The following is a 57,671-nucleotide window of genomic DNA, read 5'->3' on the forward strand; positions in this document are numbered from 1 at the left end:
CTGCGGAGCCCACGCTGAAGCTCTTCAGCCAAGGGGGCCACCTCGTCGTGTAGAGGAGGTGGTGTGCTAGCCGCGGCCTCCACCGTGGCCGGGCCGAGTTGAAGGCCGGTGCGTAAGCCGCGGGCGATGGCCTCCAAGAAGCCGGGCAGTTGAGCGTCGAGAATCCGATCGCGGCGGTGGCGGTTGGCTCTCAGCGCAATGAGGGCACCGGCTGCAAAGCCAGCCGCGCCGACGGGCACGCCCACAGGACCGGCCTGAACTGCGCCAAACCCGGCGCCGCATGCAACCACCACCCCCAATCCCTGCCACATCTGCGCCGAAGTCAGGTTCAGATCGGCCTGGATGGCCATGTATTGAACACGGCTGGCGAGTGCCGCCAATGCGGATTTGGCTTCGATCATCGGTCGACCCAACCGGGGTCGGGTTCCACGGCGTCGGGAAGTCGAGGCATCACCGCAGGCAGGCTGTGCAACCGGTACTCGTCAGCGATCTGACGCAACCCGGGACGGCTCCCGTCGCCGCCGGAGTCAGAGCGGTCGATCACCGCCACCGAGGTAATGCGCCGCAGGCCGCCGGGCCGGCGGGAAACATGGACCACCATGTCCACCGCGGCGATGATTTGCTCGCGTACTGCGGCCAGAGGCACCGCGCCGCCGTCCAGCAGCACCATGGTCTCCAGACGGCTCATAGCGTCGGCCGGGCTATTGGCATGGCATGTGGACAACGAGCCCTCATGTCCGGTGTTCATGGCCTGGAGCATGTCCAGGGTCTCCGCCCCTCGAACCTCGCCGACGATGATGCGGTCGGGCCGCATCCGCAGGGCATTGCGCACCAGTTGGCGGATCGTGACCGAGGCCACCCCGTCTCTGTCGGCCGGCCGGGCTTCAAGACGCACCACGTGGTCGCTGGCCAAGGCAAGCTCAGCGGCGTCCTCCACCGTCACCACCCGCTCGCCGTCGGCGATTGAAGCGGCCAGCGCATTTAGCAGAGTGGTCTTGCCGGCTCCGGCGCCGCCCGACACCACCAGATTGCAGCGGGCAGCTACTGCCCAGCGCAGAGCAGCCACCACCCCCTCAGAGGCGAACTCCTCGAGAGGAACAGGGCGGATGGAGAACCGGCGGATGGTCACGTAGGGTCCGTCAACCGCCACTGGTGGCACAACTGCGTTGAGGCGGGAGCCGTCATCGAGACGGGCATCCACCATCGGGGAGCTGCGGTCGATGCGGCGTCCCAGCGGCGCCACCGCCTGCTCGATGAGCAATTCAATGGTCTCTGCGTCCAAGATCGTCCCGGTGGCCTCCAAACGACCGCCGCGCTCGATCCATACCGGACCGGGGCCGTTCACCATGATCTCCGACACCGATGGATCGCGTAAGAACGGCTCAATCGCCTCTCGTCCTCCCCCGCTGCCACTCCAACCCACGATTCAGCTACCTCAGATTCCCTCGGACAGCCGTCCGAGGGCCCTGATCGCGCCTTTGGGCACCCGAGTCCTAAGCATGCCGGCGTCCACCGCCCGGGCGATCTCCGGGTCCACGGCGACGGTGGCCAGCACCGGCGCGCCGATGGCCCGCTCACAGTCAGACCGAGTCAGCGCCCGGCCAGCCTCAGCCACCAGCACCACCCCGCTGGGCCGAACCGGCAGCGACACAGTTCGACGCAAGGCCAGGTAGCACGCCCGGGTTACCAGCACCGACCGGTCGGCTTCGGCAGCCAGTCGCCAGCGCAGCTCATCGTCGCCTGAACCGCTGCCAGACTGCTCGGCTGGATGGCGCAGAGTCCCCGCGTCCACCACTACGGTGGCGTCGGTTGTCAGCCATCCCACAAGCTCGTCGGCTCGTCGAGAGCTCAACAGACCCTGCCCACGAGGGAGCAGCGAGAGGCTCGGCGTCAACTCCTCAAACACCCGTTCAAGCGAACATGGAGCGAGATCGCTGCGGAGCCACTCGCCCAATCCAGATGAAATCTCAGCACATCCGAACACCGCGGGAAGGTCGCCGCAGAGGTCGACGAGCAGAACAGGCCGATCGCGGCCTTGAGCGGCATGTAGGCTAACGAGAGCCGCGATCACAGTTGTGCCAGAACCCCCCTTGGTTGACCAACAGGTCACCAGCATGGAAACCTCCGCGACTTGATCGCTTCGGCAAGCAGAGGGGAACTCAGAACAATCTATGTTGAAAATGACTGATAATCAACAAAGATTTTCTGGCGGGCCCGATATTGGTCGTCTGCTCCGGCCGTTCGCTGGTCTCGTGGTGCCCGCAGCCGCGGTGATCGCCGCTCTCGCAGTAGGCGCCATTCTCCTCGGGGTATTTGGGGCCAACCCGTTTACCGGCTATCGGGCCTTGTTCACCGGGGCGTTCGGAGGCCCAGACGAGCTAGCCGCCACTGCCCTCAAATCAATTCCGCTCATGCTGGTCGGCGTAGGCATTTGTATCGCGTTCCGCACCGGCGTCATAAACATCGGAGGCGAAGGGCAGATCATCATGGGGGCCATAATGGCCACTCTGGTGGCCCTGGCCTTGCCCGATGTCCCCCGCCCCATCCTGGTACCGCTGGTGATGATCGCCGGAGGCGTCGGAGGGGGGATATGGGGAGCGATCCCCGGAGCACTGAAGGCCTACAGCGGGGTCAACGAGATCCTCAGCACCATCATGATGAACATCATCGCCGGGTTCTTCATGAGCTTCTTGTTGGAAGACTGGCTCATCGAACCCGGTGCCATCAGGATTCAGCAGACCAAACGACTGAGCCACAACGCCGATTTGCCCATCTTGCCAGGAGGCACACGTCTGCACCTGGGCATCGTGGTCGCGCTGGTCGTGGCCATTCTGGGATACCTGCTCTTGTTCCGCAGCAGTCTGGGCATGCGTTTGCGGGCGGTGGGCCATAATCCTCATGCGTCCCGTTCGGCGGGCATGAAAGTCGAACTGAGCATCACCCAGGCGTTGGCCTTCAGCGGCGCCTGCGCCGGGATCGCCGGTGCGGTGCTGGTGTTCGGCAGCGAATCCCACCGACTCATCGGCGAGGGTGGTCCGCTGGCATTCACGCAGAGCGCGGGGTTCAACGGAATCGTTACCGCCTTGTTTGGAGGGCTGCACCCGCTGTTCACCGTGCTGTCGTCCTATCTGTTCGGGGGAATGCTGGCCGGAGGCATCTCCCTGCAACGGGTGGTGCAGGTTCCCCAAGCCCTGGTGATCGCCCTCAATGGCGTGGTGGTGGTTTTCGTGGTGGGCAGCCTCAAACTGCGAGCCCGGGTGCAGCAATGGGCTGAAGGAGATATCCAGATGGAGGACCGGGCATGAACGATTTCTTCACAGTCTCCATCATCATCGCCACTTTGGCTTCAGGAATCCGCTTGGCCGTGCCCTTCTTGCTGGCCGCGCTGGGAGAGGCCGTGGGCCAACGGGCCGGTGTGCTCAACCTGGGGGTGGAAGGGGTCATGCTCATCGGCGCATTCGCCGCCTACTACACCGCCCTGGAAACTGGCAGCGCTGCCTTTGGGCTGTTCATGGGGCTCGTTGTGGGAATGGTGATGGGCCTCGTCTACGCCTTGATCACCGTGGTGATGCACGCCGAACAGGGCATCAGCGGAATCGGGATCTATCTGTTCGGCTTGGGCTTTACCGACTTGTTGTTCCAGAAGCAGGTGGGCACCCCAAGGCCCATCGGTGGATTGCAGGCCAAGCCCTTTGACTGGCTGGCCGAGGACACCGGCCGGGCAGGCGAATTGCTGTTCAGCCACACCGTGCTGACGTATGTGGCCTTCTTGCTGGTTCCGATCGTGTATTGGCTCATCACCCGGACCACTTTCGGACTCAACATGCGGGCCGTCGGGGAGAACCCCCAAGCGGCCGACACCCTGGGCGTGAGCGTGAACGGAATCCGGACGGCGGCCATCGTCATCGGCAACACCATGGCCGGACTAGCGGGTGCCGCATTGGCCTTGGAGATCGGGATATTCCAGCAGAACCTCACCGCGGGCCGGGGGTTCATCGCCATCGCTCTGGTGTATTTCGGCGCGTGGCGTCCGGTGGGAGTGATGACCGGTTCCCTGTTGTTCGGCATCGTGTCGGCCACCGTGCTTCAGCTTCAGGTTCAAGACGTCATCTCTGGATCGGTGTCGTCGATCGCCAACATGGCCCCTGCGGTTTTGACGGTGATCGTGCTGGTGGTGGTGAGCCGGCGCATCGGCCAGCCCGCGGCCCTCACCCGGCCGTTCACCCGTGACGGTTGATCCCAATTCTGCAAATGACAGCGCCATGACGCGCTTATCGGAGACCAAGAACAAGTTCTTGGCTACTGTGTATGAATCATCACGGGACGCCGATTTGGCTAGGTGTCCCAGGGCGGGGTGTTGTGAGTTCCAGAATTGAGCTGACCAACGTTTACAAAATCTTTGGGGCTCGCCCGAAGGGGCGGGCTCTGAAGATGGCTCAGTCCGGTGTCATGAAAGATGATGTCCAAGCGGCTACTGACCATGTGGTCGGCTTGCACGATGTGAGCTTCTCGGTACAAGACGGCGAGATCTTTGTGATCATGGGGTTGTCGGGGTCGGGCAAGTCCACCGCCATCCGGACGGTCAACCGGCTCCATGACATCACCGCCGGAACAGTGAAGGTGGACGGCATTGATGTAGGCACGTTCAACAAACGAGAACTGGAGCATTTTCGCCGGGAGAAGATGAGCATGGTGTTCCAGCACTTTGCCCTCTTCCCCCACCGCACCGTGGTTGACAACGTGGCCTACGGCCTCAAAGTCAACGGCGTAGACACCAATGATCGCCGACGCCGAGCCCTCGAAGCCCTGGAGCTAGTGGGCTTGGAGCGGTACTACCTCTCGTTCCCCCGCGAGCTGTCGGGCGGAATGCAGCAACGGGTTGGTTTGGCCCGGGCGTTGGCCGCCGACCTGGACATCCTCCTTATGGACGAGGCGTTCAGCGCCCTTGATCCCCTTATCCGCCGCCAGATGCAAGACGAGCTGCTGGCTATGCAGGGAGACATGCTGCACAAAACCATCCTGTTCATCACCCACGACCTCAATGAGGCCCTGCGGGTGGGCGACCGAGTGTGCATCATGAAGGACGGCGGTGTGGTGCAGATCGGCACGCCCGAAGAGATTCTTCGGGATCCGGCCACTGCTTACGTAGCAGAGTTTGTGAAGGATGTTGACCAGGGCCGGGTGTTGCAGGTGGAAAGCGTGATGACCCCGCCTTCTCCCTTCACCCTGGGCACCACGGTCGGCGAAGCCATAGCCGCTTTAAGCGAGAAGAGCAGCGCGTTTTGCATTGATGGCGAAGGCCGCCCAGTAGGGGTGGTCACCCGTGATCTGCTGGCTGCATCGCATCAGGCACCGGTGGAGTCGGTGATGAATACCGAGTTCGGAGTCACCACCCGTTCCGCCCCTCTGGTTGATGCCTACGAACTGTGCGCCAGCGGTGACTTGGTCGCAGTTGTCGACGACAAGGGTGCCCTAGAAGGCAGAATCCACGCACTGGATCTGCTCGCTGAACTGGGCGAGATCGAGTCCAAAGCAGAGCAGGTCAAAGCCGCCGATCCCTTGAGTGGAGAGGCCCTGCTGTGAGCGTGATAGCCGAGAACTGGCTTAACACAGGTTGGCGGGACAATGACTGGTTGAACGAATGGGAAATCCCCTTCGGCCGCTGGGTTGAGGAGAGCATCGACTGGCTCAATGTAGAGGGCGAGTCGGTCTTCAATGTGATCAAGTGGCCCTTTGAGAACCTCCTTGATCTGATCACCAACGACATCCTGCTAAACATCCCCTGGCCGTTCATGCTACTGGTTTTCGTGGCATTGGGATTCTTGGTTCGGGATGTGAAGGTCGGGTGTGGCGCCGCGGCCGGCATCCTTTTGTGCGGAGTGTTGGGGCCGGACTATTGGCGCTTCACCATGCAAACCATCGGAATCATCCTGGTAGCCGTCATTGTCTGCGTAGCCGTAGGCCTGCCCTTCGGAGTGCTATGCGCCCGCAGTGATCGAGTCTGGAATATCACCAGACCCCTCTTGGACGGCATGCAGCTGGTCCATGCCTTCACGTACTTGATCGCCATCATCTTCTTCTTCGGCACCGGGCCGGTGGGCGGCACCATATCCACCATGATCTTCGCCTTGCCTCCCATGATCCGCCTGACCAATCTGGGCATCCGTCAAGTGCCAAGCGATGTGGTAGAGGCCGCAAGGGCCTACGGGGCGTCCAACTTCCGCGTGCTCACCGATGTGCAGCTTCCCCTGGCCCGTCCGGCCATCATGACTGGGGTCAACCAGGTGTTGTTGCTGGCTTTGTCGTTCGTCGGCATCATCGCGGTTATTGCCGGTGGCGGGCTCGGCCAGTTGGTGCTGCGAGGAATCAACACCGCCGATCCCGCACTGGGGGCGGCATCTGGATTGGCCCTGTATTTGGTGGGTGTAGTCATGGACCGGCTGAGCCAGCCCGACCCATCTGACGACCGAACGCTGTTCCGCAAGATGGGAGCAGCCATCCGCGGCCGCTACACCGTGCCCGCTACACCCTCCGCCGAACCGGTTGCTGCTCCTGAGTCGCCGCCGGCATCCCCTACGCCTCGCCCTCGGCTGCACACCGCAATGGCGATTGCCGGAGGCATTGGATTGGTCGGGGGAATACTGGCAATTTGGAGTGCCTTTTCTACTTGGGTGGATGGTGCTGGCCGCCTCAGCAGCTACGCGCGACCCGATGACCAGTTGATGGACGGCAGCTTCAGCGGCGTTGACGCCACCGGGGGAAGCTGGTTCGGGATCATCCTGCTCATCATCGGTGTAATGGTGGTACTGCTGTCGCTGCTGGTACTGCTCCAAATTCGAGACCGTTGGTCTTCCTGGTTGGACGCTCCTTCAGGCTTGGTGTTCGCCGGTGTGTCCGTCATTGGGATGATGATCTTTTACTTGTCCATTGCCCCTCACGACCTGGCACCCTCCACCAGCCACGGCACCGGGGTGTACCTGGCACTTGTCAGCGGGGTAGTCCTGTTGGTTGGTGGTTTGTTGGCATGGCGAAATACCCGCTCCACCCCGGTGCCCCTTCGTACGGCAATGGTTCGAGTGTTTCTGGGAACTTTTGCCGTGGGCTTGCTGATCATCGGCTCCTTCTCCAACTGGGTCAACGACGAACGGCCTGACGCATTCACTCCCGAGCAGCAGAAGCTGATCGATGAAGAGCGGGCCAACCCCTCTGAAGGCGGGGTGAGTGCATCACTGATCGCCCAGGTCATCGGCGAAGCCCGAGAGGAGCCCAATCGCTATGACGGCTTCGATGACCAGGGTCCGTCTCTCGGGTGGGGCCTATTGACTATCGCCATTGCCCTAGCCGCAGTCGTTGTTCTTGCTGCCGCGGTGCCGCGAGCCAATGCGCTGTGGGATGCCCTCACATTGGGAGTGGGCACTGCCGTCCTGCTCGGAGTGGCTGCGTGGGTGGTGAGCTTCCTGCGGGTGTCGGTAAACGGCATCTTCACCGGTGCGGGAGCACTGCCGGTCTTGATGGCCTGCGGATTGGTGATTGGCACCACCATAGGGCGCATGCGCCAGCGGAGCCTGGATGAGCGCGAGGCGGCCGATGCCGCTGACGCCCCAACTTTGACCAAATAGCTAGAGATAGAAATCGCGAAGGGACCTCGACGGGTGGGAATCGCGTAGACGGCCCTTTCGAATATGGGCTGTTTGCATCTCGCCAAGTAAGACAGGGGGCTGTGCTGGCGCGTCATTGGGCGGTTTTCTGGGTGTGCATGGGGGCGGTGTTCCTGGTCACCATGGACGCCACCCTGCAGCCGCTGGCCCTGGTGAGCATCGAGGAGGGCTTTGGCACCAGCCGAACCGCAACCGCCTGGGTGCTCAGTGCCTACTCCATCTCATTGGCCACCTTCGTGGTTGCCGCCGGCCGCCTCGCCGACCGCTCGGGCCGCAAACAGGCCTTCCTTCTCGGTTTGGCCCTGTTCGTCCTTGGCGCGGTGGGCGGTTGGCTGGCTCCGGAACTCTGGGTTCTAGTGTTGTGCCGGGCTGTGCAGGGGGCCGGATCGGCATTCGTGATGCCGGCGTCCATCGGCCTGATCTTGGCGGTATGGCCAGAAGACGATCAGACCAGGGCCATAACCAACTGGACGGCCGTCGGCGGCATTGCCGGGGCCTTGGCTCCGCTGGTGGGCGGGGGGCTGATCGATATCTGGGGCTGGCGGGCCGCCTACGTGTTGAGCGTAATCATCGGAGCGCCGTCTTTTCTGGCCGCTCGGACTTTGTTGACCGACACCGAACGCAAAGTCACGTCGCGATTTCCCGATCTTGTCGGCGCATTCATGGTTGCGGGCAGCCTCGGCCTCTTGACCTTGAGCCTGGTGCAAGGTCGGACATGGGGATGGAGCGACCCTCGCATCATCGTGGCGTTCGCGCTGGCCGTTGTGCTGATCCCGCTGATCCGGCAGCGGATTCTGGGCCACCCTGCGCCCATAGTGGAACCCCGCTTGCTGAAGCTGCGAACCTATCGCCGGGCGCTGTTCATTGCCACCGCGATTCCCAGCTTCCTGTTCCCCTACTTCGTGATGATGATCCAGTACCTCGAACAGGTATGGGACTATCGGCCTCTCAAGGCGGGCCTTGCCTTGTTGCCATTTCCCGCGGTCGCCACTCTGGCCAGCGTGGTTGCGGGCCATCTGAGCCGTCGCTTCGACGAGCGCACTATCACCATCGCCGCCATGACCATGACGACACTTGCGGTGGTGTGGCTTCGGTTAGTTCCCGGTTCCGACCCCGCCTATTGGCAGGAATACTTCTTGCCCATCATCTTGGGCGGCATCGGCGGATGGGGGATGGGCCTGCCCATGATCAATGCCATCGGGGCCCGAGACCTCGACAACGAGACTTACAGCTTGGGTATGGGGGTGTTGTCCACCGCCCGTCAAGTAGGTGCTTTGACCGGGTTGGCCATTGTCTTCGGCCTGCTGGGCAACGTGTCCGACGCCGAATTGGCCAACCGCTTCAACCAGGTCTGGACCGTGCTGATTGTCCTTTCAGCGTTAGGGGTAGCCGCCGCCCTCTCCCTGCCCCGCCGCTCGATTCTCTAGCGGACTAGTTGGGAGCAGGCGTCGGGGCTTCCGAGACCTCTACACAGGGGGAAGCATTCGGGCGAGGCCCTAGTGGCCCGTCTGCGAATCCGCGTATGCGCTGGTGCTAAGTCCATGTATTCGTTGGCGCGACAAGGCGCCGTTAGCACCAGAGTGTGGATATGGGGGCGGCGATCATCACGGTGGGCACGTCCTGCATGAGTTGTTGCAACAGCGGATCCAGCATCCGAGGAAGGTATTGATCCATGAACCTACTGTACCGCTCTCACGCGGCTAGGAGTCCCGCTTTCACGCGGCTGATGGGGATGCAAGAACCGGACTGCGAAATCTGGAAAGCTGAATGCAGCCGAGAGGAGACGGTCATGGATTATCCAGCTTCGTTTGAGTTCAACGCCCCGGAGAAGGTGGCTCGCTGGAGAGTCATAGGGAATGGCATCTTGTTGATTCCCCACCTCATCGTGCTCTCCGCTCTTTGGTTCTTCTCGTTGATTGTCGACGTCTTTTCCTGGTTTGCCATCGTGTTCACGGGAAAGCTGCCGGTTGGATTGGCCGGCGTGAACTGTATGCTGCTCCGCTACAGCGCGAGGGTGGCCACGTTTCAGAACTTCATGCGTGGGTCCTATCCGCCGTTTGACTTTGACTCCTCTGCACAAGACAACGGCCAAGACCCGGAGGTGATAGTGAACTTCGCGCCCGAATACGAAGGGCGCAGCCGGTTGAGCGTGTTCTTTCGCTTTATCCTGCTCATTCCGATCGTGATTATGGGAATGATCTGGGGCATTCTGGCTTGGCTCGTTTCTATTGTCGGCTTCTTCGCCGTGCTGATCCTCGGCCGTTGGCCTAAGGGGCTGCTTAATTTCATCGTCGGCGTAAACCGCTTCAGTATCCGGACAAACGCCTATGGATCCCTGCTCACCGACAAGTTCCCTCCGCTGGGACTGAGTTGATCCCTTAGAACGCCTCCAACGAGCCGAGTACGGTGTCGGCGTGATGCAGTACCAACTGGTGTCGGCCGACTCCCATGTGAACGAGCCGCCTGATTTGTGGACCGACCGGGTGCCCTCTCGCTTCAAAGACCGGGCCCCTCGCATGGAAAGCTTCGAGCAAGGGGATGCCTGGGTTCTGGAAGGGGCCCACGATCCCATCAATTTCGGCGGCAACTGCTCCGCCGGCCTCCCGGCTGAGCAACGGTCGGGCTGGATTCGGTGGAACGAGGTAAGGGACGGCGGCTACGACCCCGCCGCCCGTCTCGAAGAGCAAGGCCAAGACGGCGTCGACCTGGAGATCCTGTATCCCACCCCCCGGATCGGAAATCAACTGGTGTGGCACCGCAACGATACGGATTTCCACGTCGCCTGCATCCAGGCCTACAACGACTGGCTGGCCGAGTTCTGCGCCCACAACCCCAACAGGTTGTGGGGCGTGGCCATCCTTCCTAATGTTGGATCGTTGCCCGCAGTGGACGAGTTGCGACGGGTTGCCGCTCTGCCGGGCATCAGGGGAGTGATGCTGGGGCGCTGGCCGAGCGGCGACGAAGTGCTGTCCAGCGAAGACGACCCCGTGTTTGCTGCTGCCGCCGAGGCCGGGCTGCCGCTGTCAATCCACGTGGGTTTTGCCACCCACGCCCAGGGCGATGTGACCAAGATGAAGCTCACCGGCTCCATGCGCTTCTTCGACATGCCGGTGCGCATCACCCAGCTCATCGAGGGCGGCGTGTTCGACCGCTTTCCCAGCCTCCAATTCATGGCCGTGGAAACCGACAGCTCATGGTTTCCCTACCTGCGAGAGCAAATGGACGACCGCTTCCGCCGAGCCAACCCGGTCACCCGGGCCCCGATCCAGCGTTCACCCGGCGATTATTTTGAGACAAACATCGCATCCACGTTCATCACCGACCACTACGGCGTCATCAATCGCCACCACATCGGCGTCACCCAGATGATGTGGTCCAGCGACTTTCCCCACGGTGGATCAGACTGGCCGGACTCTCGCCACACCATCAACAGCCACTTCGAAGGGGTGCCCGACGACGAGCGGTACGCCATCTTGGCCGGCAATGCCCTGCGCATCTACAACCAAGGAGCAAGCTCATGAGGGTGGGCGACATCACCGCTCCCGAACACGCGGCAAACGGCAAGCCGCTCGACGGCATCCGGGTGCTGGCCATCGAGCAGATGCAGTCGCTGCCCTACGCCACCCAGCTCTTGGCCCGCATGGGCGCCGAGGTTGTCAAGATCGAGCACCCGGTGCGGGGTGACCTGGGCCGGGGCTCGACTCCCGGCGTTGTCGATCCCGATGGCCGGCCGGTGGGCGGCACCTATCTGCGGAACAACCTCAACAAGCGCTCGGTGGGGATGGACCTGAAGAACCCCACCGCCATCGACCTCATTCGCCAGATGGTCCCCAAGTTCGATGTGCTGGCCGAGAACCTCAAACCGGGCACGCTGGCCAAGATCGGCTTGGGCTATGACGACCTGGCCAGGGTGCATCCCGGTCTCATCTATCTATCGGTGTCGGGGTTCGGGAACCTGGGCGAATCGCCGTATGGCCACTGGCCGGCCTATGCCCCCATCGCCGAGGCCATGGGCGGCCTGTACGCCATCAACCGGGCCGAGGGCGAGAATGTAAAGGTGTCGCCGGTGGGGGCGCTGGGAGACACCGGCTCGGGCCTCTACGCCGTGATCGGCGTGCTCATGGCCCTGCGCCAGCGGGAGCGCCACGGCCACGGCCAGCACGTGGACATCGCCATGTTCGACGCCATGGTGGCCTTCGGCGACCTGGTGCCCAACTATTGGTCGCTGGGCGCCGATCCCCGTATTCCCACCGCGATCATCAACGACGGCTTTCCCATCGAATCGGGCGAGCTGGTGATGCAGATCGGCCGGGAGCACCAGTTCGAGCGCCTCTGCCATCTCATCGGCCGCCCTGAATGGCTGGAAGACGAGCGGTTCTCAAGCCGCGACGGGTGGCGAGACCATCTGGATGAGATTCGGGCCGCGGTCCGCTCCTGGGCGGGGGCCCGCAGCACCGTAGAAGCCGCCAACGATTTGGCTGCTGCCGGGTTGGCCGCGGCCCCGGTGTTCGAGGCCCCCGACGTGATCGACGATCCCCATGTGGCCGCGCGCCACATGATGGTGGAGATCCCCCGCCCCGACGCCGACACCCCGGTGCTGACCCCCGGAAATCCGGTGAAGATGTCGGCGGTCAGCGAAGGCCCCGACACCCGCCCGCCGTGGCTGGGCGAGCACACCGACGAGGTTCTGGCCGCCGAGCTGGGCTTGAGCGCAGGGGCGCTGGCCGAGCTGCGGTCCGACGGCGCCATCGGTTGATGGCCTCGTCGCCGCTTCGCTTTGACGGGCGCACCGCCATAGTCACCGGCGCGGGCCAGGGTTTGGGCCGGGACTACGCCCTCTTGCTCGCCGAACGGGGAGCACGGGTTGTGGTGAACGACATTGCGGCCCAAGCGGCCGACGGTGTGGTTGACGAGATCACCGCGGCCGGCGGCACCGCGGTTGCCGACCACCACAGCGTGACCACTCCCGAAGGCGGTGTCGCCCTCGCTGAGCAGGCCCAAGAAGCACTAGGCCCTGTTCACATCGTGATCAACAACGCGGGGGTGAACCGGGCAGCCGAGTTCAGTGCGATGACGCCGGAGTCCGGCTCGGAGCTGTTCGGAGAGATGATCGCCATCCATCTGCTGGGACCGTGCCACGTACTGTGGCCGCTATGGCCCGCCATGGTGGAGCAGGGCTACGGCCGGGTGGTGAACATCGCTTCGGGTGCGGTGTGGGGACTGCGGGGCCAAGCCGCTTACGCCGCCTGCAAGGCGGGGGTGATGGGTTTGACCCGAACGCTGGCCCGAGAGGGCCGCTACCACGGTGTGCAGGTCAACTGTGCTCTCCCCTGGGCGGTAACCGATCAGAGCCCCGACCGCTCCGGCGAAGAGTTCGGCCCCATCATCGACACCCACATAACCCCCGAAAACGTCGCCCCAGCGGTGATCTGGCTGGCCCACGAAGAATGTCCATCGACTGGCGAGTCCTTCACCGTCGACGGCCCCCGAATGGCCCGCCTGGGCTGGGTCGCCAGCCAAGGCCACACCGACCTAGCCCCCACCCCCGAGTCCTACCGCGACCACTGGGATGAAGTCATCGACCTAACCAACTTCACCGTCCCCAAATCCACCAACGACCATATGCGCAATACGGTGATGCCAGCGTTCGCACCCCCTAGTCCATCGACAGCGGAACCGATTCGACGCCAGTAACCCATGGCCGGCCGGCAGCGGCGAGCGGCTCCCACTTACTTGCAGCCCCGGCAGGGTCGATTTGCCCGAGTTCCTCGGGGGTCGGGCCGATTCGATCAACCAGCGGTGCCAGCGCCTCGGTGTCGAAGCCGTAGAACTCCGCCGCGTTGAGTCCGAGAATGGCCGCAGTGTCGTCGGCGGGAATGTCCCAGAACGCCTCGGCCAGCGATTTGCGGGTGTGCGGCCAGGTGCCCTCGGGGTGGGGGAAGTCGTTGCCCCACATGATGTTGCCCACGCCGATCTCGAAGCGCCGGGCCAGCTCCCGCCGCCGAGTGTTCGACGCCCCGATGGCGCAGTTGCGGTCGAAGTAGTCGCTGGGGCTCAAGCTGAGGTGGCCGTAGGCATCGGCTGAGAGCTTCTGGGCCCCGCCGTGCTCCCGGGAGTAGGTGGCGTCCATGGTCCACAGCATGTCGGCAGCCCAGAAACAGCCGCACTCGGTGACCGCGTAGCGCAAACCGGGATACCGCTCGAACGCGCCGGAATACAGCAGGAACCACAGTGGCCGGGTAGTCCACCACCGCACCTCAGCCACGTACATGCCGATGAATCCGGGACCGGTGCCGTATTCCGCCCGGGGAGCGGCTCCCGAGTGGGTGTGAACCGGCATCTCCAGGTCTTGGCAAGCCGCCCAGATGGGGTCGTAGCGCCTCTCGTGGTAGCCCGGGCCTTCGTTCCACATAGAGGCGATGAGAATCCCGCCTCGCAGCCCCGACTCCCGTGCTCGAATGATCTCGGCCACCGCCGCCTCCACATCAGCGATGATCGGCACCACCGCCACCCCGGCTCGCCGCTCACGACTGTCATTGCACAGTTCGGCAAGCCATCGGTTATGAGCCCGGGCTCCGGCCATCAAAAGCTCGGAGTCTTGAGCAAACGACATGCCCAACCCAGCCCCGAACGGTGCCGAGGCACCTCCGGTAACCGCGTCGGCGTCAGGAAAAATCACTTCTCCGGCGACGCCGTCACCATCCAACTCCGCATCCCGCCGGGCCGCATTCCAGCCTCCTCGCAGGCCCTCTTCGTTTTCGCCGAACCATTCCTCTTCGAACTCGGCGTTGCCCATGATGTTGCCCTGGTTGCGAAACGCCTCCCGCTGCACCAAGAAGTCGTCGAAGGCATCGTGGTACTTAGATTCCAGATACCCCCGGTACTCCAAATTCGGCAACCCCGCATGGCAATCCGAGGAAATAACCAAATAGCGATCAGTCATGTCGGCCTCCTTGAGCGAACACTAGCCAAAGAAGCCAAAACCTGGGTCGGGCAGGCGGGATTTGAACCCACGACCTCTTCGTCCCGAACGAAGCGCGCTACCAAGCTGCGCCACTGCCCGTAAACCCAAACAATACCAATGGGGTGGGTAAACAACATAGGCGGTTTGGTGGGTGGCCGGGCTCTGGGCGCCCGCCGCCCGCAGGTCACGAGGACGGCGGGCTGAGCCCGGACAGGACCCGCCAAATCGTCGGGGGATGGTTAATCCAAAATAGCCAGTACCGCCCGCTGCAAACCAACCGCATCCAACGGCTTAACAATCCACCCATCAGACCTAGCCTGCTTCGCCAGGTAAACATCAGCCTCACGGTCCAACAACATCAGAACACGAGTATCAGGCGCCCGCCCCATCTCCGCCTCCATGCGCAAGTCGAGACAAGTCGCCATCCCCCCCATGTTGCCGATCTGAAGGTCGCAGATCACCACATCCGGCTGCTGCTCCCGCACCGCGCCCAACACATCCACTCCTGCTGTCACTCTGCTGATCTCAGATAATTCGCTCCCCAACGCGGCATCAACGGCGTTGTAAACGGAGTCGCTGTCGGTGGCCAAGAGCACATGAGTCACGCTTCGATGGTATCCAAATCAATATCGCCACAGCGTGCTGGGGAAATGTGGTTGGCCGATGGCATGGGAGCTGTCTCGCGTTAGCATCATGGTCGGTCACAGGGGAGGCGCATTGCTTGAGATCGAAGTCGAAGAACTAGACACCCACACAGTGCTCCGCCCCCGCGGCGAGATTGATGCCTACACCGTGGCCCAATTCCGGGAGCGCATTGGCGACCTGGCCCTCGCGCCCCGGCTGCTTATCGACTTGGGATCGGTTCCGTTCATGGACTCGGCTGGTTTAGGGGCGCTGATCGGCGGTATCCGACGAATCCGCGATTCTGATGGCGAGGTCGTGGTGGCCTGTGGGGAGGGAGCGCTGGCCCGACTGCTGCACACCACTGGTTTCGACCGGATCGTTCCGGTGGCCCAAACCTCAGAAGAAGCATTGGCCTCGCTGTTGACCCCCGACTCTCCAGAGGCGCTTTAACCCCACTGTGCGAACGCCTCGATTGAAGCTGGCGGCAGCCTGCCTCGTCGGAGGCAGCGTTCTGGCCGCCCTCGGCTTGGCCGGGGTGGGATCGGCCGCAGCCGACTCCCATGATTCTGATGCTGGCGTGGCCGTGGTGGTAGAGGTCACCGGACTGCTTGATCCGGTCATGGCCGAGCTCATCGAGAGCTCGGTGGCCGATGCGGCCGACGCGGGTGCCCGATTACTGGTGTTTCGCGTAGACAGCAGCCGTTCTGTCGTGTCTGACGACCGCTTGGCCGAGTTGGCCGACGCCATAGCCGGATCGCCGATTCCCATTGCGATTTGGGTCGGCCCGAATGGGGCTTCTCTGGAAGGTAAAGTAGCCCAGCTCTTCGCCACCGCCGATGAGGTGGGCATCGCACCCGGCACCCGGGTGGGCGACCTCGGCCCTACGCTTCCGATGCTGGCCGACCACCCGGTGGCCTGGAACAACCAGGATCTGATCCGCCACGAGGTGCTCGGATGGCGACAGCTCATCTGGGAAGGAGTAATCGCCTGCGATCCCCTCACACTCGACGATTTTGGCGACCGCTTCGCAGAGGCTGGCATCCCCTTCGATCCAAAGACTATTCGGGTTCCCCCCGATGAAGAGCAGTGCGTTGCCCCACTGATCGGCGATTTTCTGGTGGATCTAGATCATCTTGGCTTTGTGTCCAGCCTCGAAAACATTGACGCCCAACCGCGCTTGAAGCCGATTACCCAGGTTCAATTCCGAGGCCTGTCGCTCGCCCATCAGCTGTTCCACACCGTGGCCAGCCCGCCGGTGGCCTATCTGCTGCTGACAATCGGCATGGGCCTGATGCTGTTCGAGTTCTTCACTGCGGGTATCGGGGTGGCTGGCGTGGTGGGGGCCTTGCTGTTCATACTGTCCGGCTACGGGTTCGCGGTGCTACCCCACAACACTTGGGCGCTGGTGCTGCTGGCTGCTTCGATGGTGGCGTTCGGCATTGATGTCCAAACTTCGGTCCCCCGTTTTTGGACCGGTGCCGGGATGCTCATGTTTGCCGCGGGCACCTGGTGGCTCTACGACGGGGTGTCCATGTCGTGGATTCCCATGGTGGTGATGACTGGGGCAGTGGCGGTGGCCATGTTCTCGGGGATGCCGTCGATGGTTCGCACCCGCTTTTCAACGCCGACGATCGGCCGGGATTGGATGATCGGTGAGATCGGCGAGGTGGTGGACGATGTATCCCCCGACGGCGTTGTCCGGATCCGGGATGCGCTGTGGCGGGCCCGGGTCAATCGGGCGACGCCGGTGACCGCCGGCGACCAGATCCGTGTGGTGGAAATCGACGGCTTGTGGTTGGAGGTCGAGCCCCTCGAGGGCGCGGCCCGCGACTATCGAGAGCCTCGCCGATAGGGGGATGAGCAGGCCAAAATCCAAGATCGCAGCCAAAACCTGGCTGCGTATGCTCAATTCTCATCTTGTGTTCGGGCATCTTCGCCTATAAGGTCCGATCCAAGGGGGTAACAAGTGAGCGCTGTCACCAGTGAGAAAGTTTGGCAAATAAAGGCTGCATGTCGAGGGCCACAGGCGTCGGTCTTCTTCCCTCCTCCGTCTTTTGAGCGCAAAGAAGAGAAGCTGGAGCGGGAGAGCCGGGCCAAGGCGATTTGCGAGGAATGCAGCGTCATCGGCGAGTGCCGCGATTATGCCCTGAAAATTCGCGAGCAGCACGGCATTTGGGGCGGCCTCAACGAACTGGAGCGTCGAGAGATCCTCAGTCGGCACCGTAACTGATCACCGGGGCATCAAACGCTGGGCAAGCGGGGCCCGGCTATGCGCACATCTTCCCGACGACGGGTGACGCCGTTGCCGTCAAGCCAGGCCAGCAGCGGGAGTGCGTACTTGCGGGTGGTTCTCAATCGCTCACGTACTTCGGCCACGGTGACGCCGCGGGGCTGAACCGCCAACATCTCGGCCAGCACCGAACCGGCTGCCTCCAGGGCCGACGCCGCGAAGAACACGCCGTCCTGCTCCACGACGAAACCCCGCTTCACCAACTCCCGCACCTCGGTGCGGTTCACGCCCAGTGCCTCAGGATCAGGCGGGGTGAACGGCGCCGCTTCCAGCGCCGCGGTGTACCGGTGATTCTGGAATGGGTCCGACTGACCGACTGGCCGGACTCGGCCACCCTCGACAACCACATCCTCTATCAGGTTGAGAACCACCCGGTCCCGTTCGCTCAGCCCGGCTACATCCAGCCCCAGAGGCCCAGCATCGTCCACCGCATCCCGCAGCCGGGTCCGGGTGTCGGCGAGCACGGTCGGGCTCACCACCCATCGGCCTACATCGGGCGTCCGCTGTTGCCCGGTGAGCAGGGCCAGCCGTTCGACTTCCACCCATCCCCGCTCGGCCACCACCCGGTCGACAGACAAGTCGGGTCGGGCTTTGGAGGCGGGGAGCACCGGGTCGACGTCGAGGACGGTCCCACCCCCAATGGTCTCAGCCCGGCCGCTCTCCCGCAAGACGAACCGGTCGCCGGGCAGCAACGGCAGCCGGTGGGGAAGGTGAAGCCGCACCAGCCCGGTCTCGCCCGGTGACAGCGATTCAAGTCCAAGAATGCGCATCCTGGCGGGCAGCTCGCATGCCCCCAGATAAACGGCATGCGCGCCACGGCGGGACACGTCATGGTCCAGCGTGCTCAGCACCGTCAAGGAAGCATCGCACCGGTTGGTCAGATACCACTGCCCAGCTCGTACGAGCACGTCGCCTCGGGCCACTTCTTGATGGCTGACTCCCGACAAATTGACCGCCACTCGGTTACCGGGCCCGATCTTGGTCCGCTGGCTGTGATGGCTCTGCAAGGCACGTACCCGGACTGTGGTGCCCTTGGGCCGCAACTCCAGCTCATCGTCCACCCGGATTTGCCCGCCACCCAATGTGCCGGTCACCACCGTACCTGCCCCCCGCGCAGCGAAGGCCCGATCAACCCACAGCCTCGGCCGGCGCTGGTCGGCGGCCGGCGGAGTCCGGTCGGCCAGATCGTCCAGCCCGGCTCGCAGCTCATCGAGGCCCAGCCCGTCCACCACGTCGGTTTCCACCACCGGCGCACCAGTCAAGAACGTGCCCTCGACCCGCTCTTCCACCTCTAGGCGGGCCAACTCCGCTATGTCGGGATCGCACAAACCCACCTTGGTGAGTGCAATCAGCCCGTGTGACACCCCCAGTAACACCAGAATGCGAAGATGCTCCTCCGACTGCGGCATCCATCCTTCGTTGGCCGCCACCACGAACAAACAAGCATCCACCGCGCCGACTCCGGCCAGCATGTTGCGTATGAACCTCTCATGACCGGGTACGTCGATGATCGAAATCGACCGGCCCGAGGGGAGCTGAGCTGAGCCGAAGCCCAAATCGATGGTCAGACCTCGGGCCTTCTCTTCGGCAAATCGGTCGGGGTCAACCCCGGTCAGCGCCTCAACCAGCGTTGATTTTCCGTGGTCCACATGACCAGCGGTGGAGATAGTGATGCTCACCCAAGAGCCTTCAGGGCGGCGATCACATGGCGGTCATCACCGGGAGCCACCGTTCGCAGGTCGAGCCACGTTCGGTTGTCGCTCACACGGGCGATGATCGGGGGTGACCCGGCGCGCAGGGAGCCCGTCTGATCACCGTCCAGCACCACGCCGCACGAATCGATCTCTGTACCGGGAAGTGTGCCGCCGCCGGGCACCGACGCCATGTGTGCTACATCTCCAACGCCCGACTCCGCCACCGCCGATTGTGCCCGGTCTTCCAGGTCGGCAGTGGCTAGCGAAGCCATCCTCCAGAACTCGATGGCCTCCCCGTCTCGCCGCAAGTAGGCCAGCGTCACCTGTTGAAGGGCATTCAGCACCAGACTGCCCGGTCTTAGTGCCCGGGCCAGGGGATGGCGGCCGCACCGCTGCACCAGATCGGCCCTACCGGCGATGATCCCCGCTTGGGGACCGCCGAACAGCTTGTCGCCCGAGAACGTCACCAGCGCCGCGCCGTCGGCCAAACTCTGACGGGCGGCGGGTTCGCCGGCCAGCCATGCTGGGGGGCCGTGAGCCAGCCACGGGCAGGCGGCGTCGACCAGTCCCGACCCGATGTCGGCCACCACCGGGACGTCGAGGGAGGCCATCTCAGCTACGGTCACGTGCTCTGTGAACCCCACGATGCGGTAGTTCGACTGGTGGACCTTGAGAGCGAGGGCGGTGTCGTTGGCCGGGTTCTCCGCGGCCGATGCAAAATCGGCCAAACGAGTGCGGTTGGTGGTGCCCACCTCCACCAGGATCGCCCCAGACTGCTCCATCACCTCTGGCACCCGGAATCCGCCGCCGATCTCCACCAGCTCACCCCGGGATACCGCCGCTCCCCGCCCGGTGGACAAAGCTGCCAGTACCAGCAGAACGGCCGAAGCCCCGTTGTTCACCACGATGGCGTCTTCGGCGTCGCACAGCCGGGCCAACAGAGCCGCGGCGTGGGCGTGGCGTGATCCTCGGCGGCCTGAGGACAGGTCCAATTCCAGGTTGGAGTAGGCCGCGTCGGCGGAGACGGCCAGCGGGGCCCGCCCCAGGTTGGTGTGAAGCAGAACCCCGGTGGCGTTCACCACCGGGTGAAGCAGCGACCGGGCCGCGGCGTGGGCGTGGCTGCGGGCCCGCTTTTCGACGACCTCGAGGTCGCCGTCGGCGATGGCCTTTCGGGCCGCATCCACCAGCAGCGGGTGGGGCAGTCCCGTGTCGGCCAACGACCGGGCCAGGGCATCAACCGAAGGAGGCCTCACGGCTCTCAGCGTATGGCCCGACTGTGGTGCCGTCATTCTCCGTTGGCGAGATCGGTATCGTGAACGGTTCCCGGTCCGGGTTCTCCAGGGCCGAAATAGGCCACGCGGTGTCGGAAGCGGCGGATCAGGACCGGGCGGATCGCCATGCGGGTGGGTGGGAACAAGAGCAGCAGGCCGAAGGCATCGGTCACAAACCCGGGGGTGAGCATGAGGGCCCCAGCCAGCAGCACCAGGGCCCCGTCCACCAGCTCCCGGCCGGGCATCTGACCCTCGTGGAGCTTGCCTCTGACCCGCCAGAGCACCGCCAGCCCTTGAGCCCTCACCATCCATGCGCCGACCACGCTCACCAGGATCAACAGGCCGATTGTCTCCAACGTCCCAATGCTCCGGGCGGTCTCCACGATCACGAACAGCTCTATGAGCGGCACCGCGATGAACAGGAGCACCAGCCAGACCAGCACGCTAGACCCTATCCTGAAGCGATGTCGAGGCTGGCCAGGGCTTGCTCGGCGGCCTCGAAAATCCGAGCAGTGCAACCGGCCATATCGACAGGGGGAATTTCTTCCAGCAATCGGTCAGCGATGGCCTTAAACGCATCGGCCGCCGGGCCGGGGGCATCCTCCAATACCACGGGCGTGCCCTCATCGCCGCCCGGGGCGACCGAGGCGTCGATGGGCACCTGGCCCAACAGGGGCACTTTCAGCTGATCGGCCAGTTCCTGCCCACCCCCGCGGCCGAAGATGGCGTACGACTCCCCGTCTGGCGCCACGAACGCGCTCATGTTCTCGATCACCCCGGCGATCCGGAGATAGTTGCTCCGGCCCATCGAGGCCACCCGGGTGGCCACTTTCTGGGCACTGCGGGCCGGTGTGGTCACCACCACCATCTCGGCCTGGGGGAGCATCTTGGCGATGCCCATCTGCACATCGCCGGTGCCCGGCGGCATGTCGATGAGCAGATAGTCGACCCGCCCCCAGCGCACATCTTCCAAGAAATGCTGGACGGCCCGGTTCAACATGAGCCCCCGCCACATCAGCGCGGTCTCCTCCCGGTCCACCAAGAACCCCATCGACACCACTTCCAGGGTGCCGTCGCCCACCTGCTTTTCATTGGGGACGATCTTCTTCTCGTTCTCTGCCCCGGACAGCCGCCCCTCGATTCCCAGCATTCTGGGCACCGAGTAACCCCAGATATCGGCGTCCATGACCCCTACCCGCATGCCCCGCCGGGCCAGTTCCGCGGCCAGGTTCACCGTCACGGTGGATTTGCCCACTCCGCCCTTGCCCGAAGCCACCATCACCACCTTGGTCGTGGGGGACACCGCGGTGTCGGGGGCGTTCTGGGCCACATTGAAGCGGGCTTTGGCCATGGTGGCGGCTTTTTCCTCCTGGGTCAGCTCGCTCCAGTGGATCTTGACCTTCTCTACACCCGGGAGATCGCCTACTCGGGTGCGAACCTCCCGCTGGATCTGGGCTCGCAGCGGGCACCCCGAGGTGGTGAGGGCCACCGTCACCTCGACCAAGCCGTCGGTATTGACCACCGCGTCTCGCGCCATGCCCAGATCGACGATGTCGCTGCCCAGCTCGGGGTCGATCACCCCGCGGAGCACGCCCATAACGTCGTCAACCGTCGGCAGGGCCGCAGCTAGTCCTTCACTCACGATGGTCATGCTATCGGGTATGTATACCGACCAAGTCTGCGGGTAGACTGGCACTGGTTCACAGCACCGAGTAGGGAGAGGCTTGTGATCACACTCACTGACGCGGCAACTAGCAAAGTCGGATCCTTGGTCCAACAAGAGCAGGCCGACGACGAGGATCTGGCCCTGCGGGTGGCGGTACGGCCCGGCGGCTGTTCCGGATTCAGCTACGAGATGTACTTCGACGCCGACTTCGGTGCCGAGGACCAAGAGGTTCTCTTCGGTGACGTCAAAGTGGTGGTCGACTCATCCAGCGCGGCTCTGCTTGAGGGCGCGGTTCTCGACTACAAAGACGGACTGACCGATGCGGGTTTCTCCATCACCAATCCCAACGCCCAGCGCACCTGCGGTTGCGGCCAGAGCTTCAGCTAACCCCCTTCGCCGCACATGGCGGCCGCATTGGAATTCACCGTAGACGGTCGTCGAATCGAGGTGCCCGACGACGGTGCCTCGCTCATGGAGGTATTGCGCGACCGCCTCGGCATTAGCACCGTGAAAGATGGATGCAGCCCGCAAGGCCAATGCGGCTGCTGCACCGTGTGGGTGGATGGGAAGCCTCGCGTGTCATGTGTGACTCCCGCTCGCCGGGTTGCCGGTCGGGCGATCACAACGTTGGCCGGCTTGCCTCCCGAAGCCCGCATTGGGTGGGGGGAGGCATTTTGTGCGGCCGGTGCCAGCCAGTGCGGGTTTTGCACCCCAGGCATCATCATGCGCCTAGCGGGCCTCGATGCACGCTCGAGTGGGGATCGCCCCTGGTCAGGCGAAGACCGGCACACATCGGGCGCAGTCACCGCGCTGGCGGCCCATTTGTGCCGCTGCACCGGTTGGCAGACCATCTTGGAGGCATGGGACAACTTTGGCACCACTGCCCCTGAACGTGATTGGGCAACGGCAGCTCGGCGAGCGGAGCTCGAAGGAGGCGTACCCCAAGTTGTCGGGTCGACCGTGGCCTTGGGGGAGGGAGGTTTCGCCGACGACACCGCTCCCCAAGGGGCGTTGGTGGCGCTGTCAGATGGTCGGGGCGGCTGGGTGCTGGGGGAGACCTTGGCCGAGGCTCGGGCCGCGGCCGGGAAAGTGCAGGGCCGGCGAACCCCAGACGAGCTTCCCAAGCCCCTGAAGTTTCCCGAGGGCGATTGGGCGGTACGCCTCCGCACCTCATGGGTGGAGCCGGCCTATCTGGAGACCGACGCCTCATGGTGTTCTCCGGGCGGCGAACCGGCCAGCCCGCTAGCCAACGGAGGTGCTTTCGGGGCCAAGGCGGCATCGCCGCTGCCGAGGATCGCCCGCCAGCTGGCTGACGAACACGGCCGCCCAGTCCGAGTGCTGTGGTCGCGTGAAGACGCCGTGCGCCATGGTCCCAAGCGCCCGCCGGTGGCCATCGGCATCACCGATGACGGCCGAGGAGTGGCTCGGGTGGTCCGCACACCTGGGGTGTCCGATGTCATCGCCTCGGTCGCACCCGGCCTCAAAGTGGAGGAGGTGGATGTAGACGGTCCGTCGACATCGATCGCCATTCGCGGCGCAGGGTGGGTTGAGTCTGTCGTGGCATTGAGCGCGCTGGGCGACGGGTCCGGCGAGATAGTTGCCCCCGGCGGAGGATCAGCCTGGGCCGAGTGGCGCCAGGGCAGCTTTCGGATTCGGGTGCGCGGCGGGGATCCGTTGGATGAGATCGTGCTGCGCTCTTACTGCATAGGCGCGGCTCACATGGCCTATAGCTGGGTCACTGCCGAAGCATTGACAGTGGGCCCCAACGGCGAGGTGCACGACCTCACCATCCGCTCCTTTGGCATTGTGCCGGCGTCGCGGATGCCTCCGGTGGAGGTGGAGATCGACTCGTCCGATGGCCCACCAGTCAAATGCTCCGACGCCGTGTTTGCCGCGGTGGCCGCGGCCACCTGGCGAGCAGCCGGTTTTCCACCCGACTGGCCCACCGGCTCCGTCAATTTCTATTTGACTTCGCCGTAGAGCAGCCGGTCAGTCACCTCACGGACCGCCTCGGTGATCTCCTGGTAGTCAGCTTCCAAGTCCTTGGTGCTTGGATAGCCGAGCCGCCGGGCCAGCAGCAGCTCTTCGTGTTCGTCGTTGGGGAACACGTCTGAGGAGAGCCCGGAGAGGTGGTAGCGGGCGTTGCGGAACCGTTGGCAGAAGCGGTAGCCCACATCCAAGGTGGCCCGGTCGCCGATGTCCAGCAGGTTGTGCTCCGACAAACCGGATAGCGCCGGCAACGTGCGGTTGTCCCTAACCGAAGTTCGTCCGAACCCGTGCTGGAGTTGCATGAGCTGCACCGTGAACTCGATGTCGCTCAGCCCGCCCGCGCCGAGCTTCACGTCACGGGCCTTGCTGCCGGTGCCCAGCCGCTCAGCTTCTATGCGTCGCTTCATGGTGCGGATCTCGTCGATTTCGGCTTCGCTAAAATCGGGCTGGTAGCACCACTGGTCAGCCAGTTGAAGAAACCGCTGCCCGAGTTCAGGGTCCCCGGCCACAAAGCGACGCTTCAACAGGGATTGGCGCTCCCACAGCTGACCCCGCTCGGCGTAGTACCGCTGGTACCCCTCAAGCGATCGGGCAAGCTGCCCATTCTCCCCCTCAGGGCGCAATCGGGCGTCGATTTCCCAGGCTCGGCCTTCAGCGGTTTGGGCCCCGATCTCCTGAAGCAGGCCCCGGGCGGTGCGATTGGCTGCTCTGGCGTCATCAGAATTCGCGCCCTCGTACACGAAGATCACATCCAGATCAGAGGCATAGGAGAGATCAAGACCCCCATAGCGCCCCATCCCGATCACGGCAAAGGGCATCTCCGGGGCCAGCGAATCGACAGCAGCGGCCACCGCGGCATCAGCAATGATGGTCAACTCCTGGGGAATCTCAATGATCGAGGCCAGGCCCAAGATGTCCCGGGCCGCCACCCTCAGCTGTTCGCGCCGGACAAACCGCCGCAGCTCAGCCATCTGGAGGTCGTGGTCGCCGGCGGCTGAATGCATCGCTTCGATGGCCTCCGCCATCAAGGCTTCGACAGTTCGAGGAATGGCCAGCTCGTCGGGGCTCATCAGCGAGCAGGCGAACTCTGGATGGTTGCGCATCCATCCCGCGGCCACCCGGCTGGAACCCAGCAGGCGGGCGATGTCGCTGATGGCGATGGGGGAGTCTCGCAGCACCGGGAGGATGGTGCCGATCCGGTAGGAGCCGTCCAGCAGCCATGCCAGGCGGACCAGTCCCAAATCAGGATCAGGGGTGGTGGCCAGCGCCTCCACCATGATCACCAGAACCTGCTGCATCACGTTGGCCCGCCGGCCCAAGTTCTCGGTCAGGCGTTCGATGGTTGCCACCGCTCGGTCGGTGTCGGCGAAGCCCAGCTGTCCCAGGTGGGCGGGAAGCAGTTCGCTGACCAATCCGGTGTCGTGCATCTGATCCAGGGTCTGGCGGTAGAAAATCCGCTGGTGGATCTCCCGAACCGACGATTGATGGCGGGTATGGGAGGCCTGGAATGCTTCCAGGTCCTCGAACCCAGATGCCCGGGCGGCCCACTCTCGGTCGGCGTCGGCGGTGGGCAGCTCGTGGGTCTGGCGCTCATCCCGAAGCTGCATACGGTGCTCCACCGTGCGCAGGTGGATGTAGGCCGTGGTGAAGTGGAGTGCGTCGGCCTGGTCGATGTACTCGCCCCAGCTGAGCTGGCGCAGGGCAGTGAGGGTATTGGGGGAGCGGATGGTGGCATCGGAACGGCCGTGAACTAGCTGCAAGAGCTGCACGGTGAACTCGATGTCTCGCAGACCGCCCGGTCCCTTCTTGAGCTCCCGGTCGCCCTTCAGCTTGGCAGACTCCTCCACCCGCAGTTTCAAGGCTCGGAGATGGGGCACCGTGTCCGCTTCCATGTTCTCGCCCCACACCCCCGGTTTGATGGCGTCGAAGAAGGCATTGGCCACATCGGGGTCCCCCGCCGAAAGCCGGGTCTTTATGTAGGCCTGCCGCTCCCAGGGCACTGCCCACCGGTCGAAGTAGGTTCCAAACGCTTCTGGGGTGCGGCTCAGCGCCCCGGCCCCTCCCTCGGGCCGCAGCTCGATGTCGACCCGGTATACCTGGCCCTCCGAGGAGAAGGCGGTGAGGATCTCCAACACCTTTCGAGCCCGGCGGGCCGCGGCCGCCGAATCGCCTTCGTGCGCGAACACAATATCCACGTCGCTGGCGTAGTTCAGCTCGTTGCCCCCTAGCTTGCCCATGCCGATAATGGCCAGAGGCGGACCTTCATCGGCGATCTCCAAGGCTCGGACGAAACAGGCGTCGGCCAACAGCGACAGCTCCCGGCCCACGGTGGGCAAGTCAGCCTCACCCAGCAGGTCTCGCAGGGCAATGCGCAGAAGCTGGCGCCGCTTCCATCGCCGCAGACCGTCCAGGGCGTCATCATCATCGGGAGCGACTAGCGAGATCTTCTCGGTGGCGAAGTCGGCGGGCGGATCGAGCACCCCCAGCAGGCTGGGGTCGCGGCGCACCGCCTTACTCATGCTGCGAGAGGCCCCCGCCAGCATGGCTGCCGCTCGGGCCCGGCGCTCATCGGTGATGCCGAGGTCGTCGATGAGGGATCGGGCATCTTCCGGCCACGGCGAGGCGGCGATCAGGAAGTCAATGTCCTGGTTTTGGTGACCGCGGTCTTCAGCTTCCATATGATCCCATGATATGAGCACTCCGGTAGGTCCGTATTCCCCCATCGTTCGTGCCGGAGATTTTCTCATCTGCTCCGGCCAGATCGGGATCGCCGACGGAGCGCTGGTGCCTGGCGGACTCATCGCCCAATTCCGCCAAGCAGTGGCCAACGCCGAAGCTGTCTTGGCCACCGAGGGGGCAACCCTGGCCGATGTGGTCAAGGCCACCGTTTTTTTGATCCACATGGACGATTTCGGCGCCATGAACAACGCCTACGTCGAATGCTTCGGCGACTCCCGCCCCGCCCGCTCCGCCGTAGGCGTAGCGGGCCTCCCCTTAGGCGCCCTCGTCGAGATCGAGCTCTGGGCCTATTCGGCTGTTTGAGTTCAGCAGCCGCCGTCTCTGAACGGATTGCTGCCGGCCGGAGGGAAGCGCTCCGGGTCTAGGGGATAGACGATCCAATCCGTGCTGCACAGCCCGCCGAACTCGCCGGCCAAATTAGCCAGCGCTGGCAGGGACGGACCTCGGAGCCAGGCCGCCCACAACTCGGCGCCGTTGGTGATGTTCTCGCGGTACCAGTCCGGCACCTGGCGGGCAATGCCCTGGAGGACCACTTGCTCGGCCTCGTCGGATGGCTCGCTGCGCGGGGGCAGTGTGGGACACCCGGACCTCAGGTAGTAGGTCAACAGGGCACCTGGGACGATTAGGTGGGTAACCGTGTCGGCCAGGATCTCTGCTCCGCTGTTGCCGCCGCGGTCATAGCAGCCGGGATAGGTGGTGGCGAAGTAGAGCTGCACCGCACCCCACGCCTTGCGCGGGGCCAGACTCGTGTGCAGGTCATAGACGTGAAGGAGCTCGTGAACGAGCACGTTGAGCTCAAATCGTTCGAGGTTCATTTCTTCGGCAGCGCAACCGAATGCTCCGTCCGACGCGAAGCAGGGACTTATCACAAAACCGCCGTCCCCGGACCAGGTGGCAAATGTTTGTTTGCGGATATGGTCCCAGGCGACCCGCATCCACGGGAAGTCGGCTTTGTGCTCCCAAACGACCCTCTCTGCCCATGTCCGGAGCAGCTCGGTTGGGGTGAGCGGCATCTGATCGGCAGGAATCGCGGCGATTGGCTTCACCCGGGTGGGAACCAGCCGGTTCTGGATTGTGCCGTCGCCCAGTTGCCCTTCCTCGTTGCCTCCCCAACACAACGCAGACCCATCGGCGCGCACGGCGCAGGCGTGGGCGCCGATGTACCAATAATCATTGCTTCCCAATGATCCGATGCTGAGGTTCACGGCTACCGCGTCAGAGATGCCGGCAACCCGTTCCGGCAGATGTCGTGCGCTTGTAGTGCCGTCACCGACCTCACCCGCCCTGTTGCTTCCCCAACAAGAGACTCCTCCGTCGCGGTGCAGCACGCACGTGCTGTCTAAGCCAACTGCCACTTCCACCACATCGGTCAGACCATCGACCCGGGTCGCGGCCGCGGGGCTCTGGCCGAATTTCCAACAGTAGACGTCTCCGCCGACTGTCGTTGCGCAGAAGCGGAACCAACCTATCGACACTGTGGTGAACGCGTAAGGGGTGTTGAACCTCGCGGGACCGGAGACTGATGAACCGTACGGCCGCCCCCAGCATGAGATGTCGCCGTCGCTGTGAACCGCGCAACTGGTGTCCGAATAGGTCGAGAGCATCACCACGTCTGACAGGCCGGAAACTCGCTGGGGCGAATGGCGTTTCTTCTGGGTGCCGTCGCCCAGCTGCCCCCAGTCGTTGCGTCCCCAGCACGAGACGCCGCCGTCTTCGTGGAGGGCACAGGTGTGCTGACCCCCGGCGCTCACTGCCACCGCGTCGTTGATGCGCGGGACCTTCACTGGCGCGTAGTGGCCGATCGCGTCGCCTTGCCCGAGCTTCCCATGGGAGCCGCTACCCCAGCAGGAGATGGTCCGATCCTCGTGCAGCATGCAGGCGTGCAAGTCGTCTCCAAAGGTATTGGACGTGGATATCGCCACTACGTCTTGGTGCCCAGCGAGGACGACCTGATCTAGCAATCCGTTCCGCCCCCAACACGTCACTCCACCGTCAATCTGGACCGCGCACGTGCGGCCTCGGCCTACCGAGACCAGCGTGTCGTCGCCCCGGGGCCTCTCGGGGATGGTGAACGAGTCGTCCTCGGCGTTGGTGTATTTGGAGATCGTGGGTCTGCTGTCCGCAGTGCAGCCGCCGGGCACCGCATACACATCCACCCCGAATAGGCACCGGTAGGAGTTCAACAAGTTCTCCTGCATGGCGATGAACTCGTCGCCTACTTCATTGTCGTGTTGGCTGTTGAGCTGTCACAGGCCCCGACGCCGCGACTGCTGTTGCCAGAACAGCCGCCACAAATGGGACAGCGACCTTCAGCTTCACGTCTAGCGAAACTAGCCGCCTTCAGCGCTCCCAGCGGGAGAGGCCGAAGCGGTAGCCGACGGATCGCACGGTGGTGATGAGGCCAGCGTGTTCTTCGCCCAGCTTGGCCCGCAGGCGGCGCACGTGGACGTCTACGGTGCGGGCGCCGCCGAAGTAGTCGTAGCCCCACACCCGGCTGAGCAGGGTCTCCCGGGTGAACACCTTGCCGGGCGAGCCGGCCAAGAACTTCAGCAGCTCGTACTCCATGTAAGTGAGGTCTAGCGGCCTGCCGGAAATGGACGCCTGGTAGGTCTCCACGTTCAGCACCAGCGGCCCGTACTCAATGAGCTCGGGGCGAAGAGCGGTGCCCGACCGCCACACCAGATGGGCCAGGCGTGCCTCCAGTTCCCGCTGGTGGAATGGGGTGAGACAAAAGTCGACGTAGAGATCGTCGCGCATCTCCAGCTCGTCAAGATGGGTGCCGGAGATCAGCAGCAGCACCGGTATGTCCAGACCGCGCCGACTCAATACCCGGCAAAATCCGAACGCTTCCTCAGAGTTCTCGCCAACTGCTACTACGGCCCCTAGCCATCGGCCCTCCGGATCTTGGGCGTTGGCCACCGCCTTCCAGTTGTAGCCCCCCAAATCCAGCGTGCGCACCAGCTCCGGCGGCGGTGGATCGGGAAATACCAGAAGCGGCTCGGTCACCACTATCACCAGGTGTTCAGATACCGGCGGAGCTCGAAGGGGGTGACCTCCCGGCGGTACTCGGCGAACTCGGCCCGCTTGTTGCGCAGGAACCACTCGTGAATGTGCTCGCCCAACACTTCGGTCATCAGGGGCGATTCCTCCAGCACGTCCAGTGATTCCGACAGCGACATGGGCAGCTCCTCGAAGCCCTTGGCCCGGGCTTGGCCCCTGGTCATGGTGTAGAGGTCGGCGGCCGCCTCGTCGGGCAGCTCATAGCCTTCCTGCACGCCCCTTAGCCCGGCGGCCAGTACCGCGGAGAACGCCAGGTAAGGGTTGGCCGCCGAGTCCAGGGCGCGGTATTCGACTCGGGTGGATGACTCCTTGCCCGGCTTCACCACCGGCACCCGCACCAGCGCGGATCGGTTGTTGCGGGCCCACGATACGAAGGTGGGGGCCTCGTCGCCGGCCACAAGTCGCTTGTAGCTGTTCACCAGCTGATTGGTGATCGCGGTGATCTCCCGGGCGTGTCGCAATAGCCCAGCTATGAAGGCCTTGGCCGTTCTTGACAGCCCGTATTCGTCTCCTGCGTCATGAAAGGCGTTCACGTCGTTCTCGAACAGCGACATGTGGGTGTGCATGCCCGATCCCTGCGCGCCGTTCAACGGCTTGGGCATAAATGTGGCGTGCAGGTCCCGATCCAGTGCCAGTTTTCGCACCACCAGCCGAAGCGTCATCAAGTTGTCGGCCATACTCAGCGCCTCGGTGTAGCGCAGGTCGATCTCGTGCTGGCTGGGGCTGTCTTCGTGGAATGAGTACTCCACCGGGATGCCCATGGCTTCCAACATGGTAATGGTGCGCTTGCGCAGCGGGCTGGCCACATCGGCGGTGGTCAGGTCGAAGTAGGAGGCATTGTCCAGCGGTACGAGGGGCTGGGAGGGATCGCCGTGGCGGAAATAGAAGAACTCCACCTCGGGGGCGGTGTAGAACGTGTAGCCCATCTCGGCCGCCTTGGCCAGACTGCGGCGCATGACCCAGCGGGGGTCGCCCTCGAAGGGGGTGCCATCGGGGTTGCGGATGTCGCAGAAGATGCGACCGGAGGGCTCTTCGGGGTCGGCCCACGGCAGCAGCTCGAAAGTGGCCGCGTCGGGGACGGCCAATACGTCGCTCTCCTGCACTCGGGAGAAGCCGTCAATAGCCGAGCCGTCGAATTGCAACCCCTCGTCAAAAGCATCGGCCAGTTCTGCTGGAGAGATGGCCACCGACTTGAGCTGGCCCAGGACGTCGGTGAACCAGAGCCGGATGAGCCGCACGCCCCGCTCCTCAACGGTGCGGAGCACGTAGTCCTTCTGCGGTTCCATAGGAGACCACTAGAGTGCCCCGTTTCCAGTTGTCATTGCCAGCCCGTTGCCGGCGTTCACATACCTTTCACAATCGGGAAAATCTCTGGAAACTTACCTATGCGATAGTGAGCCTTCCGCTTGGCAGCAGGCGGCAAATCCATAGATGCCCGATGAGCCGAGCACTTGCCCGTTGTGGGAAAGTAAGGGCGCGAAACAAGGAGGAACTCACCGTGTCAACTCCCCAAGAAGTCATTGCCCTGGCAGCGTCCGAAGGTGCGGAATTCGTGGATATGCGTTTCACCGACGTTCCCGGTGTCCAGCATCACTTCTCGCTTCCCATCCATGAGCTGACCGAATCGGTGTTCGAGGAAGGGCTCGGATTCGACGGCTCGTCGGTGAGAGGTTTCCAGACCATTGACGCCTCGGACATGCTCCTCATTCCCGATGCCGACACCGCCTTCTTCGACCCGTTCACGAGGCGCACAACCCTCGTGCTTCTGTGCGATGTGAAGGATCCGGTCACCGGTGAGATGTACGCTAAGGACCCCCGCGGCGTGGTGCGCCGCTCCCTCTCCTACATGGCCAGCACCGGCATCGCCGACGCCGCCTTTTTCGGGCCAGAGGCCGAGTTCTTCATCTTCGACAGCGTGGCCTTCCAAAACCAGCCCGACGTGGCTGGCTACCAGATCCGCTCGGCCGAGGGCATCTTCGAGAGCGGTCGGCCTTCCGTGGCCGGTGCTCCCAGCCCCGGCCACCGCGTCCCTTACAAGGGCGGGTATTTCCCCCTGTCGCCGGTGGACACTTTCCAGGATCTGCGCTCCGACATGGTGGTGGCCCTTGAATCGGTGGGCATCCCCATCGAGGTCCAGCACCACGAGGTTGGCACCGCCGGCCAGGCTGAGATCGACATGGTGTTCGATGAGATGCTGTCCATGGCCGACAAGGTCCAGCTCTACAAGTACGTGGTGAAGAACGTGGCTGCTCAGCAAGGCCGCACGGTTACGTTCATGCCCAAGCCGATCTACGGCGACAACGGCTCGGGGATGCACACCCACATGTCGCTGTGGATGGACGGCGAAACGCTGATGTACGACGAGCGGGGCTATGCCGGGCTGTCCGACCTCGCCCGCTGGTACATCGGCGGCCTGATCCGCCACGCCCCTGCGGTGCTGGCCTTCGCGGCTCCCACCACCAACTCCTACAAGCGGTTGGTGCCCGGCTACGAGGCTCCGGTGAACCTGGCCTACTCCCAGCGGAACCGCTCGGCGGCCATCCGCATCCCGCTGATCTCCGAGAGCCCCAAGGCCAAGCGCCTGGAGTTCCGCTGCCCCGATCCCAGCGCCAACCCGTATCTGGCGTTCGCCGCCATGCTGATGGCCGGCCTCGACGGCATCCAGAACCAGATGGATCCCGGAGAGCCCCTGGACAAGAACATCTACGACCTGCCTCCCGACGAGGCTGCTGGCATCCCCACGGTGCCCGGTTCCTTAGCCGAGGCCCTGCAAGCCCTAGAGGACGACCACGACTTCCTGCTGGCCGGCGACGTGTTCAGCACGGGGCTGGTGGAGTCCTACCTGGAGGTCAAGCAAGAAGAGGTGGATGCGATCAACTTGCGGCCCCACCCCCTCGAGTTCGAGATGTACTACTCGGTCTAAATCCTCTGGCTAATCCCATCGGGCTTCGGCCCCTCTAGCCTGTTCCAGTGGCCAAGCTGCGGGTGGCCCTGTGCCAGATCAACTCAGTGGTGGGCGACATCGCTGCCAACACGGAACGAATCCTCGACGCGCTGGCTGCCGCGGAAGAGGCTGGCTGTCATGCCGCGGTCTTCCCTGAGCTGGCTGTCACCGGGTACCCCCCCGAAGATCTGGTACTGAAGCGGCGGTTCGTGGAGGACAGCCGCAAGGCCATCGAGCACATTGCGGCCCGATCTCGGTCGTGTACCGCGGTGGTTGGCTACGTGGATTATGCCGACGGCTGTCGGAACGCCGCCGGGATTGCCGCCGATGGCCAATTGGTCGGCGTGTACCACAAGCGGGAGCTGCCCAACTATGGGGTGTTCGACGAGCGCCGCTACTTCCGCCCCGGCACCGGAGAGCCCGCCCTGCACAATATCGCCGGGGTCGCGGTGGGGGTGTCCATCTGCGAGGACGCCTGGATGGCGGGCGGCCCTATGAGCAAGCTGGCCGCGGCTGGGGCTGAGGTGATCGTCAATCTGAACGCCTCGCCGTATCACTTAGGCAAGATGGATCAGCGCCGGGACGTCCTCGGCCGGCGAGTTGCCGAAACCGGCTGTCCCATCGTCTATGCCAACCTGGTGGGCGGCCAGGACGAGCTGGTGTTCGACGGCGCCTCGCTGGTCATTGGGCCCGACGGCCGCGTCATCGCCCAAGCGCCTTGTTTCCGGGAGCATCTGCTGATTGCCGAGGTGGAGGTGGCCGATCGACCGGAGCTGTCGTCCCTCCCGGCCATTTCCGAGGGTACCAATGCCGTGCACCCCGGTTTGGATGAGCTTGACGAGCAGTATGAGGCCCTGGTGATGGCCACCCGGGACTATGTGCACAAGAACGGCTTCACCGATGTGGGCATCGGCGTGTCCGGGGGCATCGACTCCTCCCTGGTGGCAGCCATAGCCACCGATGCTCTGGGCGTCGACCATGTCCACGGGGTGCTGATGCCCTCTCGCTACTCCAGCGATCATTCGGTGGCCGACGCTGAGGCGCTGTGCCGCAACTTGGGCATCGACCACCGGATTATCCCTGTGGAGCCCGGCCACCAGGCATTCTTGGAAATGCTGGCCCCGTCGTTCGAGGGCTTGGACCCCGACCTGGCGGAGGAGAACGTGCAGTCCCGTATCCGGGGAACGCTGCTCATGGCCCTTTCCAATAAATTCGGCTGGCTCATCTTGACCACTGGTAACAAGAGCGAGAGCGCGGTGGGTTATTCCACGCTGTACGGCGACACCGCCGGGGCCTATGCCGTAATCAAGGACTTGTGGAAGCTCCAGGTGTACGCCTTTGCCCGCCACCGCAATCAGCGAGCCGGGCATGACCTCATCCCCGAGAACGTGCTGGCCAAGCCGCCATCAGCCGAACTGCGCCCCGACCAGCGGGACGACCAGAGCCTGCCCCCTTACGAAGTGCTCGATCCGCTGCTGGAGGCCTACGTGGAGAGCGACCTCACCCCCGCCGACCTGTGCAGCCAGGGATACGCGCCAGAGTTGGTCAACCGCATCACCGGCTTGGTGGACCGCTCGGAGTACAAGCGCCGCCAGAACCCACCCGGCGTGCGCATAACCGCCAAGGCCTTCGGTCGTGACCGCCGGCTGCCCATCACCAATCGCTACCGAGGCGGAGACTGAAGATGGACATAGAGCAGTTGGCCCACGCCTGCGGGGGTCTGGCTTGGATTTCGGAGCGGCTGTTCGAGGTTGAAGGCCGATTGGCGACCAGCTCAGGCGTTGACGGGCACTTGGATGCCCGCACTCAGGTACTTCTGGCCCGTTCCAGCCGCCGTTACGGCCAGCATGCCCAATGGTGGCGGGCCGCACTGCCCGATTCGCCGGTGCTGGCTGGACTTGATCGGGTCCGGCCGCCCACACAGACCTGGAAACAGCTGCTCGACCACATCGCGCTTGCCGCACCCGCTGAGGCCGTCACCGCCTTGTACGAGTTAGCCGTGCCCGAGCTGATGTCTGCGCTCGGGCACTTGAGAACACAGTGCTCACCGGTCAGCGACGGGTCGTTTATTCGCATTGCCCGCATGGTCGCGGCCGATTTGGACGAGGAGTGGTCCGAAGCCCAAGAGGCGTGGCCGATCCCCCAAGTCCCCTCCAGCACCGTCACCGAGGAGCTGTCATTCGGGTTCGTTGATGATTATGAAGAAAAAAGATGGCCTCCGCTGGTGACGCATCCGCGATGAAGCGGGTATCGTTATTAGCTAACAGTTGTCCGTATCTCTGCCTGGTCAGTGTCGACCGGTTCGACAGCGACGCTGGCGGCCCACGAATTATTGGGTCCAGGACTATCTGGCCAGGACTATCGGGAAGGTGTGACTGTGCCGAAAGAGCGTGTTGAGCGCGACGACGAGGATCTCGTCCGTCTCTATCTGACTGATATCGGCCAATACCCGCTGCTCACCAAGGACGATGAGGTTGAGCTGGCCCAGAAAATCGAGGAGGGCAACGAAGCACAGGCACTCCTTGACCATGACAAACAGAGCGAGCCCACGAGCTCAGAACGCCTGTCGCCCGCCCGGCGCCGGATACTGCGCCGCCAGGTCAAAGTCGGCGAGGCGGCCGAGCGCCGATTCGTGCAGTCCAACCTTCGCCTGGTGGTGTCCATCGCCAAGAAGTACCAGGCGTCCGGTCTTCCCCTTCTAGATCTGATCCAGGAGGGCAACCTCGGACTGATGCACGCGGTGGAGAAGTTCGACTGGCGCAAGGGCTTCAAGTTCTCCACCTACGCCACCTGGTGGATCCGCCAGGCCATCACCCGGGGCATTGCCAATACCGGCCGCACTATCCGACTGCCGGTCCACGCCGGCGACACTCTGGCCCGCCTCCAAAAGGCCCGCGCCAACCTGGAGAAGAAGCTGGGCCGCCCAGCCACCCTGGCCGAGTTGGCCGTGGAGGTGGACCTCTCCGAGGAGAAGGTCACCGAGGCCCTGCGTTTCGCCGCCGAGCCTTTGTCGCTGAGCGAGCCGCTGCGCGAGGATGGCGACGCCGAGTTGGGCGACGTGGTGGAAGATCGCTCCGCCGAGTCCCCCTTCGAGGTGGCGGCCACCGCGCTGTTGCCCGAGGAGATCACCCGCCTCCTCGGCCCCCTCGATGAGCGCGAGCGCGAAATCCTCAAACTCCGCTTCGGCCTCGACCGCGGCGAGCCCCGCACCCTCGAAGAAGTCGGCGAGCACTTCAACCTCACCCGCGAGCGCATCCGCCAAATCGAAGCCCGCGCCATGTCCAAACTCCGCCACCCCAGCAGCGACACCGGCGCCCGCGACCTACTGGCTGTCTAGAAGCCCCGCCACCACGCCGGTTATGCGCTCAGCGGAGGTGGACGGGAATCGAACCCGCCGGACGGGGATCGCCCGTCCCACCCGCTTTGAAGGCGGGGGAGCCCACCAGGTACTCAGACACCTCCCAGGTGAGGCCAGCCTACTGGCGATACTCCTGACAGGCCCAGGCTTGCCTACGCCCCTTCCGGTTCGCCCACGCCGCTCATCAGCAGCCCCACTTGTTCGATTGTGGCGTCTTCCCGGTTCATCCGCCCCATCACCTGGCCCTCGTACATCACAACCAGCCGGTCTGACAAGGCCATAACTTCGTCTAGGTCTTCGCTGATCAACAAGATGGCCTTGCCCTGGGACCGCTGCTTCAGAAGCTGTTCGTGGATGTACTCGGCTGCGCCGATGTCGACGCCCCGGGTGGGCTGGGCCACCAGGAGCACCCCTGCTCTGCCGCTGAACTCCCGGGCGATCACCACCTTTTGGATGTTGCCCCCCGACAGCTTGCGGGTGAGGGTTCCAGTGCCAGGCGTGCGGATGGAGTAGTCGTCCACCAACTGCTCGCTGCGCTCCTCGATCGAGCTGAAGCTCAGCAGCCCGTTCCTTACGTACGGCGCCTGGTCGTAATCCACCAAGATCAGATTCTCGGCCACGGTGAAATCGCCGATGCTGCCGTACTTCATGCGCTCCTCGGGCACATAGGCCAAACCGAGCGACCGCACGTGCTTGGGAGTGGGCGTCTTCACCGTTTTGCCGTCAATGCAGACTTGGCCCGACTCGGTCTCCCGCAGCCCGATGATGGACTCGGCCAGCTCTCGCTGCCCATTGCCCGACACCCCTACGATGCCCACGATCTCGCCGGCTCGCGCGTCGATGCTCACATCGTTCACGGCCAACTCGCCGCGGTCGCCCCGAACCCGCAGATTCCGCACCTCCAGCTTGGGTTCACCCGGCGTCTGCTCGGCGATGGTACGGGTGAACTCCACCGGTCGTCCCACCATCATTGTGGCCAACGACTCCCGGCTGGACTCCGAGGGGGTGGTGCGCCCCGACACCCTGCCGTCGCGCAGCACGGTGATCTCGTCTGAGATCTCCATCACCTCGTTCAGCTTGTGGGAGATAAACACCAGCCCCCGGCCGTTGGCTGTGAGCTGACGGAGGGTGACGAACAGGTCGGTGACCTCCGGCGGGGTCAGCACCGCGGTGGGCTCGTCGAGCACCAGCAGCCTCACGTTGCGGTACAGAGCCTTGACGATCTCCGCTCGTTGCCGCTCTCCCACCGCCATCTGCCAGATGTAGGCGTCGGGATCGACGTGCAGGCCAAACTCTTCAGAAACTTCCTTGATGCGTCGCCGGATCGGCGCCAGATTGGTCAGGCTCAGCGCCGAGCCCAGCCCCAAGGCCACGTTCTCGGCCACGGTCAAGGTGTCCACCAGCATGAAGTGCTGGTGGATCATGCCGATGCCGGTTTGGATGGCCACCGAAGGCGAGTCGATTTTGACTGGGGTGCCTTCGAAGGAGACCGATCCCTCATCGGGCTGATAGAGCCCGTAGAGGATCTTGACCAGCGTGCTCTTTCCGGCGCCGTTCTCTCCCAAAAGGGTATGAACCTGACCCGGCAGCACCGTGAAGTCTACGTCTTCGTTGGCGACGACGCCGGGGAACCGCTTGGTGATGCCGCGCATCTCCAGCATCGGTTCCGTCCTCGGCGCTGCCGGGTCTGAATTCATGTTCGATTATTGGCCGTATCGACCACCAATTTTGGGAATTACTGGCCGGTGGAGATGGACCCGTCGGACAGGCCGGCGATGGTCGCCTCTGCTGAGGCCATCACCTCGGCGGGTAGGTTCATGGCGTCGTTGAACTGGATGTCCAGCCCGCCGCCTTCGAAGGTCATGATGAAGGTGGTGCCGCCCAAAGTGCCAGCCTTCACCTGCTCGACCACTTCAGAGAGGATGACCTCCCAGCGGTACACCTGCGAGGCGACCACGATGTCGTCGCCGAGGGGGGTCTGGTTGGCCTGGGTGCCGAACCACAGCACGTCGTTCTCCTGGGCGACGCCGGTGGCGCCTACCACCATTTGGGCCGAACCAGTCAGCACGTCCGCACCGGCGGAGATGTGGGATTGGGCGGCTTCTGCGGCCAGCGCCACGTCGGCGAACGAGCCGGTGTAGACGATGTTGACTTCGACGTCGGGATTCTGGGCCGTTGCTCCGGCGGCAAACCCGTCGACATAGAGCTTGGCGTCGCCCACCTCGATCGGGCCGACAACGCCGATCACGTTGCTCTCGGTGAGCTGAGCGGCGACCACGCCGTTTACATAGCCACCCAGATCGGAGCGAACCGAATAGGAGTACACGTTGTCAAGGCCGAAGGTGTCGACCGCGGTGCCCCAAGCGAACGATACATCGGGGAAGTCCGGGGCGATCTCTTGGAGGGGGCCGCCGTACTGGGAACCGTGGGCGATAACCAGGTCGTAGCCGTCGTCGGCATAGCCCCGGATAGCAGCGGCCGCGTCCTCCACGATGAAGGTGCCGTCGGTGATGGCAAACTCCGCAATCTCCCCCGAATCTACGAGGCTGTTCACTGCGTCATACATGCTCTGGGTGAACGCCAGGTCGTTGCTAGCGCTAGGTGCCACCACTGCGACGCGGAACGGCTCCATGTCCTCCGGTTCTGGGGGGGGTGGTGGGGTGAAGCCGCTGGCGCTGCGGGCTGCTGCGAGCCATTCGTCGACGGTGGCCCGATTGGCGGCGATCCAGTCGTCGGCTGCGGCCTGCACGTCGGCCTCGGTGTTGGCCCCGCCGTCGTAGGCCAGGTTCTGCAAGGCGATATCGATCACCGGGATGGAGACGGCTTCGAGCAGCGCGGCCGCGGCCGGGTTGGCCACCAAGAACTCGTTGCTGGCCACCACCCGGATATCGGCGGCCACGAAGCCCATCTCGCACGGCTGGCCCGGGCACTGCTCCGCGGGCAGCGCCGCCGCTCCAACCTGCGAGGGCAGGGGGTTGCCCACCGACAGCCAGATCACATCGGAGCCCGGCACCAGCTCAGCGGTGAACGCACCCGGCGTCCAGATGTACTGCAAGATCGACTCGCCCCGGTTGAACCGGCCCACCGAGTCGGCGAACAGCGCGGCGTGCTCGGCCGACACCTGCTCAATGGTGTCCTCCCAGCCGTTCTGGGCGATGGTGTCGTTGATCACCACCTGACAGCCCCAACCGTCGTTGCAGCCCATCAGGTCGGCCTTGCCGTTGCCGTCCACATCGAACAAAGCCGCCATCTCCGGGTTGTCCCCGATGTCGTCGAGCATCGTGATCCCATTGGCCTCAGCAGTGGCCTTGTCCACAATGAAGCCCTGCAAACCGCCGGCAACGATCTCGTTGCCGATAGGCGACACCACATCGGCCACACCGGCATCGTCGATCAGCGTGGTATGGATCGGGAACCACCCGTTCACCCACAAGTCATACTCGCCCTCGCCCAACGCCGGATAGAACGTCGCCGGAGCCAACTCCGCCTCCGCAGGATCAGACACCTCATAACCCAGCTCCTGCAACAATGTCCGATAAATCGCCGCCTGCATATAACCCGTAGACCAATTCGCCCGAGCCATCGACACCGACACACCCTCACCAGGCATCGACATCACCTCAGGCATATCCTCGGGCGCATCCGCGTCACCGGACCCAGACCCGTCCGACCCAGACCCGTCGGACCCAGACCCGTCGGACCCAGACCCGTCATCTGGCTCCTCGCCCGCTGCCGCCGGTGACGATGGCGCATCATCGTCGTCGTTGCCGCAACCAGCAACCACCAGCCCGAAAACCACAAGAATGGCTAGTAGAACTCGCCAGAGGTTTCGCTCTCTCATTGGTATCCCTCCAAATTAAGTCACGCTTGGCCCGCCTCAGCACGCGCCAACCCGCCTAGGGGCAACACCCTAGACCAAACCAAGCCCGAACTCTAGAGACTCTTGAAGGCAAGAGTCTGACCGGCTAAAAGAACCCGTCACCGGCGGCGGCGGAGGCGACGAGCGTGGGCTTCTAGTTGCTTGCGCTGCTTGCGGGACAGGCTGTCCAGGCCTTGGCTGGCCACTTGATCGAGGAGGGCGTCGATCTCGGGGCTGACCGATTCGTCACCAGTCGGAACCGACCGCAGATGGTCGCGGCCTCGACTTCGGCGACTAGACCTCGAGGTGTGGGTGCGGGCCGAAGACTGGCCGGAGCCCGATGCCAGCGAGAGCTTGGGAATCCAGGTCAGGTTGGTGGCGTAGCCAAAGGCCCGAATGCCGAGCAGGGCCACCGCTACCGTGCAGGCCAGCACGATCAGGGCAAACCAGTTGCGGTTGCCAAGGGCTTGAATGGCGTCAAGCCCTACGATGATCACTGCGATCACCCAACCGGGAATCCCGGGCCAGAACCGGGCATGGGCGTACTGGGCGGCAAAGGCCACCAACACCCCAACTTCTACCATTCGCAGACCAGCCACATAGCCGGTGATGCCAGTTACCGCCTCGACCGCAGTCACAATCACCGCCGGTACAAGCGTAAGAGCAACGAGGAAGAACGCGAAGCGCCAGCGTCCCAGCAGCGATTCAATTTGGGATCCCAGCATGTAGAAGATGGCGAACAGGATGATCGTCCAGATGTGAGGCTCGTTGGGGATCGGCCAGGTGATGAGTCGCCAGACATCTCCTTCCAGCACGCTTCCGTACGCGTAGTCCTTCGAAAACAGCAGCAATTCGCTAAAGGTGGGCCCAAACCGGCCCTCAATCCCCCAGATGAACATCGAGATCACCCCAAGACCAACCACGAATGCCGTGGTGGAAACTCCGAAGCTTCCGATTCGGAACCAGGGGTCGTCGCTGTAGCCGAAACGCCGGGAGGAGTACACAGCTACTGGTGGCGCATGGCGTGGGCCATCTCGGCATCGAAGTCGAATGGGGGCGGCGGGCCGGTCTCGATGACCAATGATGCCATGGCCTCGGGGGCTGGGGCGGGCGGGTCGTAGTCGTCGCAGACCGGGAAGGGGCGGCCGTAGCCCACAGTGAGGAAGGCCCCGTCGGGGGCCCAGTTGCTAGGCAGGGGAACCGGTTTCGCTCCTCGGCCGATCTCGGCATCGTCGGCGGAAAGCGCAACCGTGAACAAGCCGCCGTCGGTCGGGGTGACCGCAGCGCCGACAAAGCGGGAACCGGCCGGGACCGCGGCCTCAGCCCGGTGCTCTCGCCCGTTGACCACCGCCACCCAGCGCAGCTCGCCGTCGGCCAGAAACAGCGCCCACCCCGATATCCAGTCGCCTTGCTCGCAGATGACCCCGGAGGCAGCCTTGGGCACGCCGTCGGGGAAGGCGGCCACTGCCCGGTAGCCGCCGAACTGCAATGGCCCCGAGGCCTCGTGCACCTTGTCGCCGGAGACCAGCTCGTAGCGGTCGCGCATCGACATCCACGGCATGTACATGTGGGCGATTCGGTTGACCGCGGTGTCGTCAAGGGGAAGCACGCCATTGCGGTCGGCCTCGGTGTTCCACAGCTCCACCAGCTCGGCCACCTTGCCGGGATGCTGGTCGGCCAAGTCGTTGGATTCAGTGGGATCGGCCACGGTATCGAACAGCTCCCAGCGGTCTTCAGCAAAGTCGTGGCTGCCCACTATGGCGTCCCGCTCGGCCGCGGTGAGCTGGTTGACGTGGTTGGTGACCGCCTTCCACCCCTGGTGGTACATGGCCCGGCTGCCCCAGCACTCGTAGTACTGGCTGGTGCGGTGGTCGGGGGAGTCGGCGCTGTCGAGCACGGCCCGCATGCTGGTGCCGTCGAACGACATTTGCTCCACGCCGCCGAGGGCGGGTGGAGGCGATACGCCGACCAGATCCAAAATGGTAGGCATCACGTCGGTCACATGGCAGTACTGGTGGCGCAGCTCGCCCTGGGCGGCCAGCCCACCCGGCCAGGACAGAATCAACGGGTCGCGCACACCGCCTTCAAAGGTGTACCGCTTCCACCGGCGAAATGGGGTGTTGCCGGCCAGCGCCCACCCCCAGGGGTAGTGCCCAGAGGAGCGGAACCCGCCGAGGTCGTCGTAATGGGATAGCTCCAACTCCATATCGTCGGGCTCATCGCTGATGTAGTGGCGGATCTGGTTCCAGCTTCCGTTGGGACCGCCTTCGGCCGAGGTGCCGTTGTCGGAGATGAGGGCGATGACGGTGTTGTCGGCGTCGCCAGAGCGCTCCAGATGGTCTAACAGTCGGCCGATGTGGTGGTCGGCGTGGCTCAGGAACCCGGCGTACACCTCCATCATGCGGGCGTAGAGCCGCTGGCGGTCGGGGTCGATCTCATCCCAGGGTTTGACCCACTCGGGACGGGCCGACAGATCTACATCAGCAGAGATAACCCCCAACTCCTTCTGGCGGGCCAACACCTCCTCGCGCCAAACGTCCCAGCCACGGTCGAAGCGCCCGGCGTAGCGGTCGATCCACTCCGAAGGGGCCTGATGGGGGGCGTGGGGCGTTCCGGTGGCATACCACATCAAGAACGGCCGCTCGGGGTCGGCCAGCCGTAGGTTGCGTAGATAGTCGATAGCTTGATCGGCTAGGTCGCTATCGAGGTGGTATCCCTCCTCCGGGGTGGCCGGAGGCTCGATATAAGTAGTGTCCCGGATGAGCTGGGGGGTCCACTGGTTGGTCTCCCCATTGAGGAACCCGTAGTAGTGGTCGAACCCAACCCCGGTGGGCCAGGTGTCATACGGTCCGGCCGGCCGCTGGTCGCGGGGGGTGAGGTGCCACTTTCCCACCGCATAGCTGGCCCATCCTTCGGCTCGCAGGTATTGGGCCAGCGTGCCAGCCGAATCCGGGATCTGACCGTTGTAACCGGGAAAGTTGATGGGCATGTCGGTGAGCATGCCAACCCCCACCCGGTGATGGTTCCGCCCGGTGAGCAGACAAGCCCGGGTGGGCGAGCACACCGCGGTAGTGTGGAAATTGGTAAACCGCAGTCCCCGGCCTGCCAACCGGTCGAGATTGGGCGTCTCGATGTCGGAGCCGTAGCACCCCAACTGGGCGAATCCGAGATCGTCCAGCACGATGACCAACACGTTGGGAGCATCGGAGCTGTAGGGCCGTTGGACCGGCGGCGAAGTTGACTCGTTCAGTGTGAGCCCAATGCAATATCCGCTATCAGTCACTGCTCTCCCTTCGGCTGTTTAGGCCCATGGTCCAAAAGTACGAAACGAGAGGCGGCCGCCGTCTACGGGTACCTCTTCTATAGGAGTACCAAGCTCTTCTAGCGAGGGGGCTCCAATTCGGTCGGCTACCGCTTGCAGCCGCTGGGTGTCGAGGCCGTAAATCTGCATGGCGTTCTCACCGACCATGGCCCGCACAGCATCGCTCTCGATACCAGCAAACGTGTGGCGCATAGCTAGGCGGCCCATCGATGGCTCGCTCTCATCGTCTTGAAATTGGTAGGTGCCCTCCGTATGGGGGTAATCCGAACCCCACATGACCTGGTCTGTGTAACCGGCTTCGACAGCATCCACGGCCTCGAAGTGGGCCAAGAAACTGGCCCCGATGGCCACGTTCTCTCGGCAATACTCGCTGGGCAGACGGGGAACCTGAACGCTGAGAACGCTGCGTTGGGAAAGATAAGCCGAGTCCATCTCCCGCAAGGTGTAAGACCACCAGTCTCCGGGCTGCTCGGTGAGCACCAGGGTGAGATCGGGGTGGCGCTCGAACACCCCTCCAAAGATCATCTGATGGAGAGCCCGACGGCTGAACCAACCACCAGATTCGAGCGACATGAGCACGCTTGCTTCTCGGCCGGTCCATTCCTTTGGGTTGCCCGCCCCAGAATGGGTGGTCAACGGAAGGCCCCTTTCGGCGCATACCGCCCAGAAGGGCTCCCACGCAGGATCGTTGTAGGGAAGAATCTCGGGACGAGGCGCGGGAAAATTCACCCCTCGCAACCCGGAGTCGGCCGCCCTGTTGACCTCATCTATTGCGGCGTCAATGTCCCACATAGGGAGATGAGCCAGCCCCACGTGGCGCTCGGCTTGCACCGACACTGCATCGGCCAACCAACGATTGAAGATGTGCCGCCCCTGACCGACCAGGTCGAGATCGTCGGTGGTTGGGCCGTAGAACGCCACAAATGTGCCCCACGGCATGGCCTCCTCGTTCTGGCTGCCATGGAAGATCACTTCGGCCGCCACGCCCTCCCGGTCGAGGTCCCGCAGCCGAGCATCCATATCGTAATGGCCGGCGGTCTGGTGATTTCGACGGAAGATGGCGGTATCGCGCCCTTGCATCTGCTGATAGAGCTCTTCTCGGGCTCGGCCCATCTGCGTGGCGAATTCGTCGAATCGGCTGAGATAAGGGGCCGGACAATACGGCCGCAGGTCATCGACTAGCCGGGGCCCGATGTGGGTATCGCTGGAAACGACAACTACGGGACGCTGTTTGTCGGCCTCGTTCGATGCCACAGCAGAGGGGCGCTCACCCATCGGTCAGAGCGAACCCCTCATAGCCGTCGGCGGCCACCTGATCGCACTTCTCGGCATAGAGCGGGAAGCCGGGCAGGGGCATGAATACCCGGGTCTTGCCGGGGATGTTGGCCCCCAGATACCAGGAGTTGCAGGTGGGATAGAGTGTGTAGCTGGCCACCAGGTTCACGTGGTCAACCCAAGCCTCGGTGGCCTCCTCGGTGGCCTCAATGTGGCGGTGGCCGTTGGCCCGCATGTAGTCGATGCAGTCGCCGATCCAGTCGACGTGCTGTTCGATGCACACGATCATGTTGGCCAGCACCGAGGGGCTGCCCGGGCCGGTGATGGTGAACATGTTGGGAAACTCAGGCACGCCCAAGCCCAGGTAGGTGCGGGGTCCGGCATACCACTGCTCGGACAGGGGAAGCCCGCCTCGGCCCTGGATATTGATGCGGAGCAGCGAGCCGGTCATGGCGTCGTAGCCGGTGGCGAACACGATCACGTCGAGGTCGTAGTAGGTGCCGTCGGTGAGCAGCAGGCCATCGGGAGTGATTTCGTCGACGACGTTCTCGCTGATGTCCACCAAGGTGACGTTGTCGCGGTTGAAGGTGACGAAGTAGTCGGTGTCGAGCACCAGGCGTTTGCAGCCGATGTAGGTGGTGGGGATAAGTAGGTCGGCTACCTCGGGGTCTTTGACCGTCTCGCGGATCTTTTCCTTCACAAAGTCGGCAGCGACGTGGTTGGCCTCGGGCGTGCGGGCGATATCGCCATAGGCACCGAGGAAGGCGAAGCCACCCATCTCCCAGCGGGTTTCGAACTCCTTGAACGCCTCCTCGACCTCGACGTCGAGCACTGAGCCCTCGTTCCAGTCAAAGCGGGCGCCGAGCGCGCCTTGCTGGGTTTTGTTCTGCTCTCGGAGCCGGTGGTAGTCGGCTTTGACCTCGGCCTGCTCCGCTGGGTCGAGGGGGTGGTTGCGCGCGGGGATGGCGAATTGCGGCGTGCGCTGGAACACGGTGAGGTGGTCGGCGGTTTCGGCAATCACGGGGACGGCCTGGATGCCCGACGACCCGGTGCCGATGATCCCGACTCGCTTGCCGGCGAAGTCGATGCCCTCTTTGGGGTAGCGGCCGGTATGGCACACCTCGCCCCGGAATGTGTTGACACCGACGATGTCGGGAACGTTCGAGGACGAAAGACATCCCACCGCGGTGATGAGGTATTGAGCGGTCACATGGTCGGTTTCGTCGACGTTGGGCGCGTGGTTGTGATCGATGTGGTCGACGGCGGGCGCGCTGCTCACATGCCAGTGGCCGGTGTCGTCGTCGAACGCGGCCTTGGTGACCATGGTGTTGAACTGGATGTCCCGGTAGAGGTCGTATCGCTCAGCTACGTGCTGGGCGTAGCGAAGGATCTCGGGTTGGCCGGGATAGCGCTCGGTCCACTCCCACTCTTGTTCGAGTTCGGGATCGAAGCTGTAGCAGTACTCCAGGCTCTCCACGTCGCATCGGGCACCCGGGTAGCGGTTCCAGTACCAGGTGCCGCCCACGTCGTCGCCTCGCTCGTATACCCGGGCGGTCAGCCCGAGTTGGCGCAGCTTGTGGAGCATGTACATGCCGGCGAAGCCAGCGCCGATCACCACGGCGTCGTAGTGGGCAGGAGTGTTGTCGTTGGTGCTCATGGTGGTTTCAGTTGGGGTCGGAGTTTGGGAAAGGGATCAGGCGGCGGGGCGGAGCTTGTAGCGAACCGGAAGCTTCTTGGCGCCGACGATGAGGTTGGACTCGGTGCGAACGATCGGCCCCGCAGGTTCGATTTCGATCACCCGCTCGGCCAACTGCTTTATGAGCGCCTGGGTGCTGGCTCGGGCCAGATGCGCCCCCAGGCAATAGTGCTCGGCCCAACCGAACCCCAGATGACGGTTGGGATGGCGACCGATGTCGAAGTCTTGGGGACGGTCGAACACCGCCTCGTCCCGATTGCCGGAGGCGTAGAAAAACACCACGAAGTCGCCTTCCTTCACCGGTTGACCGGCCACGGTGGCGTCGGCCATGGCGGTGCGCTTCATGTAGTTGACCGGGGTGGACCAGCGGATCACTTCCTCCACCGCGTCCTTGGTCATCTCGGGGTTTTCCTTCAGCCGCTGAAGCTGGTCGGGATTTTCGAGGAAAGCCTCCAGCGCTCCCGACAGGCCATTTCGGGTGGTGTCGTGGCCGGCGGTGAACACAATTAGGTAGTAGCCGAAGGTCTCGATCTCGGGTAGGGAGTCGCCGGTGGGCAGATGGGCATTGGCCAGCATGGTGGCCAGATCCTCTTGGGGATTGGCCCGGCGATCCTTGATGATGCGGTCGAACATGGCGTAGAACTCCATGCCCACCTCTGCACTGGCCTGGTAGCGGTTATCGGCCTCACGCCGGTAGTCGGGGTCGTCGCCGGACAGGAGCTGCTGGGTCAGCACCAGCAGACGCTCCTCGTCTTCTCGGTCGATGCCCAAGATGGTGGCCAACACTCTCAGGGGGTGCCGCTGGGCGATGATGTCCACGAAATCGCACTCGCCCTCATCGCCCAGACTGTCGAGCAGGGCCTTGGCGCTTTCGTTGACGATCTGGTCGAGCTGGCTGATGCCCCGCGGGGTGAAAAAGCCGCTGGCCACCTTGCGATAGAGCCGATGGTCGGGCGGGTCCATGCTGATGATGGTCCGCATTTGGCCGATGATGCTGCCGTGTTCCTCCAGATCGGCGACCTGCTGGTCGGTGCGCACGGTGATGCTGTCGGCTTCATTGCTGAACAACTCGGGTTGCATGGAAACTTCGATGATGTCGGCGTGGCGGGTGACGGCCCAGAAGTTCTGGTAGCCGTCGGGTTCGCACCAATGCACGGGAGAGTTCTGGCGCATCCAAGCCAGCAGCTCATGAGGTTGTCCGTTGGCGCCGTAGCGCTTGGGAGAGATGAGGTCTAGGGAGTCGACGTCCACGTATGGAACGTTAGATCGTGGGGAATGCTTGATCCACAGCGCAGCGAGAATGCCGTTACCATCCACCGGCGGGTTGGCGGGTTCTGTCCGGGCCCAGCCCGCCTACCGTTGGGGCCGTCACCAACCGGAATAGGGAGAGAGAGGGGTTTAGTTGCTGGTGATGCCGCTCTTTTGGATTATGTCTTCGGAGCCTTCGAAGCCGCCGCCTAGGGCGTCGAAGTCGACAGAGCCGATCGACAGCGCGGCTAGCGGCGGAAGTGCGGGGTTGGGTTCTACGCCGCCGGCTAGGGGGTACTCAAAGGTGTTGCGGGTGAAGTAGCGCTGTACCGATGGGGAGAGCAGGTAGGCGATGAGGCTCTGGGCTGCTTCCCGGTCGTCAACGCTGGCGGTCATGGTGACGGCGGAGATGATGAGCAGAGAGCCGATGTCCTCGTCAGCCAGGTCGTAGTTGGCTGCCCGATGCTGGTTGCCAGCCGCCTCAGCGTCGGCGGCCATGCGGTGGTTGTAGTAGTGGTTCACCAAGCCGACGTCGATCTCGCCCCGATGAGCTGCCTCCACAACGGAAACGTTGTTGGGGTAGTAGCGGGCATCGTTGTCCACCATGTCGTCGAGCCATTGAGTGGCCACATCATCGCCATACTGGTCGCGGAACACCGTGAACCAGTCGAGGAACGATCCGTTGGTGGCCGGTATGGCTACTCGGCCCCTCCACTCCGGTTTGGTGAGGTCGAACACCGAGGTGGGCAGATCGGAGGGCGGCACACTGTCGAGGTTGTGGACCAGCACCCGCTTGCGCCCGGAGAATCCGATCCAAGTACCGTTGGCTCCCCGGTGCTCATCGGCCACCAAACCGAGCACGCTGGAGTCCATGGAGGTGAGCAGGCCCTTGGACTCGAGGAAGCCCACCGGGCCCGGTGACCGAGAGATGAACACATCGGCGTCGGTGCGGTCGCCCTCGGTTTCGATCAATAGAGCTAGATCGGTGGATGAGGCCCAGCGATCCCTCACACCGGTGCCTGATTCACAGGTGAATGCATCCAGCACCGGCTTGATTAAGTTCTCGCTCCGACCGGAGTAGACGGTCACCGACGAGCCCGTGTCATCGGCGCACTTGCCGTCGTAAATGGTGGCGGCGACGCCGTCCAATCTGGAGCCGCCGTTGCCACCGCATCCAGCAGCAACTAGGGCTACGACGACAACCACTCCGGCCAGTCCGACACGCGAAATCTTGGTCATGGGTGCGGAACCCTAGGGTGACTGCCCCAGGTTGTCAAGTTCGCTTAACAATATATGTGCAGGCTACAAGACAACCTTCTAGGCGGCGGGTTTGACCGACTTCCATTGCAGAGGCAACTCGACGTAGCCGTCGACAAGGCTGGAGTGCAGCCGGGGCAGGGTAGCGGGGTCGTCCACTCCCAGCTCTAGGCCTTCGAAGCGACCAACGATGGCCTCGAACATCATCTTTGCTTCCAGGCGGGCCAACGACGCACCGAGGCAGAAGTGGGGTCCGCCGGCGCCGAAGGCCACGTGCTGGCTGGCGTCGCGGGTGAGGTCCAGTGTGTCGGGGTTTTCGAAGGCCCGCTCGTCCCGATTAGCCGAGGGGTACCAGATCACCACCGGCTCGCCAGCCTTTATCTCCTGCTCCCCCACCACGGTGTCGTAGGTGGGCCGGCGCACGAACTGGATCACCGGGGTGGTGTAGCGCAACAGCTCCTCCACCGCATTGGGGATGAGCGAGAGGTCGTCCTTGAGCATCTGCATCTGGTCGGGATGACGGATCAGCTCCAGTGTGCCGGTGGTGATGAGATTGCGGGTGGTCTCCGATCCGGCGTTTTGCAAAAGCATGAAGAACACGTCGATCTGCAACTGATCGAGTGACTCGCCATCAATCTCGGCCTCCATGAGCACGCTGATGAGGTCGTCGTGGGGTTCCTTCTTGCGGATCTCGCACATTTGGTCGGCATAGGCGAACATCTGCGTGCCGGCGTCGAGCATCTCCTCGGTGGTGTACTTCTCATCGAAGCCAAACGAGACCTCGGTCCAATGAAAGATCTTGTGACGGTCTTCCTCGGGCACACCCACCAAGTCGGCGATCACCTGCAAGGGCAGCTCCACCGCGATCTCGTTGACCATCTCACAGTTGGTCTTGTCGGCCACCTGATCAATCAAACGGTCGACCTGGGCCTGGATCTTCACCTCCAAGTCGCGCACCCGGCGAGGGGTGAACCCCCGGTTGACCAGTTTGCGCATCTTGGTGTGATCAGGCGGGTCGAGGCTGATGAGCATTAGCGAGTTGGAACCGTCGTCAACTGCGGGGGGCTGGTCTCCGGCCAGAAACGGATTGGGTTGGTTCTTGAAGCAATCCGAGTCGCGAGACACCCGCTGCACGTCGGCATGGCGGGTGACATTCCAGAATCCGCCCCACACCGGATGCTCGCACCAGAACACCGGGTCGTTGTCTCGCTTGTGGCGAAAATACTCGTGGGGAAATCCGTTCTTGAATGTGGCGGGATTCCAAAGCTCCAGTGGTTCCATCTCTGCCTCCTGAGTTCTCTAATTCGAGGGCTTTCGACCAACAACGGCTATTGAGACAGTGCTCATCATGACAAATCCAGACTCTCGAACCTGAGCCAGAGCGGTGTCGCCGTCTTCGGAGGTCACCAAACCAGCCTCCACCAGCCGGGGAATGGCCCGCTCCAAGGCCATGAACCACCACTCCCCTCCCGGCTCGCCGGGTCGCATGGCCCACACATCGCCGATGACGTCGATGTCGGCTGCTCCCAGATCCCGGAAGCGCCCGACCAGTCGCACCCCGTAGTCGGAGTCGCGCCACTCGGTGGTTACCCCCGAGGACACATAGCGGTGGATAGTGGCGTAGGGCTCGGGTAAGGACTGTTCAGCAAATGAGGCGAATGCGCCGTCCTCGGCCACCATCCAGCCACCGGGCACCAGGGCAGCCCACAGCTTCTCGATCACCTTGTCGCGCTCGGGCAGGTGCTGGAGCACGGCCCGGGCGTGGACGAGTTCGAACGCTGAGGTGGGCACGAGATCGCGGGTCACGTCGTGCTGTTCCACCAGCACGTTGGGCAGCACCGGGCGGTGGAACTGGAGGTCGACATCGGTGGACCACACCGAACCTTCGGGGCCGACCCGCTTGCCCAGCCAAGCCGACACCGTGCCGGCGCCGGCGCCCACCTCCCAGCATCGCCATCCGGGACTCAACCCGGTGTTGTCCAAGATGCGGCGAGTGCGGGGGTCGCGGGCTTCGGCCAGCATTTCAAGGCGGTTGCGCTCGATCTCCACCTCTTCGTCGCGAACCCCATATCGATCATCGGCCATGGTTGCTCCCCCTCTGTGTCAGGCGGTGGGTCGAGCCTTTCGTCTGATTCTGTGAAAGACCCATGCTCCCCCTCTGTTTCCGTAGGCGCAATACCGTATCGTCGGAACGTGGCTGAGCACTCAGAAGACACCCCGGAGCGGGCGGCATTCCGCATGGAGGTGCGGTCGTGGCTGGCCGCTCGAGCACCATTGAAAGAAGACGGCGACGGCTGGTCGACTCGGACCACCCATTCCGACGAGGCCGCCGAGAGGGCCCACATGGACCGGTGCCGGGCTTGGCAGCGGGAGCTGTACGACGGCGGATATGTGGCCGTCGACTGGCCGGTGGACCACGGAGGCCAGGGAGGCGAGAGGTGGCAATGGCAGATCTTCCAACAGGAGGCCGCCCATTTCGACGTGACCAGCGGGTTTCTCGCCGCTGGGATCGCCCTGGCCGGCCCGGCCATTGGCCACTTCGGCACCGAGGAGCAGAAAGCCCGCCACCTCAAGCCCATGCTCCGGGGCGATGTGGTGTGGTGTCAGCTGTTCAGCGAGCCCGGTGCCGGGTCGGATCTGGCCAACCTGGCCGCTAGGGCCGACCGGGACGGCGACGAGTTCGTGGTATACGGCCAGAAGGTGTGGAACTCATCGGCCCACCTGTCGGACTGGGGGATCCTCTTGGCCCGCACCGACCCAGACGCCCCCAAGCACAAGGGCATCACCTTCTTCTTGGTGGACATGACCACCCCCGGCGTGGACCCTCGGCCGATTCGCACCATCAACGGGTCGGCCCATTTCAACGAGGTGTTCTTGAGCGACGTGAGGATCCCCGCTGAGAACGTGGTCGGCGAGGTGAACGGCGGGTGGGCGGTGGCCCGACTGGTTCTGGCCAACGAGTCCACCATGATTGGCGGCGGCATGGACCGGGCCGACAGCACGGCCAACCTGATCGCCCTGGCCCAGCGGTGGGGCGCGGCCCAAGACCCAACGATCCGCCAAGAGCTGGCCCATGCCTATACCAGAGAGAAGCTGTTGGATTGGACGGGACGGCGGCTGCAAGAAGACGTGCGCCGGAGCCGCCAGCCGAGCTTCGACGGATCGACGCTGAAGGTGTACTGGTCGGAGAGCCGCCGGGACCGGGGCAATCTGGGCGTGGGGATCCTGGGGGGCTACGGGGTGGCCGGCGACCACGCCGACACCGGGGTGTGGGCCAACGAGGCGCTCAACCGGTTCTGGGGATCGATCGGCGGGGGTACCGACGAGGTGCACCGCAACAACATGGCCGAGCGGGTGCTCGGACTGCCCCCGGAACCACGGGTTGACAAGCACGTCCCGTGGCGGGAGCAGGTGGGCTGAACCGGCTCAAAGCGACGTTTTGTATTCACCTCTTGTTCATCTCAGTCGCGGTTACATTCGCCGATCGCAGAAGTAAGCTGTTTTCAAATGGCTGACCAAGCCACATTCGCAGAGCAAGCCATGGAGTACATGGATCAGCTCTATTCGGCAGCCCGGCGAATGACTCGCAACGCCGCCGACGCCGAAGACCTGGTGCAGGAAACCTATCTGCGGGCCTATCGCGGATTCGGCAACTTCCAGCAGGGCACCAACCTGCGCGCCTGGCTGTTTCGCATCCTCACCAACGCGTTCATCAACTCCTACCGGAGCAAGCAGCGCAGGCCGAGGTCGGTGGATCTGGCCAGCGTCGAAGACCTGTACCTGCACCAACGGCTGGGGGGCGACACCAAGGCCGCGCTGGGGGCCAGCGCCGAAGACGTGCTCATGGAGACGATCACCGAGTCGGAGATCGTGGACACCCTGGAGTCGCTGCCCGAGGAGTACCGGATCGCGGTGCTTTTGGCCGATGTGGAGGGATTCGCCTACAAGGAGATCGCCGAGATTCTGGACGTTCCCATGGGAACGGTCATGAGCAGACTGCATCGGGGAAGAAAAACGCTGCAGAAGCGGTTACTAGAGTTTGGGAAGACCCATGGCTGGGTCAACCCACCAGATTCTGAACGGGCGCCGGCTTCAGCTGGCATCTGATTCTGGGAGGCACCGTGATGAGCAGCGAGAAGGATTGCCTGGGGATCCCCCACCAGTGCGACTTCTCGCGCGAGCTCATCGCCCAGGCCCTAGACGGCCAGCCCACCCTGGAGGACATCAGCCAGGTACGGGTGGAGTTGGCCCACTGCCTTCCCTGCGTGCAAGTGATGGATGTAGAGGTCCGCTTCAAAATGGCCATGAGCCAGGCCTGTCGCGAGTCAGCCCCCGCCTCCCTGCAAATCCGCATCACGGAGACCCTTCAGCGCGTCGTGCTCGACGACCTGGATATCCAAGACTTCTAACGAACCCGAGACCATGGCCGAATCGTGCGTCCCCTGCCCTTGTTGGCATGGAGTCATCGGGATCAGGTCGCCTAGGGTGGTCGCATGGAATTGATTGCTGCGGTGGTGTGGCACTGGTGGATCGCCCTTTTGTTGGTCATCGGCACAGTGCCCTTGGTGATCGCCACCATCGTCGGCTACTTCGTCAAGGTGGTCGCGCCCCGCTATGGCCCCCGGCAACCGCGGGATCCCAACGCTCAAAGCACCGACGAGAGCAGTTAGAAGCCGGTGGTGGCAACGGCCGACCCGGTCGATTGGCGGCTGGCCGAGCGGGTAGCCAAGAAGGTCGGCGGTCACGAGCCGTTCCTCGACTCCTACCACTACCGCAGCCTCGCCCCCGAGCTGGCTGAGCTGACCGCCCAGGCCGAGCAACTGGTCGCGGCCGAAACCGGGCTGAAGTCGATGTCGGGCGCCGCCAGGGCCACAGTGGCCACCCGGGCCCAGTGGGTGAACGCCAACGTGGCCTCCTTCCAGCGGCTGCTGCGGCCCGTTACCGAGAAGATGGCCGAGCGGGTGTCGTATTCGTGGCTGGCCCCTGTGACCCAGCGGGTGAGCGGCACCGAGATGGGGGCGGTGCTGGGCTGGATGTCCACTCGGGTGCTGGGCCAGTATGACCTTCTCATCATCGAAGACGACCGTCCCGAAGACCAAGACATGGTCTATTACGTGGGCCCCAACGTTATGGCCCTCGAGCACAAGCACGGCTTCGACCCCCACCAGTTCCGACTGTGGCTAGCCCTGCACGAGACCACCCATCGGGCCCAGTTCACCGGCATCGAATGGCTGCGACCCCACTTTTTGGGCCTGGTGCAAGAGGCGCTTGATGCGGCCGAGCCCGACTTGGAGCACTTCAAATTCGTGGCCAAGCAGGTGCTGGAGGCCCGCCGGCGAGGCGAGGATCCGCTGGCCGACGGAGGCCTCCCAGCCCTTTTGGCCACGCCAGAGCAAAAGGCGGTGCTGGACCGCATCGGCGGCATGATGAGCCTGCTGGAGGGCCACGGCGACGTCACGATGGATCGGGCTGGAGCCGGCCATATCCCCGACGCGGGACGGTTCGCCCGGGTGCTGCGCCACCGCCGCAATTCGGCCAAAGGCCTGTCGAAGCTGCTTCAGCGCATCATCGGCATCGAGGCCAAGCTCAACCAGTACGCCGCCGGCGAGGCGTTCATCGAGACGGTGGAGGCCCGGGGCGGCCCCGAGCTCGTGAACCGGGCGTGGGAGTCGGCCGACCGGCTGCCCACCATGACCGAGATCCGCAACCCCCAGCAGTGGATCGACCGGGTCAACGGCGCTCACGCACTGTCTGAGTGAGCGCCCAAATCTCTGACCTGCAAGCGCGCTGTACGTTCCCTCCCGCGGGAACCGCGGTGGACTGCGCTGTTTCGGGCGGCCCCGACTCTTTGGCCCTGCTGGTACTGGCCACCGGGGCGGGCTGCCAGGTGACTGCCTGGCATGTGGACCACGGGCTGAGGCCCGGCTCAGCCGCTGAGGCCGACGTGGTGGCCCAAGCCGCCGCCCGCTGGGGTGCTGCCTTCGAAACCTGCACTGCCCACTGCCAGCCCGGACCCAACCTGGAGGCCCGGGCCCGGGCCGCCCGATACGAGGTGCTCCCCCAAGGCGTTCTCACCGGCCACACCGCCGACGATCAAGCCGAGACGGTGCTGTTGAACCTCATCCGAGGGGCAGGACTAGACGGGCTGGCGGGCATCGACCCGGCCCGCCGCCCGCTCCTGGCCCTGCGCCGCCGCGAGACGCAGGCCCTGTGCGATGCCGTCGGTCTGCAACCGGTGCAAGACCCGTCCAACCTCGACCCCGCTCATCGCCGCAACCGCATCCGCCACGAACTGCTGCCGCTGTTGTGCGATATCGCCGAGCGCGACGTGGTGCCGATCATCGTCCGCAGCGCGGGTTTGATGGGCGGAATCCGTGACCTACTCGACGAGCTGGCCTCAGCCATTGACCCCGCCGATGCCAAAGGCGTAGCCGAAGCCCCCGAGCCCCTGGCCCAGATGGCGCTGCGGCGGTGGATCCGACGCGAGACCGGCGACGAACACCCGCCTGATTCGGCCGCCATCAAGAGGGTTTTGGCAGTGGCCCGAAATGAGGCCCGATCCACCGAAATTGGCGGAGGTTGGCGAGTCACCCGATCATCCCAACGGCTCGGCTTGCAGAGATAAGCACTACTAGGTTGGCCGCTGTGTCCAGCGAGGAAGGCAGCGGCAACGGCGATCCCGGCCCGATCCTAATCTCCAACGACGAGCTCAAGACCTGCATCGCCGACCTCGGCTTCCGCATCACCGCCGACTACCAAGGCCAGGCCCCCCTGCTGGTGGGCGTGCTCAAGGGCGCCTTCATGTTCATGGCCGATCTGGCTCGGGCCATCCAGCTGCCGGTGGAGTTCGACTTCATGGCGGTGTCGTCCTATGGCAGCTCCACCCGCACCAGCGGCGTGGTGCGGATCGTAAAAGACCTCGACCTCGATCTGGCCGGGCGCGACGTGATCCTGGTAGAAGACATCATCGACAGCGGCCTGACCCTCAACTACCTCCGCAAGAACCTGGCCGCCCGCAACCCGGCCAGCCTGGAGGTGTGCGCTCTGTTGGTTCGCAAGGGCCGCCAGTACGAAGACCTCGACCTTCGCTATGTGGGCTTCGAGATCCCGCCCGACTTCGTGGTGGGCTACGGCCTCGACGTCGGCGAGCGCTACCGCCAACTCCCCCACATCTGCCAATACCAGCCGAACAGCAATCCATAAAAATATTTGAAATATACCTTGCTTCCCTAAGCGGAGTGTGGCAGATTGAACGCATCGGAGCGGCTCGACGGCTCCCTCCCCCACCTTGCGGAAACAATCCATGCGGCTGGCAAGCGAAGACCGTCGACAGCAGCTCCCCTGGGTGGTTCTCGGGCTGACTGTCACCCTTACCGCGGCAATTGTCTTCGCCCTCTGGGCATCGTCGCTGAGCAACCGCACCGCGGTCGCGGTGGCCGGACGGGACATTGCCGGTGGCTCGACGGTCGAGATCGGCGACTTGCGAGCCGTTGAGGTTGCCAGCGGTCAGGGAGCGGGCTTTGTCCCGATGTCCGACTTGGACTCCGTCGTGGGCCGTACCGTCCGAGCCGCCATCCCCGAAGGAACGATCCTCCACCCCGAACTGCTGTCGACTAGCTCACCAATAGATCAGGACAAAGCCGTAGTCGGCGTTGTCCTCCAAGCTGGTGGATACCCGATTGCCCAACTCAGCCCGGGTCAGTCGGTCGGGGTGGTTTTCACTGGCGAAAACCTTGCACCCAGCAGCGCTGACCGAGATAATCGGGCGAATCAGGCTGATCCGCCCAGCATCGCCGACAGCTTCACTCAGGCCAAGGTCGCCGAAGTAAGCAAGGTGCTGGAATCAGGCCAGGAAGCGCTGTTTGTGTCGCTGTTGGCCTCGGCTGATGATGCTGTGCCCATCAGCAGAGCTGCCGCATTCAACGAGTTGAGGTTAATCCTTTTGCCCGCAGAACCCCGACCAGCAAGCGACCTTCTGAATCAAGAGTCAACGATGACTGGAGCTCCTCGATGAGCATCGTCGCTGTAGGCAGCGCGAAGGCCAGCCCCGGTGTCACCAGCCTGTCAGTTGGACTCGGCCTGTCTTGGGAAGCGACCACTGGACGACGAGCAGTTCTGGTGGAGGCAGACGGTGACGGCGGGGTGTTGGCAGCGCGCTTCGGCCTAGCCCTCACACCCTCCCTGGTCGAACTCTCCGGCACAGCCCGGCATGAGCTGACGATCAATCGGCTGCAGGCCAACAGCCAGCTGCTGGCCGGTCAATTGCCTGCAGTTGTCGCTCCTGGGTGCGGGGAAACTGCCGCTCTCGTACTCAGCCCGATGGCAGGTCGATTGTCTGAAGGCCTTGGCCGCTTCGACGATGTCGATGCTGTGGTTGACGTCGGCCGAGTGCGGTCTGATTCCCCCTCTGCCGAGTTCGTCAAGCACTGCGATCTGCTCGTCCTTGTCGCTCGACCTCGGTTCGACCATCTTGTCCCGATGGTCCACCAAGCCCGAAGGTTGGTTACCCACGAAATTCCCACCGCGCTGGTTTGCGTAGGCGATCGGCCATACCCCCCAACCGAGATGGCAAAGGCATCTCAACTCGATCTATTGGGCGTCATGGCTTATGAACCGAGGGTGGCCCAGGCACTGAGCGGCGGCCTGCCCGCCAACCGGCGTCACCGCCGGCTCTTGCTGTGGCGAACCCTGGCCGAACTTGTTCATCGGATCCACTACCGTCTGCAATCCCCGACAGCCGGGCATGCAGCTGCCTAG

Annotated in this window: 51 protein-coding genes and 2 tRNA genes (1 of these 53 cut by a window edge); 28 read left to right on the top strand and 25 right to left on the bottom strand. The window is 63.9% G+C overall.

The genetic code is table 11. The annotated features are described in order from the left end of the window. The 3 genes in view from ACOOGG_RS08155 to ACOOGG_RS08165 are tightly spaced (at most 12 nt apart) and all read right to left on the bottom strand, a layout consistent with a single transcriptional unit that may run on beyond the window. Positions 1 to 401, bottom strand: the 5' portion of a protein-coding gene (locus tag ACOOGG_RS08155; RefSeq protein ID WP_420434107.1) for a type II secretion system F family protein. Its footprint begins 370 nt before the window's first position; the window shows 401 of its 771 coding nt (coding positions 1-401); it begins with the start codon at positions 399 to 401; the stop codon falls past the left edge of the window. Beyond that, the gene (locus tag ACOOGG_RS08160) at positions 398 to 1,423 is read right to left on the bottom strand and encodes a CpaF family protein (RefSeq protein WP_420434109.1); all 1,026 of its coding nucleotides are present in this window, start codon (positions 1,421 to 1,423) and stop codon (positions 398 to 400) included. Before ACOOGG_RS08160 ends, ACOOGG_RS08155 begins: the two co-directional genes overlap by 4 nt. A 12-nt stretch (positions 1,424 to 1,435) precedes the next feature. Continuing rightward, positions 1,436 to 1,852 (bottom strand): hypothetical protein, encoded by a 417-nt coding sequence (locus ACOOGG_RS08165; protein ID WP_420434111.1) that lies wholly within the window; start codon positions 1,850 to 1,852, stop codon positions 1,436 to 1,438. A 328-nt stretch (positions 1,853 to 2,180) separates the two neighbouring features. On the opposite strand from ACOOGG_RS08165, the gene ACOOGG_RS08170 reads away from it, so the two are divergent. From ACOOGG_RS08170 to ACOOGG_RS08210, 9 genes are all read left to right on the top strand, one after another. Continuing rightward, positions 2,181 to 3,305, top strand: a complete 1,125-nt coding sequence (locus ACOOGG_RS08170) for an ABC transporter permease (RefSeq protein WP_420434113.1) — start codon at positions 2,181 to 2,183, stop codon at positions 3,303 to 3,305. After that, positions 3,302 to 4,237, top strand: coding sequence for an ABC transporter permease (locus tag ACOOGG_RS08175; RefSeq protein WP_420434115.1), 936 nt, complete (start codon positions 3,302 to 3,304; stop codon positions 4,235 to 4,237). Before ACOOGG_RS08170 ends, ACOOGG_RS08175 begins: the two co-directional genes overlap by 4 nt. Before the next feature lie 212 nt (positions 4,238 to 4,449). After that, positions 4,450 to 5,583 (top strand): quaternary amine ABC transporter ATP-binding protein, encoded by a 1,134-nt coding sequence (locus tag ACOOGG_RS08180; protein WP_420434117.1) that lies wholly within the window; start codon positions 4,450 to 4,452, stop codon positions 5,581 to 5,583. Further along, a complete protein-coding gene (locus tag ACOOGG_RS08185; RefSeq protein ID WP_420434119.1) occupies positions 5,580 to 7,619 on the top strand; it encodes an ABC transporter permease in 2,040 nt (679 codons plus the stop codon). The genes ACOOGG_RS08180 and ACOOGG_RS08185 overlap by 4 nt, the downstream gene beginning before the upstream one ends. Before the next feature lie 101 nt (positions 7,620 to 7,720). Beyond that, positions 7,721 to 9,085: an MFS transporter gene (locus ACOOGG_RS08190; RefSeq protein ID WP_420434121.1), complete on the top strand. Its 1,365-nt coding sequence runs from the start codon at positions 7,721 to 7,723 to the stop codon at positions 9,083 to 9,085. 362 nt (positions 9,086 to 9,447) lie between these two features. Continuing rightward, a complete protein-coding gene (locus tag ACOOGG_RS08195; protein ID WP_420434123.1) occupies positions 9,448 to 10,032 on the top strand; it encodes a DUF4389 domain-containing protein in 585 nt (194 codons plus the stop codon). Between the two features lie 43 nt (positions 10,033 to 10,075). After that, complete coding sequence (locus ACOOGG_RS08200) at positions 10,076 to 11,179, top strand: amidohydrolase family protein (protein WP_420435186.1); 1,104 nt, start codon at positions 10,076 to 10,078, stop codon at positions 11,177 to 11,179. Beyond that, a complete protein-coding gene (locus ACOOGG_RS08205; protein ID WP_420434125.1) occupies positions 11,176 to 12,414 on the top strand; it encodes a CaiB/BaiF CoA transferase family protein in 1,239 nt (412 codons plus the stop codon). The genes ACOOGG_RS08200 and ACOOGG_RS08205 overlap by 4 nt, the downstream gene beginning before the upstream one ends. Then, positions 12,414 to 13,352, top strand: a complete 939-nt coding sequence (locus ACOOGG_RS08210) for an SDR family NAD(P)-dependent oxidoreductase (RefSeq protein ID WP_420434127.1) — start codon at positions 12,414 to 12,416, stop codon at positions 13,350 to 13,352. Before ACOOGG_RS08205 ends, ACOOGG_RS08210 begins: the two co-directional genes overlap by 1 nt. Here ACOOGG_RS08210 and ACOOGG_RS08215 read toward each other — a convergent pair. From ACOOGG_RS08215 to ACOOGG_RS08225, 3 genes are all read right to left on the bottom strand, one after another. Next, positions 13,315 to 14,601 carry an amidohydrolase family protein gene (locus tag ACOOGG_RS08215; RefSeq protein ID WP_420434129.1) on the bottom strand — a complete coding sequence of 429 codons (1,287 nt, stop codon included), beginning with the start codon at positions 14,599 to 14,601 and terminating at the stop codon, positions 13,315 to 13,317. The two genes, ACOOGG_RS08210 and ACOOGG_RS08215, sit on opposite strands and share 38 nt — an antisense overlap. Positions 14,602 to 14,647: 46 nt before the next feature. Beyond that, positions 14,648 to 14,721: transfer RNA gene (locus tag ACOOGG_RS08220), tRNA-Pro, on the bottom strand. Positions 14,722 to 14,861: 140 nt separating this feature from the next. Then, positions 14,862 to 15,227 carry a response regulator gene (locus ACOOGG_RS08225; protein ID WP_420434131.1) on the bottom strand — a complete coding sequence of 122 codons (366 nt, stop codon included), beginning with the start codon at positions 15,225 to 15,227 and terminating at the stop codon, positions 14,862 to 14,864. An 88-nt stretch (positions 15,228 to 15,315) separates the two neighbouring features. On the opposite strand from ACOOGG_RS08225, the gene ACOOGG_RS08230 reads away from it, so the two are divergent. The 3 genes from ACOOGG_RS08230 to ACOOGG_RS08240 all read left to right on the top strand — a co-directional run bounded on the left by ACOOGG_RS08230 (position 15,316) and on the right by ACOOGG_RS08240 (position 17,476). After that, the gene (locus ACOOGG_RS08230) at positions 15,316 to 15,696 is read left to right on the top strand and encodes an anti-sigma factor antagonist (RefSeq protein WP_420434133.1); all 381 of its coding nucleotides are present in this window, start codon (positions 15,316 to 15,318) and stop codon (positions 15,694 to 15,696) included. A gap of 7 nt (positions 15,697 to 15,703) precedes the next feature. Further along, positions 15,704 to 17,098 (top strand): NfeD family protein, encoded by a 1,395-nt coding sequence (locus ACOOGG_RS08235; protein WP_420434135.1) that lies wholly within the window; start codon positions 15,704 to 15,706, stop codon positions 17,096 to 17,098. Positions 17,099 to 17,212: 114 nt separating this feature from the next. Beyond that, positions 17,213 to 17,476 carry a WhiB family transcriptional regulator gene (locus tag ACOOGG_RS08240; protein ID WP_420434137.1) on the top strand — a complete coding sequence of 88 codons (264 nt, stop codon included), beginning with the start codon at positions 17,213 to 17,215 and terminating at the stop codon, positions 17,474 to 17,476. A gap of 11 nt (positions 17,477 to 17,487) precedes the next feature. Here ACOOGG_RS08240 and selB read toward each other — a convergent pair whose 3' ends face one another. Genes selB through ACOOGG_RS08260 form a run of 4 tightly spaced genes read right to left on the bottom strand, consistent with a single transcriptional unit; the run spans position 17,488 to position 22,143 of the window. Beyond that, the gene (gene selB, locus ACOOGG_RS08245; protein WP_420434139.1) at positions 17,488 to 19,215 is read right to left on the bottom strand and encodes a selenocysteine-specific translation elongation factor; all 1,728 of its coding nucleotides are present in this window, start codon (positions 19,213 to 19,215) and stop codon (positions 17,488 to 17,490) included. After that, complete coding sequence (selA, locus tag ACOOGG_RS08250; protein WP_420434141.1) at positions 19,212 to 20,483, bottom strand: L-seryl-tRNA(Sec) selenium transferase; 1,272 nt, start codon at positions 20,481 to 20,483, stop codon at positions 19,212 to 19,214. Before selA ends, selB begins: the two co-directional genes overlap by 4 nt. 32 nt (positions 20,484 to 20,515) lie before the next feature. After that, entirely contained in the window at positions 20,516 to 20,944 is a 429-nt protein-coding gene (locus ACOOGG_RS08255; RefSeq protein ID WP_420434143.1) for an FxsA family protein, read from the bottom strand. 8 nt (positions 20,945 to 20,952) lie between these two features. Beyond that, positions 20,953 to 22,143 carry an Mrp/NBP35 family ATP-binding protein gene (locus tag ACOOGG_RS08260; protein ID WP_420434145.1) on the bottom strand — a complete coding sequence of 397 codons (1,191 nt, stop codon included), beginning with the start codon at positions 22,141 to 22,143 and terminating at the stop codon, positions 20,953 to 20,955. A gap of 84 nt (positions 22,144 to 22,227) precedes the next feature. Between ACOOGG_RS08260 and ACOOGG_RS08265 the strand changes: the two genes are divergently transcribed. After that, a complete protein-coding gene (locus tag ACOOGG_RS08265) occupies positions 22,228 to 22,554 on the top strand; it encodes a HesB/IscA family protein (RefSeq protein WP_420434147.1) in 327 nt (108 codons plus the stop codon). Between the two features lie 15 nt (positions 22,555 to 22,569). Beyond that, the gene (locus tag ACOOGG_RS08270) at positions 22,570 to 24,147 is read left to right on the top strand and encodes a 2Fe-2S iron-sulfur cluster-binding protein (protein ID WP_420434149.1); all 1,578 of its coding nucleotides are present in this window, start codon (positions 22,570 to 22,572) and stop codon (positions 24,145 to 24,147) included. On the opposite strand, the gene ACOOGG_RS08275 is transcribed toward ACOOGG_RS08270, so the two are convergent. Beyond that, complete coding sequence (locus tag ACOOGG_RS08275; protein ID WP_420434151.1) at positions 24,129 to 26,834, bottom strand: bifunctional [glutamine synthetase] adenylyltransferase/[glutamine synthetase]-adenylyl-L-tyrosine phosphorylase; 2,706 nt, start codon at positions 26,832 to 26,834, stop codon at positions 24,129 to 24,131. The genes ACOOGG_RS08270 and ACOOGG_RS08275 overlap by 19 nt on opposite strands. 13 nt (positions 26,835 to 26,847) lie before the next feature. On the opposite strand from ACOOGG_RS08275, the gene ACOOGG_RS08280 reads away from it, so the two are divergent. Next, a complete protein-coding gene (locus tag ACOOGG_RS08280; RefSeq protein ID WP_420434153.1) occupies positions 26,848 to 27,198 on the top strand; it encodes a RidA family protein in 351 nt (116 codons plus the stop codon). A 2-nt stretch (positions 27,199 to 27,200) separates the two neighbouring features. Here the strand turns inward: ACOOGG_RS08280 and ACOOGG_RS08285 are convergent, their stop codons facing one another. The 3 genes from ACOOGG_RS08285 to ACOOGG_RS08295 form a co-directional block, all read right to left on the bottom strand. Then, positions 27,201 to 29,093 carry an RCC1 domain-containing protein gene (locus tag ACOOGG_RS08285; RefSeq protein WP_420434155.1) on the bottom strand — a complete coding sequence of 631 codons (1,893 nt, stop codon included), beginning with the start codon at positions 29,091 to 29,093 and terminating at the stop codon, positions 27,201 to 27,203. A 142-nt stretch (positions 29,094 to 29,235) separates the two neighbouring features. Further along, a complete protein-coding gene (locus ACOOGG_RS08290) occupies positions 29,236 to 29,901 on the bottom strand; it encodes a winged helix-turn-helix domain-containing protein (protein ID WP_420434157.1) in 666 nt (221 codons plus the stop codon). 5 nt (positions 29,902 to 29,906) lie between these two features. After that, positions 29,907 to 31,241: a glutamine synthetase family protein gene (locus ACOOGG_RS08295; RefSeq protein ID WP_420434159.1), complete on the bottom strand. Its 1,335-nt coding sequence runs from the start codon at positions 31,239 to 31,241 to the stop codon at positions 29,907 to 29,909. A gap of 212 nt (positions 31,242 to 31,453) precedes the next feature. Here ACOOGG_RS08295 and glnA point away from each other — a divergent pair, with 212 nt between their 5' ends. The 4 genes from glnA to ACOOGG_RS08315 all read left to right on the top strand — a co-directional run bounded on the left by glnA (position 31,454) and on the right by ACOOGG_RS08315 (position 36,236). Next, positions 31,454 to 32,878, top strand: a complete 1,425-nt coding sequence (glnA, locus tag ACOOGG_RS08300) for a type I glutamate--ammonia ligase (protein WP_420434161.1) — start codon at positions 31,454 to 31,456, stop codon at positions 32,876 to 32,878. A 47-nt stretch (positions 32,879 to 32,925) separates the two neighbouring features. Next, positions 32,926 to 34,581 (top strand): NAD+ synthase, encoded by a 1,656-nt coding sequence (locus ACOOGG_RS08305; RefSeq protein WP_420434163.1) that lies wholly within the window; start codon positions 32,926 to 32,928, stop codon positions 34,579 to 34,581. 2 nt (positions 34,582 to 34,583) lie between these two features. Continuing rightward, positions 34,584 to 35,141, top strand: coding sequence for a hypothetical protein (locus ACOOGG_RS08310; RefSeq protein ID WP_420434165.1), 558 nt, complete (start codon positions 34,584 to 34,586; stop codon positions 35,139 to 35,141). 135 nt (positions 35,142 to 35,276) lie between these two features. Continuing rightward, the gene (locus ACOOGG_RS08315) at positions 35,277 to 36,236 is read left to right on the top strand and encodes a sigma-70 family RNA polymerase sigma factor (RefSeq protein WP_420434167.1); all 960 of its coding nucleotides are present in this window, start codon (positions 35,277 to 35,279) and stop codon (positions 36,234 to 36,236) included. A gap of 31 nt (positions 36,237 to 36,267) precedes the next feature. On the opposite strand, the gene ACOOGG_RS08320 is transcribed toward ACOOGG_RS08315, so the two are convergent. From ACOOGG_RS08320 to ACOOGG_RS08370, 11 genes are all read right to left on the bottom strand, one after another. After that, positions 36,268 to 36,361, bottom strand: a tRNA-Sec gene (locus tag ACOOGG_RS08320). 48 nt (positions 36,362 to 36,409) lie between these two features. Next, positions 36,410 to 37,918 carry an ABC transporter ATP-binding protein gene (locus tag ACOOGG_RS08325; protein ID WP_420434169.1) on the bottom strand — a complete coding sequence of 503 codons (1,509 nt, stop codon included), beginning with the start codon at positions 37,916 to 37,918 and terminating at the stop codon, positions 36,410 to 36,412. Between the two features lie 74 nt (positions 37,919 to 37,992). Then, complete coding sequence (proX, locus tag ACOOGG_RS08330; protein WP_420434171.1) at positions 37,993 to 39,867, bottom strand: glycine betaine/L-proline ABC transporter substrate-binding protein ProX; 1,875 nt, start codon at positions 39,865 to 39,867, stop codon at positions 37,993 to 37,995. Positions 39,868 to 40,235: 368 nt separating this feature from the next. Next, a complete protein-coding gene (locus tag ACOOGG_RS08335; RefSeq protein ID WP_420434173.1) occupies positions 40,236 to 41,120 on the bottom strand; it encodes a DUF6576 domain-containing protein in 885 nt (294 codons plus the stop codon). Positions 41,121 to 41,122: 2 nt separating this feature from the next. After that, positions 41,123 to 43,399 carry an arylsulfatase gene (locus tag ACOOGG_RS08340; protein ID WP_420434175.1) on the bottom strand — a complete coding sequence of 759 codons (2,277 nt, stop codon included), beginning with the start codon at positions 43,397 to 43,399 and terminating at the stop codon, positions 41,123 to 41,125. 18 nt (positions 43,400 to 43,417) lie between these two features. Next, positions 43,418 to 44,713, bottom strand: coding sequence for an amidohydrolase family protein (locus tag ACOOGG_RS08345; protein ID WP_420434177.1), 1,296 nt, complete (start codon positions 44,711 to 44,713; stop codon positions 43,418 to 43,420). After that, complete coding sequence (locus ACOOGG_RS08350) at positions 44,706 to 46,370, bottom strand: flavin-containing monooxygenase (protein WP_420434179.1); 1,665 nt, start codon at positions 46,368 to 46,370, stop codon at positions 44,706 to 44,708. The genes ACOOGG_RS08345 and ACOOGG_RS08350 overlap by 8 nt, the downstream gene beginning before the upstream one ends. Positions 46,371 to 46,406: 36 nt before the next feature. Then, positions 46,407 to 47,660, bottom strand: coding sequence for a cytochrome P450 (locus ACOOGG_RS08355; protein ID WP_420434181.1), 1,254 nt, complete (start codon positions 47,658 to 47,660; stop codon positions 46,407 to 46,409). 147 nt (positions 47,661 to 47,807) lie between these two features. Beyond that, complete coding sequence (locus tag ACOOGG_RS08360; RefSeq protein ID WP_420434183.1) at positions 47,808 to 48,896, bottom strand: extracellular solute-binding protein; 1,089 nt, start codon at positions 48,894 to 48,896, stop codon at positions 47,808 to 47,810. Between the two features lie 78 nt (positions 48,897 to 48,974). Beyond that, positions 48,975 to 50,195, bottom strand: coding sequence for a cytochrome P450 (locus ACOOGG_RS08365; protein ID WP_420434185.1), 1,221 nt, complete (start codon positions 50,193 to 50,195; stop codon positions 48,975 to 48,977). Positions 50,196 to 50,213: 18 nt separating this feature from the next. After that, positions 50,214 to 50,999 (bottom strand): class I SAM-dependent methyltransferase, encoded by a 786-nt coding sequence (locus tag ACOOGG_RS08370; RefSeq protein ID WP_420434187.1) that lies wholly within the window; start codon positions 50,997 to 50,999, stop codon positions 50,214 to 50,216. A gap of 108 nt (positions 51,000 to 51,107) precedes the next feature. Here ACOOGG_RS08370 and ACOOGG_RS08375 point away from each other — a divergent pair, with 108 nt between their 5' ends. From ACOOGG_RS08375 to ACOOGG_RS08415, 9 genes are all read left to right on the top strand, one after another. Further along, entirely contained in the window at positions 51,108 to 52,334 is a 1,227-nt protein-coding gene (locus ACOOGG_RS08375; protein ID WP_420434189.1) for an acyl-CoA dehydrogenase family protein, read from the top strand. A gap of 87 nt (positions 52,335 to 52,421) precedes the next feature. Then, on the top strand, positions 52,422 to 53,021 hold the full coding sequence (locus tag ACOOGG_RS08380; RefSeq protein WP_420434191.1) for a sigma-70 family RNA polymerase sigma factor: 600 nt from the start codon (positions 52,422 to 52,424) through the stop codon (positions 53,019 to 53,021). Between the two features lie 17 nt (positions 53,022 to 53,038). After that, positions 53,039 to 53,323: a hypothetical protein gene (locus tag ACOOGG_RS08385; protein WP_420434193.1), complete on the top strand. Its 285-nt coding sequence runs from the start codon at positions 53,039 to 53,041 to the stop codon at positions 53,321 to 53,323. Positions 53,324 to 53,407: 84 nt separating this feature from the next. Next, complete coding sequence (locus tag ACOOGG_RS08390; RefSeq protein WP_420434195.1) at positions 53,408 to 53,584, top strand: hypothetical protein; 177 nt, start codon at positions 53,408 to 53,410, stop codon at positions 53,582 to 53,584. Positions 53,585 to 53,593: 9 nt separating this feature from the next. Beyond that, on the top strand, positions 53,594 to 54,673 hold the full coding sequence (locus ACOOGG_RS08395; protein WP_420434197.1) for a zinc-dependent metalloprotease: 1,080 nt from the start codon (positions 53,594 to 53,596) through the stop codon (positions 54,671 to 54,673). Further along, positions 54,670 to 55,539: a tRNA lysidine(34) synthetase TilS gene (gene tilS / locus ACOOGG_RS08400; RefSeq protein ID WP_420434199.1), complete on the top strand. Its 870-nt coding sequence runs from the start codon at positions 54,670 to 54,672 to the stop codon at positions 55,537 to 55,539. Before ACOOGG_RS08395 ends, tilS begins: the two co-directional genes overlap by 4 nt. 20 nt (positions 55,540 to 55,559) lie before the next feature. Then, entirely contained in the window at positions 55,560 to 56,117 is a 558-nt protein-coding gene (hpt, locus tag ACOOGG_RS08405) for a hypoxanthine phosphoribosyltransferase (protein WP_420434201.1), read from the top strand. A 100-nt stretch (positions 56,118 to 56,217) separates the two neighbouring features. Beyond that, complete coding sequence (locus ACOOGG_RS08410) at positions 56,218 to 56,928, top strand: SAF domain-containing protein (RefSeq protein WP_420434203.1); 711 nt, start codon at positions 56,218 to 56,220, stop codon at positions 56,926 to 56,928. Continuing rightward, positions 56,925 to 57,671 carry a hypothetical protein gene (locus ACOOGG_RS08415; protein ID WP_420434205.1) on the top strand — a complete coding sequence of 249 codons (747 nt, stop codon included), beginning with the start codon at positions 56,925 to 56,927 and terminating at the stop codon, positions 57,669 to 57,671. The genes ACOOGG_RS08410 and ACOOGG_RS08415 overlap by 4 nt, the downstream gene beginning before the upstream one ends.

Origin of the sequence: Candidatus Poriferisocius sp. (assembly GCF_965214065.1) — a bacterium.
Classification (GTDB): domain Bacteria; phylum Actinomycetota; class Acidimicrobiia; order Acidimicrobiales; family Bin134; genus Poriferisocius.

What these genes read in the sequence shown, in the direction of transcription:
- ACOOGG_RS08170 (WP_420434113.1), top strand. Translation starts at nt 2,181, where the DNA reads ATGACTGATAATCAACAAAGATTTTCTGGCGGGCCCGATATTGGTCGT.
- ACOOGG_RS08175 (WP_420434115.1), top strand. Translation starts at nt 3,302, where the DNA reads ATGAACGATTTCTTCACAGTCTCCATCATCATCGCCACTTTGGCTTCA.
- ACOOGG_RS08180 (WP_420434117.1), top strand. Translation starts at nt 4,450, where the DNA reads ATGAAAGATGATGTCCAAGCGGCTACTGACCATGTGGTCGGCTTGCAC.
- ACOOGG_RS08195 (WP_420434123.1), top strand. Translation starts at nt 9,448, where the DNA reads ATGGATTATCCAGCTTCGTTTGAGTTCAACGCCCCGGAGAAGGTGGCT.
- ACOOGG_RS08200 (WP_420435186.1), top strand. Translation starts at nt 10,076, where the DNA reads ATGCAGTACCAACTGGTGTCGGCCGACTCCCATGTGAACGAGCCGCCT.
- ACOOGG_RS08205 (WP_420434125.1), top strand. Translation starts at nt 11,176, where the DNA reads ATGAGGGTGGGCGACATCACCGCTCCCGAACACGCGGCAAACGGCAAG.
- ACOOGG_RS08210 (WP_420434127.1), top strand. Translation starts at nt 12,414, where the DNA reads ATGGCCTCGTCGCCGCTTCGCTTTGACGGGCGCACCGCCATAGTCACC.
- ACOOGG_RS08215 (WP_420434129.1), bottom strand. Translation starts at nt 14,601, where the DNA reads ATGACTGATCGCTATTTGGTTATTTCCTCGGATTGCCATGCGGGGTTG.
- ACOOGG_RS08230 (WP_420434133.1), top strand. Translation starts at nt 15,316, where the DNA reads ATGGTCGGTCACAGGGGAGGCGCATTGCTTGAGATCGAAGTCGAAGAA.
- ACOOGG_RS08270 (WP_420434149.1), top strand. Translation starts at nt 22,570, where the DNA reads ATGGCGGCCGCATTGGAATTCACCGTAGACGGTCGTCGAATCGAGGTG.
- ACOOGG_RS08275 (WP_420434151.1), bottom strand. Translation starts at nt 26,834, where the DNA reads ATGGAAGCTGAAGACCGCGGTCACCAAAACCAGGACATTGACTTCCTG.
- ACOOGG_RS08280 (WP_420434153.1), top strand. Translation starts at nt 26,848, where the DNA reads ATGAGCACTCCGGTAGGTCCGTATTCCCCCATCGTTCGTGCCGGAGAT.
- ACOOGG_RS08285 (WP_420434155.1), bottom strand. Translation starts at nt 29,093, where the DNA reads ATGCAGGAGAACTTGTTGAACTCCTACCGGTGCCTATTCGGGGTGGAT.
- ACOOGG_RS08295 (WP_420434159.1), bottom strand. Translation starts at nt 31,241, where the DNA reads ATGGAACCGCAGAAGGACTACGTGCTCCGCACCGTTGAGGAGCGGGGC.
- ACOOGG_RS08310 (WP_420434165.1), top strand. Translation starts at nt 34,584, where the DNA reads ATGGACATAGAGCAGTTGGCCCACGCCTGCGGGGGTCTGGCTTGGATT.
- ACOOGG_RS08325 (WP_420434169.1), bottom strand. Translation starts at nt 37,918, where the DNA reads ATGCTGGAGATGCGCGGCATCACCAAGCGGTTCCCCGGCGTCGTCGCC.
- proX (WP_420434171.1), bottom strand. Translation starts at nt 39,867, where the DNA reads ATGCCTGGTGAGGGTGTGTCGGTGTCGATGGCTCGGGCGAATTGGTCT.
- ACOOGG_RS08345 (WP_420434177.1), bottom strand. Translation starts at nt 44,713, where the DNA reads ATGGGTGAGCGCCCCTCTGCTGTGGCATCGAACGAGGCCGACAAACAG.
- ACOOGG_RS08350 (WP_420434179.1), bottom strand. Translation starts at nt 46,370, where the DNA reads ATGAGCACCAACGACAACACTCCTGCCCACTACGACGCCGTGGTGATC.
- ACOOGG_RS08360 (WP_420434183.1), bottom strand. Translation starts at nt 48,896, where the DNA reads ATGACCAAGATTTCGCGTGTCGGACTGGCCGGAGTGGTTGTCGTCGTA.
- ACOOGG_RS08365 (WP_420434185.1), bottom strand. Translation starts at nt 50,195, where the DNA reads ATGGAACCACTGGAGCTTTGGAATCCCGCCACATTCAAGAACGGATTT.
- ACOOGG_RS08370 (WP_420434187.1), bottom strand. Translation starts at nt 50,999, where the DNA reads ATGGCCGATGATCGATATGGGGTTCGCGACGAAGAGGTGGAGATCGAG.
- ACOOGG_RS08380 (WP_420434191.1), top strand. Translation starts at nt 52,422, where the DNA reads ATGGCTGACCAAGCCACATTCGCAGAGCAAGCCATGGAGTACATGGAT.
- ACOOGG_RS08385 (WP_420434193.1), top strand. Translation starts at nt 53,039, where the DNA reads ATGAGCAGCGAGAAGGATTGCCTGGGGATCCCCCACCAGTGCGACTTC.
- ACOOGG_RS08390 (WP_420434195.1), top strand. Translation starts at nt 53,408, where the DNA reads ATGGAATTGATTGCTGCGGTGGTGTGGCACTGGTGGATCGCCCTTTTG.
- ACOOGG_RS08410 (WP_420434203.1), top strand. Translation starts at nt 56,218, where the DNA reads ATGCGGCTGGCAAGCGAAGACCGTCGACAGCAGCTCCCCTGGGTGGTT.
- ACOOGG_RS08415 (WP_420434205.1), top strand. Translation starts at nt 56,925, where the DNA reads ATGAGCATCGTCGCTGTAGGCAGCGCGAAGGCCAGCCCCGGTGTCACC.